Raw genomic sequence first — 54,788 nt, 5'->3', positions numbered from 1 at the left:
CAAGCAAACCCTGCAGCAACTGGTGCGCGCCGCTGAAGCCAACCGGCGCCTGGCGGTGGATATGCAAGACGTCACCCAGTGGCTGGACGAAGCCCTGAACCGCTGGCACTTGATGCGGCCCGAAGCCAGTTACCGTTTCCACCTGCTGGGGCAGGGCGCAGTGCCGCGCATGGCGCCACCACCAGATTTGACCCAGGCGTTGTTGAACCTGTTGAACAATGCAGCCGATGCCTGCCCGGAAGGGCTGGAAGTGCAGCTGGACTGGGATTGGGAAAACCTCACCATCAGCATTCGCGACCACGGTGCCGGTGTGCCGTTGGCCATTGCCGAGCAGATCGGCAAGCCATTCTTTACCACCAAGGGCAAAGGCTTCGGCCTGGGCCTGTTCTTGAGCAAGGCCAGCGTGACCCGTGCTGGCGGCTCGGTGAAACTTTACCCCCATGAGGAAGGCGGCACGCTCACCGAGCTGCGCCTGCCCCGTGCTGCACGAGGAGACATCGATGAGTGACGAGATCCAAGTCGAAGGCGAAGAACTGCCGCACCTGTTGCTGGTAGATGACGATGCCACCTTTACCCGCGTGATGGCGCGAGCCATGAGCCGTCGCGGGTTTCGCGTCAGCACCGCAGGTTCCGCCGAAGAAGGCCTGACCATCGCCCAGGCCGACCTGCCGGACTACGCGGCACTGGACCTGAAAATGGACGGGGACTCGGGCCTGGTGCTGTTGCCCAAGTTGCTGGAGCTGGACCCGGAAATGCGCGTGCTGATCCTCACCGGGTACTCGAGCATTGCCACTGCGGTCGAGGCGATCAAGCGCGGCGCCTGCAACTACCTGTGCAAGCCGGCGGACGCCGATGATGTGCTGGCCGCCTTGCTCTCCGAGCATGCCGACCTCGACACCCTCGTGCCGGAGAACCCGATGTCGGTGGACCGCCTGCAGTGGGAGCACATCCAGCGCGTGCTGACCGAGCATGAAGGCAACATTTCGGCCACTGCCCGCGCCCTGGGCATGCACCGCCGGACCTTGCAGCGCAAGTTGCAGAAGCGTCCGGTACGGCGCTGAACTACGGCGAGCAAGCCCGCTCCCACATGGGATCTCCATTGTTCTGCCGATCCAGTTCCAACAAAAAGCCCGGCTGATCATCGATCAGCCGGGCTTTTTGTGTGGTTTGAAAACGCCTTACTTTTTCAAGCCGTAATGCTCATCCAGCATGCCGGGGGCGTTCGGCGTTTTTGGCGCGTAGTCCCGCGGCGGTTCCTGGTTTTCCCGCGGCGGGGTCAGGCGTTCCCGTGGGGTTTGCGTGGCATCGGAATGCAGCGCGGCCAGCAGGCGCTGACGGGTGATGTCGTCCAGGGCCAGGCGGTTGGCGCCATCGGCGAGGTGATCCTGTACTTCCTGGTAGCTTTGGGTGAGCTTCTTGACCAGGGTCGCGGTGCTGTTGAAGTGGGTAACAACCTCGTTCTGATAACTGTCAAAACGTTCCTGAATGTCATCCAGCTGACGCTGCGTGCGGTTAGGCGCGGCATTCGGCAGCAGGCGAGCAACCAGGAATCCAATGGCGACACCGGCAACCAGGGCAAGAGTCGGCAACAACCAAACTAAGAGCGAGTGTTCCACGAGTCCTTCCTCTATAAACGGCTTTGCTTTACGTTAACGGCTCGGACCTGCGCTGTATACCGCGATTAAGCTCGCAATGATGCCATGCACAGACTTTTAGCTAGACGAGTCGACCCCTTGAGAGGTCACGGAGTTCATTCCTTGCTCATGCGTGAAACCCCCGTTTTGATCGATGGCCCGCTAGGCCAATTGGAAGCCTTGTACCTGGATCACCCCGAGCCGCGTGGCCTGGCGCTGATCTGCCACCCCAACCCGGTGCAGGGTGGGACCATGCTCAATAAAGTCGTATCGACCCTGCAACGCACCTCCCGCGACGCCGGTTTGATTACTTTGCGTTTCAATTACCGTGGCGTGGGTGCCAGTGCCGGTACCCATGACATGGCCACCGGTGAAGTGGACGATGCCGAAGCTGCCGTCAGTTGGCTGCGTGAAAAACACCCGGACCTGCCCATCACCTTGCTGGGTTTCTCGTTCGGTGGATTTGTGGCCGCAAGCCTGGGCGGGCGCCTGGAAGCCAAGGGCGAAAAACTCGCGCACCTGTTCATGGTCGCTCCGGCCGTCATGCGTTTGCGTGATGAGGACCAGCTTCCACAGGGCTGCCCGCTGACCGTGATCCAGCCGCAAACCGACGAAGTGGTCGACCCGCAACTGGTCTACGACTGGTCCGCGGCCCTCAAACGCCCCCATGAGCTGCTGAAAGTGGCAGAATGCGGGCACTTTTTTCATGGCAAGCTTACCGATCTCAAGGATCTGGTGCTGCCGCGCCTTTCGAATTGATAGCAGTCTGATAAGCGATTACCCATGACGACTCGTACCCGTATCCTCACCGGCATCACCACCACCGGCACCCCGCACCTGGGCAACTACGCCGGTGCCATCCGCCCGGCGATCCTCGCCAGCCAGGACGCCAATGCCGATTCGTTCTACTTCCTGGCCGACTACCATGCCCTGATCAAGTGTGATGACCCGCAGCGCATCCAGCGCTCGCGCATGGAAATCGCCGCGACCTGGCTGGCTGGTGGCCTGGATGTGAACCGGGTGACGTTCTACCGCCAGTCCGACATCCCGGAAATTCCCGAGCTGACCTGGCTGCTCACCTGCGTCGCGGCCAAGGGCCTGCTCAACCGCGCCCACGCCTACAAGGCCTCGGTGGACAAGAACCTGGAAAACGGCGAAGACCCGGATGCCGGGATCAGCATGGGCCTGTACAGCTATCCGGTATTGATGGCGGCGGACATCCTGATGTTCAACGCGCACAAGGTGCCGGTCGGCCGCGACCAGATCCAGCACGTGGAAATGGCCCGTGATATCGGCCAGCGTTTCAACCACCTGTTTGGCAAGGGCAGGGAGTTTTTCACCATGCCCGAGGCGTTGATCGAAGAAAGCGTCGCCACCTTGCCGGGCCTGGATGGGCGCAAGATGTCGAAAAGCTATGACAACACCATCCCGTTGTTCACCAGCGCCAAGGACATGAAGGACGCGATCTCGCGGATCGTCACCGACTCCCGTGCGCCGGGTGAAGCCAAGGATCCGGACAACTCGCACCTGTTCACTCTGTACCAGGCGTTCGCCACGCCTGAACAGGAGCAGCAACTGCGCAGCGAACTGCTCGATGGCCTGGGTTGGGGTGAGGCGAAGAGCCGCCTGTTCCAACTGCTGGACGGCCAGTTGGGCGAAGCCCGCGAGCGTTACCATCAATTGATGGCGCGTCCTTCGGACATGGAAGACTTGCTGCTGATCGGCGCCACGAAGGCCCGCGCCGTTGCCGGTCCATTCCTGCAAGAACTGCGTGAGGCGGTAGGCCTGCGCTCGTTCGTCAACCAGGCCCCCGAGGCTGCCAGCACCAAGAAGAAGGCCGTCAAGGCTGCGCGTTTTGTCAGCTTTCGTGAAGACGACGGCAGTTTCCGTTTCCGCCTGCTGGCGGCCGACGGCGAACAACTGTTGTTGTCGCGCAACTTCGCAGATGGCAAGGCGGCGGGCGCTGTCACCAAGCAGTTGCAATCCGGCCAGGCGCTGGATGTGCGCAGCGAGGCCCTTGGTTTTACGGTGTGGCTCGACGGCGCGTGTATCGCCGACAGCCCGGCCTTTGCCGATAGCGCTGCGCGGGATGCCGCCATCGAAGCTGTGCGCGTGGCGTTGACCCCAATCGAAGACTGACCCGACCAAGGGTTGATTGCCATTATCCGGGGCCGTCGTTACAGTGACGGCCCGTTTTTGTTGCCTTGCTAACGAAATTATGACGCCCCTAGAACGATATCAAGCTGATCTGAAGCGCCCCGACTTCTTCCATGATGCTGCCCAGGAAACGGCGGTGCGCCACTTGCAGCGCCTGTACGAAGACCTGGTCGCCTCTTCCCAGAGCAAGCCGGGGATGCTCAGCAAGCTGTTTGGCAAGAAAGACCAGACGCCGGTCAAGGGCTTGTACTTCTGGGGCGGCGTGGGTCGCGGCAAGACTTACCTGGTCGACACCTTCTTCGAAGCGCTGCCGTTCAAGGAAAAGTCACGCACTCACTTCCACCGCTTCATGAAGCGCGTGCACGAAGAGATGAAGACCCTGCACGGCGAGAAGAACCCGCTGACTATCATCGCCAAGCGCTTTTCCCAAGAGGCGCGGGTGATTTGTTTCGATGAGTTCTTCGTGTCCGATATCACCGACGCGATGATTCTCGGCACCCTGATGGAGGAGTTGTTCAAGAACGGCGTGACCCTGGTCGCCACCTCGAACATCGTGCCGGACGGCCTGTACAAGGACGGCCTGCAGCGCGCGCGCTTCCTGCCGGCCATCGCCCTGATCAAGCAGCACACCGATATCGTCAACGTCGACAGCGGCGTCGACTACCGCCTGCGTCACCTTGAGCAAGCCGAGCTGTTCCACTTCCCCCTGGACGACGCGGCCCACGAAAGCCTGCGCAAGAGCTTCCGCGCGCTGACCCCGGAATGCACCCAGGCGGTGGAAAACGATAAGTTGATGATCGAAAATCGCCAGATCATTGCCCTGCGTACTTGCGATGACGTGGCCTGGTTCGACTTCCGCGAACTGTGCGACGGCCCGCGCAGCCAGAACGACTACATCGAACTGGGCAAGATCTTCCACGCCGTGATCTTGAGTGGCGTCGAGCAAATGAGCGTCACCACCGACGACATCGCCCGGCGCTTTATCAACATGGTCGATGAATTCTATGACCGGAACGTCAAGCTGATCATCTCGGCTGAAGTCGAACTCAAGGACCTCTACACCGGCGGGCGCTTGAACTTCGAGTTCCAACGGACCTTGAGCCGCTTGCTGGAGATGCAGTCCCACGAATTCCTGGCGCGGGCGCACAAGCCCTGACAAAAAGGCCTGCAGCGATGCAGGCCTTTTTGTATGCGCTGCGGGCAGCAATGAAGATCAATTGTGGGAGCTGGCTTGCCTGCGATAGCGGTGTATCAGCCAGCTCATCAGTGACTGACTTGCCGCCATCGCAGGCAAGCCAGCTCCCACAGTCGATTGCATGTGGCCTTACTCAGGCGGCCTGCTGGAATTGCTGGCGATACTGGTTCGGCGACAACTCCGTGTGCTGCCTGAACAGCCGCGCAAAGAAGCTCGCATCGTCATACCCCACCTCATAGCTGATGGTCTTGATGCTCTTGCGGCTGCCCGACAGCAAGCCCTTGGCCGTCTCGATCCGCAGCCGTTGCAGGTAATGCAACGGCTTGTCGCCGGTAGCCGTCTGGAACCTTCGCATAAAGTTGCGGATGCTCATGCCGTGTTCGCGGGCCACGTCCTCAAAGCGGAATTTGTCGGCGAAGTGCTCCTCGAGCCAATGCTGGATCTGCAGGATGATTACGTCCTGGTGCAGCTTCTGCCCGCCAAAACCGATGCGCCCCGGCGCGTAGTTGCGCTGCACTTCGTAGAGAATGTCGCGGGCCACGGCCTGGGCGATGTTGGCGCCGCAGAAACGCTCGATCAGATAGATATACAGATCGCAGGCCGACGTGGTGCCGCCGGCGCAGTACAGGTTGTCGGCGTCGGTCAGATGCTTGTCCTGATTGAGCTGGACCTTGGGGAAGCGTTCGCTGAAGGCGTTGAAGAAGCGCCAGTAGGTGGTCGCCTCCTTGCCATCGAGCAGGCCGGCTTCGGCGAGCCAGAACACCCCGGTGGCCTCACCGCATAGCACCGCCCCCCGGGCATGCTGCTCGCGCAGCCACGGCAGGATCTGCGGGTAACGTCTGCTCAGGGCGTCGAAGTCATCCCAGAACGCCGGCAGCACAATGATGTCGGCGTTTTCCAGGCCACCGTCCACCGGCATGATCACATCGCTGAAGCTGCATACCGATTGCCCGTCGGGGCTTACCAGGCGGGTTTCAAAGGCCGGCGTGAGGCCCAGGCCCTGTTGTTTGCCGTAACGCAGGCTGGCGAGGTGGAAGAAATCCTTGGCTTGCATGAGGGTAGAAGCAAACACCCGATCAATGGCCAAAATGCTGACGCGCCGCAAGGGCGTGGAGACGAGGCTAGACATAATTTCGATTATTCTTATAGGGGAAAGTGGTCAACTAACGGCTGGATCGTCTTATTTTTTGTCGCATGTGTCCAGTGTCCCGTGACGTCCGTGCAGCTTAGGCTCTGTGATCTTGTTTTTGTCTGACAATCGACGCAGGTGACTCATGATTCCCAGAACCTTGTTCAGCTCCGAGCACGAACTCTTCCGTCAGAGCGTGCGCACCTTCCTCGAAAAAGACGCGGTGCCGTTCCATGCGCAATGGGAGAAGCAGGGCCATATTGACCGCGCCCTGTGGAGCAAGGCGGGGGAGGCGGGGATGCTCTGCTCCCACCTGCCGGAAGAATACGGAGGCCTGGGCGCGGACTTTCTCTACAGCACCGTGGTGATCGAAGAGATCGGCCGTCTGGGCCTGACCGGGATTGGCTTCTCCCTGCACTCGGACATTGTTGCGCCGTACATCCTGCATTACGGCAGTGAGGCGCTGAAGCACAAGTACCTGCCCAAGCTCGTTTCCGGGGAGATGGTCACGGCCATTGCCATGACCGAGCCGGGCGCCGGGTCGGACCTGCAAGGGGTCAAGACCACCGCCGTGCTGGATGGCGATGAGTATGTGATCAACGGCTCCAAGACTTTTATTACCAATGGTTTCCTGGCGGACCTGGTGATCGTGGTCGCCAAGACCGACCCCAAGGCCGGCGCCAAGGGCACCAGCCTGTTTCTGGTGGAGGCCGATACGCCGGGCTTTGACAAGGGCAAGCGTCTGGAGAAGGTGGGGATGAAGGCCCAGGACACCTCCGAGCTGTTCTTCCAGGACGTGCGGGTGCCCAAGGAGAACCTGCTGGGCCAGGCGGGGATGGGTTTTGCCTACCTGATGCAGGAACTGCCCCAGGAGCGCCTGACCGTGGCGATTGGCGCCCTGGCCTCGGCCGAAGCGGCGTTGCAATGGACCCTGGACTACACCCGCGAGCGCAAGGCGTTTGGCAAGGCGATTGCTGACTTCCAGAACACCCGCTTCAAGCTGGCGGAGATTGCCACCGAGGTGCAGATCGGCCGGGTATTCGTCGACAAGTGCCTGGAACAGCATCTGCAAGGCAAGCTGGATGTGCCGACGGCGGCGATGGCCAAATACTGGACCACTGACTTGCAATGCAAGGTGCTCGACGAGTGCGTGCAGTTACACGGCGGCTACGGTTACATGTGGGAATACCCGATTGCCCGGGCCTGGGCGGATGCGCGGGTGCAGCGTATTTATGCGGGGACCAATGAAATCATGAAGGAGATCATTGCGCGGGCGCTTTGAATCGTTGGTGCTGCTATCGCCGGCAAGCCGGCTCCTACAGGGGAATGGGTTCCAAATGTAGGAGCCGGCTTGCCGGCGATGGCGTTCTAGAGATCAATCAAGGCGCAGGATTGGGATGATCCTTCTGAATCGCCTCGATCCCCTCCAGCACCTCTTTCGACAGCTTCAGGTCAGCACTGGCGATGTTGCTGTCCAACTGCGCAAGCGTCGTCGCCCCAATGATATTGCTGGTCACAAACGGCTGTTGCGTCACAAACGCCAGGGCCATCTGCGCCGGGTCCAGGCCGTGCTCGCGGGCCAGGGCCACATAGCGGCTGCACGCAGCTTCCGATTGCGGGTTGAAGTAGCGGCTGAAGCGGCTGTACAGGCTCAAGCGGCCCTTGGCCGGCCGTGCGCCGCCTTCGTACTTGCCGCTGAGCATGCCGAACGCCAACGGCGAGTACGCCAGCAAGCCACATTGTTCACGGATGGCAATCTCCGCCAGGCCCACCTCAAAGCTGCGGTTGAGCAGGTTGTAGGGGTTCTGGATCGACACCGCGCGGGTCCAGCCACGGGCCTCGGCCAGGGCCAGGAACTTCATGGTGCCCCACGGCGTTTCATTGGACAGGCCGATATGGCGGATCTTGCCGGCCTTGACCTGCTCGTCGAGGGCTTCGAGGGTTTCTTCAAGTGGCGTCAGGTCGGGTTCTTCCTGGTGCTTGTAGCTCAGTTGGCCGAAGAAGTTGGTGCTGCGTTCCGGCCAGTGCAACTGGTACAGGTCGATCCAGTCGGTCTGCAGGCGCTTGAGGCTCGCGTCCAGGGCGTCGATGATGTGTTTGCGGTTGTGCTTGAGCTGGCCGTCGCGGATGTAGTCGATGGTGTTGCCGGGCCCGGCGATCTTGCTGGCGAGGATCCAGTCGGCGCGGTCGCCACGGCTCTTGAAGTAATTGCCGATGTAGCGCTCGGTGGTGGCGTAGGTGTCGGCCTTGGGCGGCACCGGGTACATTTCTGCGGTATCGAGGAAGTTGATCCCTGCGCCTTTGGCCCGCTCAATCTGGGCGAAGGCCTCTGCCTCGGTGTTCTGCTCGCCCCAGGTCATGGTCCCGAGGCAGATCGCGCTTACGTTCAGATCGGTCCGGCCCAGCTTTCGATAATCCATCGGGTACTCCTTTGGGGAAAACAATCATAAAAGCAGGTTGAATTTTTTTTCGCAATCTGCATAATTGCCCACCTCTTTCTGCAGTGGAAGTGATGCGCCGCCTGCCGAAGAATCTTGCCGTTGAACGGACGCGCTGACCCGAGCCCCCGATAGCGTCTGTATCCGGCTGCCTTTGACTTGTCAAAGTACGCACTATTCAGTAAGATCCGCCGTCTAATTTACAGGGCGGCCCCTGAGGCTATTAAAGAATGACAACTTTTACTGCAAAACCGGAAACAGTTCAGCGCGACTGGTTTGTCGTCGACGCCGCTGGTCAGACCCTGGGTCGTCTGGCCACTGAAGTCGCCAGCCGTCTGCGTGGCAAGCACAAGCCTGAGTACACCCCTCACGTCGATACCGGTGACTACATCGTGATCATCAACGCTGAGCAGGTTCGTGTAACCGGCAACAAAGCAAGCGACAAAATGTACTACCGTCACTCCGGTTTCCCAGGCGGTATCAAGTCTTCGAACTTCGAAGGCCTGATTGCCAAGAAGCCTGAAGCCCCGATCGAGATCGCGGTTAAAGGTATGCTGCCGAAGGGCCCACTGGGTCGCGACATGTATCGCAAGCTGAAAGTCTATGCGGGCGCTGCTCACCCTCATGCTGCTCAGCAGCCCCAAGAACTGAAGTTTTAACGGAATAGTTCATTATGTCGGCGACTCAAAATTACGGCACTGGCCGTCGCAAAACCGCAACCGCACGCGTTTTCCTGCGTCCGGGCACTGGTAACATCTCGATCAACAACCGCACTCTGGACAACTTCTTCGGCCGCGAAACTGCCCGCATGGTAGTTCGTCAGCCGCTGGAACTGACCGAGACCGTTGAAAAGTTCGACATCTACGTCACCGTTATCGGTGGCGGTGTAAGTGGTCAAGCTGGCGCAATCCGCCACGGTATCACTCGCGCTCTGATGCAGTACGACGAAACCCTGCGCGGCGCTCTGCGCAAAGCTGGCTTCGTGACTCGCGATGCCCGTGAAGTTGAACGTAAGAAAGTTGGTCTGCGTAAAGCGCGTAAGCGTCCGCAGTACTCGAAGCGTTAATTCGCTTTACGTTCCACAAAAACGCCCAGCCTCCTCACGGAGCTGGGCGTTTTTTATTGCCCGCGTTTTATGCGGGTTTTTTCTGTGTGACAACTTGCCACATCCGTAGACCCCCTATACTACAAGGCTTGGGGCTTAGGCTTCGGGTAATTACCTTGTCAGAGGTGGGGCTTTTCATTACCATTCGGCAAAATTTTTATAAGTTCAGATTTAATACTTAGTAGACGCCTGATTTAACAGGCCAAAAAGCTGATGGGAGAGGACTGAATGAGCAATGACGGCGTGAATGCAGGCCGGCGTCGCTTCTTGGTAGCAGCCACATCCGTGGTGGGTGCTGCAGGAGCGGTGGGGGCTGCGGTCCCGTTCGTGGGGTCATGGTTTCCCAGTGCCAAGGCGAAAGCCGCAGGTGCACCGGTGAAGGTGAATGTCAGCAAGATCGAGCCAGGCCAGCAGATGATTGCTGAATGGCGCGGCCAGCCAGTATTCATCGTTCGTCGTACCGAGGAAATCCTGGGGAATCTGAAGAAGATCGAGGGCCAGTTGTCTGACCCCGAGTCCAAGAATTCCGACCAACCCGCCTACGCCCAAAACGAAGTGCGTTCGATCAAGCCAGAGATTCTGTTGCTGGTCGGTCTTTGCACACACCTGGGTTGCTCGCCGACCTTCCGCCCGGAAGTCGCGCCAGTGGACCTGGGCAAGGACTGGGTCGGTGGCTATTTCTGCCCTTGCCACGGTTCCCACTACGACCTGGCCGGTCGCGTCTACAAGTCCCAGCCTGCTCCGTTGAACCTGCCGGTTCCGCCGCACAACTACGAATCTGACGACGTTATTGTCATTGGTGTCGATAAGGAGAGCGCGTAATGAGCAAGTTCATGGATTGGGTGGATGCGCGCTTCCCCGCTACCAAAATGTGGGAAGACCATCTCAGCAAGTATTACGCGCCGAAGAACTTCAACTTCTTCTACTTCTTTGGTTCCCTGGCATTGCTGGTACTGGTCAACCAGATCGTTACCGGTGTCTGGCTGACCATGAGCTACACCCCGTCGGCGGAAGAGGCGTTTGCCTCCGTCGAATACATCATGCGCGACGTCGAGTACGGCTCGATCCTGCGCCTGCTGCACTCCACCGGCGCTTCGGCGTTCTTTATCGTGGTCTATCTGCACATGTTCCGTGGCTTGCTCTACGGCTCGTACCAGAAGCCGCGTGAGCTGGTATGGGTGTTCGGCATGCTGATCTACCTGGCGCTGATGGCAGAGGCCTTCATGGGCTACCTGCTGCCGTGGGGCCAGATGTCCTACTGGGGCGCCCAGGTGATCATCTCGCTGTTTGGTGCGATTCCGGTCATCGGTAACGACCTGACCCAGTGGATCCGTGGTGACTACCTGATCTCCGGGATTACCCTGAACCGCTTCTTTGCCCTGCATGTGGTGGCCTTGCCGATCGTGATTCTCGGCCTGGTGGTGCTGCACATCCTGGCGCTGCACGAAGTGGGTTCGAACAACCCGGACGGCGTGGATATCAAGAAGCACAAGGACGAGAACGGCATTCCGCTGGACGGCATTCCATTCCACCCTTACTACACCGTGAAAGATATCGTCGGCGTAGTGGTGTTCCTGTTCGTGTTCTGCTCGATTGTGTTCTTCTTCCCGGAAATGGGCGGCTATTTCCTCGAAAAGCCGAACTTCGAACAGGCCAACGCATTCAAGACCCCGGAACACATTGCCCCGGTCTGGTACTTCACGCCGTTCTACGCCATTTTGCGGGCAATCCCCGACAAGCTCATGGGCGTGATCGCCATGGGTGCGGCCATTGCCGTGCTATTCGTGTTGCCATGGCTCGACCGTAGCCCGGTCAAGTCCATGCGCTACAAGGGGTGGCTGAGCAAGATCTGGCTGTGGGTGTTCTGCATTTCGTTCGTGATCCTGGGTGTGTTGGGCGTACTGGCGCCGACCCCAGAGCGCACGTTGCTGTCGCAGGTCTGCACCTTCCTGTACTTCGCCTACTTCATTCTGATGCCGTTCTACACCCGGCTCGAGAAGACAAAACCGGTTCCGGAAAGGGTGACTGGCTGATGAAAAAATTATTCGCTGCATTGATTCTTGCTGCCCTGCCGGTATTGGCCTTCGCGGCCGAGCACGGCGCAGAGCTGGAAAAAGTCGACATCGACGTTTCTGACAAGGCCGCCATGCAAGACGGCGCCCGTACGTTCGCCAACTACTGCATGGGCTGCCACAGTGCCAAGTTCCAGCGTTACGAGCGGGTTGCCGATGACCTGGGTATCCCCCATGAGCTGATGCTCAAGAACCTGGTGTTCACCGGTGCCAAGATTGGCGACCACATGAACATCGGCATGCAACCGGCCGACGCCAAGGCCTGGTTCGGGGCTGCGCCGCCCGACCTCACCCTGGTAGCGCGCGTACGCGGCACCGACTGGCTGTACGGCTACCTGAAATCGTTCTACGAAGACCCTACACGTCCCTGGGGCGTGAACAACAAGGTCTTCCCGAACGTCGGTATGCCTAACGTGCTGGTCGGCCTGCAAGGGCGCCAGGTGGTAGGATGCAAGCAGGTTCAAGTCGTGGAAAACGGCAAGAAGCAATATGACCCGCTGACCGGCACGCCGTTGACCCATGAGGCCTGTGATCAACTGACCATCGTGCCCAAGAGCGGTGCGCTGAACGAGGAGCAGTTCGACGAGAAGGTCAAGAACCTGGTGACCTTCCTGGCGTACTCCGCCAACCCGGTCAAACTGGAGCATCAACGCATCGGTACCTATGTGTTGCTGTACCTGGCTTTCTTCTTCGTATTCGCTTATTTGCTCAAGCGTGAATACTGGAAGGATGTGCATTGATCCAACCTTAGGCAATTGCTGTTAATCTTGCGCGCCCAGCGACGTCTCTGAACGGGTAACGCTCTGGTTGATCCAGGTGTTACGAGAGATGCTTTCTGGGCGCGCTCGTTTTTGAGCTTTCGATAATTTCAACAAGCGAGGAGGACCGCCATGGGCGTGACCAACCGGTTGGCCTGTTACTCCGACCCCGCCGACCACTATTCCCACCGAGTACGCATCGTACTCGCAGAGAAGGGTGTCAGCGCCGAGATCATCAGTGTGGAGGTGGGTCGTCATCCGCCGAAACTGATCGAAGTGAACCCTTACGGCAGCTTGCCCACCCTGGTCGATCGTGACCTGGCGTTGTGGGAGTCAACCGTGGTGATGGAATATCTGGATGAGCGTTACCCCCATCCACCTTTGCTGCCGGTGTATCCGGTGGCGCGTGCCAACAGCCGCCTGCTGATCCATCGGATCCAGCGTGACTGGTGCGGGCTGGTGGATCTGATTCTGGATACACGCAGCAAAGAAGCTGCCCGTGTGCAGGCGCGCAAGGAATTGCGCGAGAGCCTGACCGGGGTTTCGCCGCTGTTCGCCGACAAACCTTTTTTCCTCAGTGAGGAACAAAGCCTGGTGGATTGCTGCCTATTACCCATACTCTGGCGTTTGCCGATTCTGGGCATTGAACTGCCGCGGCCTGCCAAGCCGCTGCTTGATTACATGGAGCGCCAGTTTGCGCGTGAGGCTTTCCAGGCAAGTCTGTCTGGCGTCGAACGTGATATGCGCTAAGGCTTAAGGAGCCGTTGATGAACTCCAGTCGACCTTACCTGGTCCGCGCGCTCTACGAGTGGATTGTGGACAACGATTGCACCCCGCACATGCTGGTCAATTCCGAGTTTCCTGCGGTGCAGGTACCACAAGGTTTTGCCAGTGACGGACAGATTGTCCTGAACGTTTCGCCCAGTGCCGTACGCCAACTGCACATGGACAATGAAGCGGTCAGCTTTGAAGGGCGTTTTGGTGGGGTACCCCATACGCTCTATGTGCCCATCGGCGCGATCCTGGGGATTTATGCCCGGGAAAATGGCCAGGGCATGGTGTTTGATCTGGAGTCGTCCCTTGAAGACGACGAAGCGATTGAAATTGAAGATGATCTGCCGCCACCAGATTCCGAGCCACCGCGCCCTAGCGGCCGGCCGAGCTTGAAAGTGGTGAAGTGACAAAACATGCGCCTGCGGGTATGTGTTGAAAGTGCCCCGGCTTAGGCTGGGGCATTTTTTTGCGCGCGATAAGCTTTGGGCAAATCATCCAGAGCGGTGATCGTACAACCCGCTTGGGCTATGATGCCCCTTTGAATCATCGAGATAGTTGCCTGCCCATGGAAAACCCCAGCACAGCCCCGCGTCTTCCCCGCAAGCGCCGTAGCCTTGCCCAGGAACTGGTCACGGTGTTGTCCGAGCAGATCCGCGATGGTCAGCTCAAGCGTGGCGACAAGCTGCCCACCGAGTCAGCGATCATGGAAGCCCATGGGGTCAGCCGCACGGTGGTGCGCGAGGCAATCTCGCGGCTGCAGGCAGCTGGGCAGGTGGAAACCCGGCATGGCATCGGCACCTTTGTGCTGGATACGCCGAGCCCCAGCGGGTTTCGCATTGATCCGGCGACCGTGGTCACGCTGCGTGATGTACTGGCGATCCTCGAGTTGCGCATCAGCCTGGAAGTAGAGTCCGCCGGCCTCGCGGCCCAGCGTCGCAATGACGAACAGCTGGCAGCAATGCGCGCAGCCCTCGATGCGTTGAATGAAAGTGCGGCGCACGCCAGCGATGCAGTGGCCTCGGACTTCCAGTTCCATCTGCAGATTGCCTTGTCCACCGGCAACCGCTACTTCACCGACATCATGACCCACCTGGGCACCAGCATTATCCCGCGCACCCGCCTGAACTCAGCGCGCCTGGCCCATGACGACCAGCAGCACTACATGAGCCGCCTGAGCCGTGAGCACGAAGAGATTTATGAGGCGATTGCCCGCCAGGATTCGGATGCGGCGCGGGCGGCGATGAGATTGCATTTGACTAATAGTCGAGAGCGGCTGCGCCAGGCTCATGAAGAGGCGCAGGCGCAGCGCGGATAATTCGATGCCTGCCAGGAAGGCATGTCACGCCAAGAAAAAGTCGATTTGGGTAACTTCACCATTGTTGATATGGAAGTTCTTGCCCAGGACCAGGGCCGGCGGGTCACCATCAAGTTGAATGGTGTCACCAATATTGGGTAGGTCCACAGGATCGATGTTCTGCGTCGATGCCTTGGAATTATTGGATTTGGATTTAAATGTGCATTTTTTTTCGGTAGCCATGGTGTGCCTCACTGGTTGTGGATGAGTAAAGGGCCTCCAAGGTGACTGCACCTGCTGCATGTGCTGAGGTAACCCGGCGGTCGCACCCAATCTAGGGGCAGCGAGCCGGTCGCCGATACTGTCAGAATTCACAGTGACGACGAACGGTCCCCTGTGTACGAGTCATCCGCCCACAGGGGAACTATGGCTACCTCAAGGCTGCGGCTTGTTCGGCTTGTAATCCTTAAGCAACAGATACGTACTCCACCCCCACCAATCATTGGTCCATTGCTTGTCGTTCAGGTTGTTGACGTCCTTGCGTCGCAACACCTTGTCGCCCTCAGCCTTGAACAGTGGCGAAAAGTTGTTCGCCGGGTTGTTCGCCGCATTCAGGTCCGGCACGTGCAGCGGTGCCTTGAACGTGGCCGGGGAGGGCGCGATACCGCTGATGTACGCGTCGAAGATCTCATCGGCCGAAGACTGCACCGCACGCTTGACCTGGGTGCGGTTGGCGGCGTCATTGCTATCGAAATAGCGTTTGTCGCCATAGGCATGCCACTCATCGCCCAGGGCATTGCGTACATTGAGCCCGAACTTGCTGTCTTCATCGTGCATAAAGCGGCTGATCAACGACCCCAGTTCACCCGGTGTCACCACGGCCGCCAGTTGTTTGCGTGGGACGCGCAGGTGCCCTGCGGAAAACAGGTCGGTCAAGAAGTGATCAGCAAAGCTGTTCATGGCGTAAGCCAGTTCCAATTGCTGGCCACTGCCGCTTTGGTGGGCCACGACCGCTTGTTGCAAGGCGGCGGTATGCCCGGCTAGGTAGGCAGACAGCGCCCATTCGCCGAAATGGTCGGCATTATCGGCCGCCAGCTTCAGGTAGCGCCCCAGAGGGACCATGGCTGAAACCACGCTGCCACCGCCAGTGATGCGGTTCCACTCTTCGGACAACGTATCTCCTAGCGCGTCGTAGGCCTCATGGGGTTGCTTGCCATCCTGTATGGCCTGCTTCACTGCGTTGATCTCTTTTTGCATGACTGCGAGGATTTTGCCCGCTTCCTCCCGTGACGCCGGCAAAGTCGCCAGCGAGTTAAACGCGGCGATGAAACGCTGCGCACGCTCGGTGGGTGACGCACCGTCACTGATGGGCTGGCCGGGAATCCCGTAGAAATCGCCGCCCAGGGCAATGATCTGGCCATAGGTCAGGGCCAGGCCGTTGGGCAGGTGCAGTTGGACTTTTGCCCCAGCAATTGCTGGCTCGCCCGGGACAAAACGCAGCAGGGTCTCGTCGCCAATGGCGGTGTGCTCGCCGCCTTCGAAGCGTAGGGCGGGGATAGGGTTTTCGGTGTTGATCGATTTTAGTTCTGACATGTTAGCTCCTTGCTATGTCGTATGAATCTTCCTTGATAACTGTATGTATATACAGTTGTCGCAAGCATAGAGGAATAATTTCCTACGTCAAGGTGCTCTCAATAACCGACCGCAAAACCCTGGCAAGCCGACGAAATAACATTGACGAATGATTTTATGGTTGTACGATGACGTACAACATTAACAACAACTGTTCATCGATAGTCTTTACCCAGGGTGTTCGAATAATGAATCCACAAGAACTGAAGTCCATCCTCTCCCACGGTCTGCTGTCTTTTCCGGTGACCGATTTCAATGCCCAGGGCGATTTCAACCAGGCAGGCTATATCAAACGCCTGGAGTGGCTGGCCCCTTACGGCGCCACAGCCTTGTTCGCAGCGGGCGGCACCGGTGAGTTTTTCTCCCTAGCGGCCAGTGAATATTCCCAAGTGGTGAAAACCGCAGTGGATACCTGCGCCACCAGCGTGCCGATCCTCGCCGGTGTTGGCGGCTCTACTCGCCAGGCCATCGAGTACGCCCAGGAAGCCGAGCGCCTGGGGGCCAAGGGTCTGCTGCTGTTACCGCACTACCTGACCGAAGCCAGCCAGGACGGGGTTGCCGCCCACGTCGAAGCCGTGTGCAAGTCGGTAAAAATCGGCGTGGTGGTCTACAACCGCAACGTCTGCCGCCTGACCGCGCCGCTGCTTGAGCGCCTGGCCGAACGTTGCCCGAACCTGATTGGCTATAAGGATGGCCTGGGCGATATCGAACTGATGGTGTCGATCCGCCGTCGCCTCGGTGATCGTTTCAGCTACCTGGGCGGGTTGCCGACCGCAGAGGTTTACGCCGCTGCCTACAAGGCCCTCGGCGTGCCGGTGTACTCCTCGGCGGTCTTCAACTTCATTCCGAAGACCGCAATGGACTTCTACCACGCGATTGCCCGGGAGGATCACGCCACCGTCGACAAGATCATCGACGACTTCTTCCTGCCTTACCTGGACATCCGTAACCGCAAGGCCGGCTACGCCGTAAGCATCGTCAAGGCGGGCGCAAAAATCGCCGGCTATGACGCAGGCCCGGTGCGCACCCCGCTCACCGATCTGTTGCCAGAAGAATACGAAGCCCTGGCCGCGCTGATCGACAAGCAAGGCGCGCAGTAACCCATTAATAAAGCCGCTGAGTGATCAGCGGCTTTTTGCGTAAGGAGAAGATGCGTGTCCCAAGCCAAGCGTTTTGACAACTACATCGGTGGCCAGTGGGTGGCCGGTGCTGACTACTCAAGCAATATCAACCCGTCGGATCTGTCGGATGTCATCGGCGATTTCGCCAAGGCCGACGTGGCTCAGGTCCACGCCGCTATCGACGCCGCCCGCGCGGCGTTCCCGGCATGGTCGACCTCCGGCATCCAGGCCCGGCATGACGCCCTGGATAAAGTCGGCAGCGAGATCCTCGCGCGCCGCGAAGAGCTCGGTACGCTGCTGGCTCGCGAAGAGGGCAAGACCCTGCCGGAAGCCATCGGCGAAGTGACCCGTGCCGGTAATATCTTTAAATTCTTTGCCGGCGAGTGCCTGCGCCTGTCCTGTGACTACCTGCCGTCTGTACGCCCGGGGGTCAACGTCGAGGTCACGCGCGAAGCCCTGGGCGTGGTGGGCCTGATCACCCCGTGGAACTTTCCGATTGCGATCCCCGCCTGGAAAATCGCCCCGGCCCTGGCCTACGGCAACTGCGTGGTGCTCAAGCCGGCAGACCTGGTGCCCGGCTGTGCCTGGGCCCTGGCCGAAATCATCTCCCGTGCAGGCTTTCCCAGTGGTGTGTTCAACCTGGTGATGGGCAGCGGCCGGGTAGTGGGCGATGCGCTGGTCCATAGCCCGAAGGTCGACGGCATCAGCTTCACCGGTTCCGTGGGCGTGGGCCGGCAGATCGCGGTCAGTTGCGTGTCGCGCCAGGCCAAGGTGCAGTTGGAAATGGGCGGCAAGAACCCGCAGATCATTCTCGACGATGCCGACCTCAAGCAGGCTGTCGAGTTGTCGGTACAGAGCGCGTTCTACTCCACCGGCCAGCGCTGCACGGCATCCAGTCGCTTTATCGTGACCGCCGGGATTCATGACCAATTCGTCGCTGCCATGGCGCAGCGCATGCAGTCGATCAAGGTTGGCCATGCCCTGCATGCCGGGACCGACATTGGCCCGGTGGTGTCCCAGGCCCAATTGGACCAGGACCTGAAGTACATCGACATCGGCCTGGGCGAAGGCGCGCGGCTGGTCAGCGGTGGTGGCCTGGTGACGTGTGACACCCAAGGCTACTTCCTCGCGCCGACCTTGTTTGCCGACAGCGAAGCCGCTATGCGCATCAGCCGTGAAGAAATCTTCGGCCCGGTGGCCAATGTGGTGCGCGTGGCGGACTACGAGGCAGCACTGGCCATGGCCAACGACACCGAGTTCGGGCTGTCGGCGGGCATTGCCACCACCTCGCTCAAGTACGCCAACCACTTCAAGCGCCACTCCCAGGCCGGGATGGTGATGGTCAACCTGCCGACGGCGGGCGTGGATTATCACGTTCCCTTCGGGGGTCGCAAGGGTTCATCCTACGGGTCGCGTGAGCAAGGTCGCTATGCGCAGGAGTTCTACACCGTGGTGAAAACCAGCTACATCGGTTCGTAAACGCAATACATGTGAGAGCAGGCTTGCCTGCTCCCACAAAAAAGCAGTGCGCAGCACCAACACGACAATTACCCGCAAAAAAAATAATTAGTGGGAGTACATCTACATGCAAGCGACCAAGCCGACGCACGTCCGTTATTTGATCTTGCTCATGCTGTTCCTGGTGACCACGATCAACTACGCCGACCGTGCCACCATCGCCATCGCAGGTTCCAGCCTGCAAAAAGACCTCGGCATCGACGCCGTCACCCTCGGTTACATCTTCTCTGCTTTCGGTTGGGCCTACGTGGCCGGGCAAATTCCCGGCGGCTGGCTGCTCGATCGTTTCGGCTCGAAAAAAGTCTATGCCCTGAGCATCTTCACCTGGTCGCTGTTCACCGTGCTGCAAGGCTATGTCGGTGAGTTCGGCGTCTCCACCGCGGTGGTTGCGTTGTTTATGCTGCGCTTTCTGGTCGGCCTGGCCGAAGCGCCATCCTTTCCCGGCAATGCGCGCATAGTCGCGGCCTGGTTCCCAACCGCCGAGCGCGGCACGGCTTCGGCGATCTTCAACTCGGCGCAGTACTTCGCCACTGTGTTGTTTGCCCCGTTGATGGGGTGGATCGTCTACAGCTTCGGCTGGCAGCACGTATTTATCGTGATGGGCGTGATTGGCATCGTGTTCTCGCTGATCTGGCTGAAAGTGATCTACAGCCCGCGCGAGCACCCGCTGATCAATGAGGCTGAGTTCAAGCACATTGCCGCCAATGGGGCGATGGTCGATATGGACCAGGACAAGGCCAAGGGTAAGAAAACCGACGGGCCGAAGTGGGATTACATCCGCCAGTTACTGACCAACCGCATGATGCTCGGTGTGTACCTGGGCCAGTACTGCATTAACGGCATTACCTACTTCTTTCTCACCTGGTTCCCGGTGTACCTGGTGCAGGACCGCGGCATGACCATCCTCAAGGCCGGCTTCATCGCTTCGCTACCGGCGATCTGCGGTTTTATCGGCGGCGTGCTGGGCGGGGTGATTTCCGACTACCTGCTGCGCAAGGGCCACTCCCTGACCTTCGCACGCAAGGCGCCGATCATTGCTGGCTTGCTGGTCTCCAGCAGCATCATTGCCTGCAACTATGTGGATGTGGAGTGGATGATCGTGGGCTTCATGGCCCTGGCCTTCTTCGGTAAAGGCGTTGGCGCACTGGGTTGGGCGGTGGTGTCTGACACCTCGCCCAAACAAATCGCTGGCCTCAGCGGCGGCTTGTTCAATACCTTCGGCAACCTGGCTTCCATCACCACGCCTATCGTGATCGGCTACATCATCAGCACCACCGGTTCGTTCAAGTGGGCCCTGGTGTTCGTCGGCGCCAATGCGCTGGTGGCGGTATTCAGCTACCTGGTGATCGTCGGCCCGATCAAGCGCGTGGTGCTCAACGAGCCACCGAGCAAAGGCCCTGAATTGACTAACCTTTCCCAAGCGCAATCCTGAAGGGGCCGTGTGATGCAGTTGATTGAACATGCCGACTCGCCGCGCTCCATTCGGTTGCACGAGCGCGACAACGTAGTAATCGTGGTCAATGACCAGGGTGTGCCAGCCGGCACCGAGTTCCCGGATGGCCTGGTGACCGTGGAGTTCATCCCCCAGAGCCATAAGGTGACCCTGGAAGATATCCCACAAGGTGGTCAGATCATTCGCTATGGCCAGACCATCGGTTACGCCTTGCAACCGATACCACGCGGCAGTTGGGTCCAGGAGGATCAACTGCGCATGCCCACCGCACCGCCGCTGGACAGCCTGCCGCTGTCCACCGAAGTGCCCGAGGCCCAGGCGCCATTGGAAGGTTTCACCTTCGAGGGCTATCGCAATGCCGATGGCACGGTGGGCACGCGCAACATCCTCGGCATCACCACGACCGTGCAGTGCGTGACCGGCGTGCTGGACCATGCGGTCAAGCGCATCAAGGACGAGTTGTTGCCCAAATACCCGAATGTCGATGACGTGGTGGCACTGACCCACAGCTATGGTTGCGGCGTGGCCATTACCGCCACCGACGCCTATATCCCGATCCGCACCGTGCGCAACCTGGCACGCAACCCGAACCTGGGGGGCGAAGCCCTGGTGATCAGCCTGGGCTGCGAAAAGCTGCAAGCCGGGCAGGTGATGCACGACAACGACAGCTCGGTGGACCTCAGCGAACCGTGGCTGTACCGCTTGCAGGACGCAAGCCACGGGTTCAGCGAAATGATCGAGCAAATCATGGAGCTGGCCGAAACCCGGTTGAAGAAACTCGACCTGCGCCGGCGGGAAACCGTACCGGCCTCGGAGCTGATCCTGGGCATGCAATGCGGCGGCAGCGACGCGTTTTCCGGGATCACCGCCAACCCGGCGCTGGGCTACGCGTCGGACCTGTTGCTGCGGGCCGGGGCGACGGTGATGTTTTCCGAAGTGACTGAAGTGCGCGATGCCATTTACCTGCTGACCTCCCGCGCCGAAACCCAGGAGGTCGCGCGGGAACTGGTGCGGGAAATGGACTGGTACGACCGCTACCTGGCCAAGGGCGAGGCCGACCGCAGTGCCAACACCACGCCGGGCAACAAGAAGGGCGGCCTGTCGAACATTGTCGAGAAGTCCCTGGGGTCTATCGTCAAGTCCGGCAGCAGCGCGATCAATGGCGTGCTTGGGCCGGGCGAGCGCTTCAAGGGCAAAGGCCTGATCTTTTGTGCGACCCCGGCCAGTGATTTTGTCTGCGGCACCTTGCAACTGGCGGCGGGGATGAACCTGCATGTATTCACCACCGGTCGCGGCACGCCCTACGGGTTGGCGATGGCGCCGGTGGTGAAGGTTTCGACCCGCACGGAATTGGCCCAGCGCTGGCCGGACCTGATCGATATCGATGCCGGACGGATCGCCACCGGGCGTGCGACCATCGAGGAACTGGGCTGGGAGTTGTTCCATTTCTACCTGGATGTGGCCAGCGGCAAAAAGCAGACCTGGGCCGAGCAACATAAGCTGCACAATGACATCACCTTGTTCAATCCGGCGCCGATCACCTAGCCCAGGTCAGGACAGGGCGCCGATCAAGGCCTGCAGATGGGGGTAGACCTGCTGCGGGCTGGTCGCGCGAAGGATGTGCCCGCTCATCTCGGGCATGGGGTGGCGGGTGTAGTAGTCCGCACACACAAAACCGTCGACCCAGCCATCGACATACACCTGGTGGTCTGAGCGGGCATCGCCGACGATCAGCGCCCGGCCCTGGAGCCTGCCGCTCTCGCGCCACCGTCGCACGATCCGGCTTTTGCCGGTACCGGGGTTGATCAGCGGCGAAGGCCGGGGGCACAGGGCCCGCGAACCGGCCCAGAACAGGCGGTTGGCGAGCACGTTGCGGGTGTCGATATCCAGCGAGCGGGCAATCGGGGCGATCCATTCGGTGTAGCCGCCAGACAGGATATGCACCTGCACGCCCTCGCGCTGTAGGTTGTGCAGGGTCAGCATCAGGGCCGGGTCGAGGCTGCCAATGACCGTGTCGACATAGCGCTGGATATGCTGGCGGCGGATGCGCGGGATCACCTTGACCAAGGACAGCAGTTCCCAGGCACTGGCGCGACCGGCCAACGCTTTGGGCGCGATCAGTTGCAGTTGCTCCAGCATGGCTTGCCCAGCGGGGCTGTCGCCAATCGCCGACTGGATGATCGCAAGGGTGCTTTCGTGGTTCACCAGGGTCTGGTCAAAGTCGAAAATCACATGGGTAGTGCCGGTTGCGGTCATGGGCGTGCCTGCGCATCGAGCTGGCGATAGCGGTGTTTGTCTTCGCGGGTCCACGGGGTGGCCGCAATGCCCAGGTGTTGTGCGATGCGGGCCTGGATTTGGTCTGCAAAGGCCTGGCCGCTTTGCTGCTCCTGGCGTTCGCAGCGTTCCAGGTAGCTCATTTCACAGATCATCCAGGGCATCGTCAGCAAGCGCAGGAAACTTGCCAGGCCAGAGGCATGCAGTGGGCTGGCGACCAGGCCGAAGGGCAGAATCAGGCGCCCGGCCAGGGGCACGACGGGCAAGCCGCGGCTCAGCAGCCCCGCGCGAAAGCGATACAAACCCCGGCCGTTGTTAATGGTCGCTTCGGGGGTGGTGTAGAGGGCGGTGCCTTGCGGGTTGGTGCGCAGTTTATGCAGGTTACGGGAGAACGCCTTCTTATCGGCACCGTTCCAGAACTGTCCGCCCGAGCATTTGAGCAACAGGAAGGCGGTGAAGGCGATAAAGCGGTTGTAGCCACTGGCCGCCACCAGTGTTGCGCCTGGCATCGCGAGGATGGCGAATGGATCAATCACGCTGACGTGATTGGCGGCCACTACGCAGCCGTCGGTGATCAGGGCGATTTGCCGCGATGAATGGCTGCAACGGATGCGAATGCCCATTATCCACAGGAGCCCTCGATACATCACGGGCCTGGCAGCCAACGGAAGCGGCCAGGCGAGCAGGCTCACCACGACCATCGACAGCAGGCGCAGGCCCGCCAATACGCAACCAAACGGCAGGTAGACCTGGCGTCGCAAGCAGCGGTAGGTCCAGGTTTCCCGGGTGCACAGGCCCGCTACTGAGTGAAGGGGGTCGGGTGGAGGCAGAATGTTTTTCACGGGGATGTTGCTCAGTGATGGTTTTGGTCAGGCCAGCTTGGTGTGCTCGGCGGTTTTCATCCGGCGCGAAAACCGGTCGATGCGCGCCAGGTTGGCAGGGCTGATTTCCCTGAACCGCTCGCGGGTAAGATCAATCTTCACGTGGGGGCCGTAAGGGGTTTCAATCACTTGCCCGGCCAGTTGTGGCGCGTGCAAAAACGCCCGGTTCATTTCCAGTGCGCGGTGGTGCCGGATATTGGTCAGGGTGTAGATCTGCTCGAACCCCAGGTGCTCAAAGCCGTATTCAAGCGCCAGGTGGATGGCAATAAAGGGGTAGGGCGTTCCCCAGTATTTCTTGAGGAAACGGTTGCCGAAGTTGATGCCGTATTCTTTTTGCGCGAACCCGGCATAACCGATAAACGGGCCTTGCAGGCCAATGCTCACCGCCCAGCGTGACCAGTTTTGGTCGGTCATTTCTTTTTTGAAGGTGGCGATTTCGTTGGCGGCGGCGGTCATGTCCCGGGTGGTGCCGGCGGAAATGAATTTCATCGCCTCGGGGTCACTGAGTAGTTCGGTGTAACCCGCAATGTCCTCATCGTCCCAGCTTCTGATATGCACATTGTGTAAATGGTTGACGGATCTACGCATGGGGCCCCCCTGGAGTTATTCAGTTGTTACAGGAGGGGGATTTTCAGGGGCGGCGTTACTGAAGCGGAGGTGTGGATTCTCGTTAGTGCGTGGGAGCTTGTGCAGTGCTTTGTGGGACGGGTGAACCCCGGCCGGGATAGTGGGATTACCTCCTACGAAGTAGCCACAGTTCCCAATTCTGGACTTTTTTAGTTCGTGTTTATGTTTCGAAATCCAATATCAACAGTGCAGCCCACTGCTTTATCATGACGATTCCCTGAAAACAGGACTTAGCATGCTCGCCATTTTCCTTGCGACGCTCACCATCACTGCGCCGGTGTTTGCCATGCTGTTCCTGGGGGTGCTGCTCAAGCGCATCAACTGGATCAACGACAATTTTATCCACACCGCGTCAGCCCTGGTGTTCAACGTCACCATGCCGGCGTTGCTGTTTCTGGGGATCTTGCACGCCGACCTGCATTCGGCGCTCAAGCCAGAACTGCTGATCTATTTTGCCGTGGCCACGGTCGCCAGCTTCGCCCTGGCCTGGGGCTGGGCGATTTTCCGTTGCCCGCGGGAAGACCGGGGCATTTATGCCCAGGGCGCGTTTCGCGGGAACAACGGGGTGATCGGCCTGGCACTGGCGGCCAGCATGTACGGCGACTACGGGATTTCCCTGGGGGCGATCCTCGCGGGGCTGGTGATCCTGTTCTACAACACCCTGTCGACCATTGTGCTGGCGGTGTACAGCCCGGTGATCAAGTCGGACCCGTGGAGCATCTGCAAGAGCGTACTGGCCAACCCGCTGATCCTCAGTGTGATTGCCGCCACGCCATTCGCCTATTTCCAGATCGGCCTGCCCAGTTGGCTGGAAACCTCCGGGAGGTACCTGGCCGACATGACCCTGCCCCTGGCATTGATCTGCATTGGGGGCACTCTGTCCCTGGCGGCCTTGCGCCAAAGTGGCAACATGGCGTTGAGTGCCAGCCTGGTGAAAATGATCGGTTTGCCGCTCGTGGCCACCGTCGGGGCCTGGCTGTATGGCTTCCGGGGACCGGAGCTGGGGATTCTGTTTTTGTATTTTGGCGCGCCGACGGCCGCCGCCAGCTTTGTCATGGCCCGTGCGGCCCAGGGCAACCATGAGTTGGCGGCGGCGATCATTGTGATCACCACCCTGATGGCGGCAGTGACCACCAATATCGGGATCTTTGTGTTGCAGGCCGGTGGCTGGATCTGAAATGAGTGGTGTTTTTTAGGGCCTATCGCGGGCAAGCCCGCTCCTACACTTGGGGGTGTTCACCACTAATTGTGGGAGCTGGCTGATACGCCTCAATCACTTCCTGCGCCGCGCGAAACGCATCAATCGCCGCCGGCACACCGGCATACACCGCGCAATGCAGCAACGCCTCGCGAATTTCTTCGACAGTACAGCCATTGTTCAGCGCGCCGCGCACATGGCCCTTTAGCTCCTGCGGGCACTTCAAGGCGGTCAATGCCGCGAGGGTGATCAGGCTGCGGGTCTTCAGCGGCAGGCCTTCACGGTTCCACACCCCGCCCCAGGCATGTTCGTTGACGAAGTCCTGCAACGGCTGGGTGAACTCGGTGGCATTGCCCAAGGCGCGGTCGACAAATACGTCGCCCATGACCTGGCGACGCATTTGCTCGCCGGATTTCGGTTGATCGGTCATTGCGACTCCCTCTTGTGGTGTTGGCGGCGCCAGGCCCGCAGCGAAGTGAACAACAGGAAAGCCACCAGCGCTGGCAGGACGTAGTACAGCATCAGTTGTTCGAGTTTATTGGCCAGCGGCATGCCGGTGGTGAACGACACCACGTGCAGCCCATACGCCAGGTACAGCCCCAGCAGCAGCAAGCCTTCGGCGCGGGTAATGCGGTAGCCGGTGTAAAACACTGGCAAGCACAACACCACCACGCCGAGCATCACCGGCAGGTCGAAATCCAGGGCATTGGGCGATACCGACAAGGGCGACGGCGCCACCAGCGCGGTAAAGCCCAGTACCCCCAACAGGTTGAACAGGTTGCTGCCGATCACGTTACCCACCGCAATCTCCCGTTCGCCGCGCAGGGCGGCGATCAGCGAAGTGGCGAGACACGGCAGAGAGGTGCTGACGGCAACGATGGTCAGGCCGATCACCCGTTCGGACAGGCCCAGGTCGCTGGCCACTTCCACGGCCGCCCCCAGCAGCAGATGCCCGGCGAATACCAGCAGCGCGAGCCCGCCGATCATCCACAGCAAACTGCTCAGCCACGGCGCCTGCACTACCGTGTCGCGGGTCCGCGGGCGGCGCGAATGGCGGGTCTGGTACAGCAACAGCGCGAGGTAGGCGAGCAGGGCTGCCAGTAAGGTCAGGCCGTCGAGCGGAGTCAGGGCCTCATCGCTGGCGAGGATGAACAGCAGCAGGCTGGCGCCGATCATCACCGGGATATCCAGGCGCACCAGTTGCCGCGACACGCGCAGGGGAATGATCAGCGCTGAAAGGCCCAGGGTCACGAGGATATTGAAGATGCTGCTGCCAATCACGCTGCCCACGGCAATATCGGTATTGCCGGCCAGGGTGGCCTGCAGGCTGACGGCGATTTGCGGCGCGCTGCTGCCAAAGGCCACGATGCTCAAGCCAATGATTAGCGGCCTGACCTTGAGGCTGGCGGCCAGGCGCACGGCGGCGCGTACCAGCATCTCGGCGCCGGCAATCAGCAGCAATAGGCCGCTGATCAGTTCAATCAGGCTCAGGGGCGAGAGGGCGCTTAATCCGAAAATGGCCAGGGCTCCGTCAGTCAGTTGTTCAGGGCTTGCACGCGCACGCGCGCGGTTCCGCTGCGCAGCATACCCAACTGCTCGGCGGCCTGGCGTGAAAGATCGATCAGCCGGCCACGTGTGTGTGGGCCGCGATCATTGATGCGCACCACCACGGATTTGTCGTTGGCCAGGTTGGTGACCTGCACCCGCGTGCCGAATGGCAGGCGCCGGTGGGCGGCGGTCATGGCGTGTTGGTTGAAGGGTTCACCGCTGGCGGTTTTTTTGCCGTGGTGCTTGGCGCCGTAGTAGGACGCTGTGCCGGTTTCGTCATAACCGTTGGGATCGATCAGGCCACTGGCGCAGCCGGTGAGCAGTGAAAACAGGGCGCAGAGGCCGAGTAGACGCTTCATTTTCAAGGTGTCCCCAAAATTGATATGGGAACCGACCTTTGTAGAAGCTGGCTTGCCTGCGATGCGGGCGCCTCGGTTTTTCAGATGCACCGAGGTGATGCTATCGCAGGCAAGCCAGCTCCTTCACAAGCCGGCTCCCACAGGGCGGCAACCGTTATCAGCCTTCGAGCTTGCTCTTGAGCAATTCGTTCACCTGTTGCGGGTTGGCCTTGCCTTTGGAGGCCTTCATCGCCTGGCCCACAAAGAAGCCGAACATCTTGCCGCGTTTGGCTTCGTCCGCTGCACGGTACTGCTCGACCTGCTCGGCGTTGGCCGCCAGCATTTCATCCAGCACGGCCGAGATCGCGCCGCTGTCGGTGACTTGCTTGAGGCCGCGTTTCTCGATGATCTCGTCGGCGCTGCCTTCACCGCTGGCCATGGCTTCAAACACGGTCTTGGCGATCTTGCCGGAGATGGTGTTGTCCTTGATGCGCAGCAACATGCCGCCCAACTGTTCGGCCGTTACCGGGGCTTCGTCGATTTCCAGGCCCTGTTTGTTCAACAGGCTGCCCAGTTCAACCATGACCCAGTTGGCGGCCAGCTTGGCGTCACCGGCAATGCTCACGACTTTTTCAAAGTAGTCGGCTTGCTCGCGGCTCGACGCCAGGACGCTGGCGTCATACACCGAAAGACCGAACTGCGCCTGGAAGCGCTCGCGTTTTTGCGGTGGCAATTCCGGCAGGGTGGCGCGCACGTCATTGAGGAACGAATCCTCGATCACCACCGGCAACAGGTCCGGATCGGGGAAGTAACGGTAGTCGTTGGCTTCCTCTTTGCTGCGCATGGCGCGGGTTTCGTCTTTGTTCGGGTCGTACAGGCGCGTCTGCTGGATCACCTTGCCGCCGTCTTCGATCAGCTCGATCTGGCGACGGACTTCGGTGTTGATCGCCTTCTCGATGAAACGGAACGAGTTGACGTTCTTGATCTCGCAGCGAGTGCCGTACTCGACCTGGCCTTTTGGCCGCACCGACACGTTGCAGTCGCAACGCAGGGAGCCTTCGGCCATGTTGCCGTCGCAGATGCCCAGGTAGCGCACCAGCGCGTGGATGGTCTTGACGTAGGCCACGGCTTCCTTGGCGCTGCGCATGTCCGGCTCGGACACGATTTCCAGCAGTGGCGTGCCGGCGCGGTTCAGGTCGATGCCCGTGGCGCCGTTGAATTCTTCATGCAGGCTCTTGCCAGCATCTTCTTCCAGGTGCGCACGGGTCACGCCGACACGTTTGATGGTGCCGTCTTCCAGGGGGATATCCAGGTAGCCCTTGCCGACGATCGGCAGCTCCATCTGGCTGATCTGGTAGCCCTTGGGCAGGTCCGGGTAGAAGTAGTTCTTGCGCGCGAACACGTTGTGCTGGCCGATCTGGGCGTCAATCGCCAGGCCGAACATCACCGCCATGCGTACCGCTTCCTGGTTCAGTACCGGCAATACGCCAGGCATGCCCAGGTCTACCAGGCTGGCCTGGGTGTTGGGTTCTGCACCGAACGTGGTGGCGCTACCGGAGAAAATCTTCGATTGGGTGGCGAGCTGGGTATGAATCTCCAGCCCGATCACAACTTCCCATTGCATAGTGTTCTCCTCAGAAGCCGGTTGGGGTGCGAGTGTGCCAGTCAGTGTTCAACTGGTACTGGTGCGCCACATTGAGCAAGCGGCCTTCCTGGAAATACGGGGCGAGCAACTGCACGCCCACCGGCAGGCCATCGACGAAACCTGCAGGCATGGACAAGCCCGGCAAGCCCGCGAGGTTGGCGGTGATGGTGTAGAGGTCTTCAAGATACTCGGCGATCGGGTCACCGGTCTTGGCGCCGATCTTCCAGGCCGGGTTCGGTGTAGTCGGACCGATGATCACGTCGACTTCATTAAAGGCCGCCATGAAGTCATTTTTGATCAGGCGTCGGATTTTTTGCGCCTTGAGGTAGTACGCGTCGTAGTAGCCGGCCGACAGGGCGTAGGCACCGACCATGATCCGGCGCTGCACTTCCACGCCGAAGCCTTCGCCACGGGAGCGTTTGTACAGGTCGGTGAGGTCTTTCGGGGCTTCACAGCGGTAGCCGAAACGCACGCCGTCGAAGCGCGACAGGTTCGACGAGGCCTCTGCCGGGGCGATCACGTAGTACGCCGCAATCGCGTGCTGGTTGTTCGGTAGGCTGATTTCCTTGATCACCGCGCCGAGCTTTTCCAGCTCCTTGATGCTGTTGTGCACCAGTTCGGCGATACGTGGGTCGAGGCCGGCGCTGAAATACTCTTTCGGCACGCCGATACGCAGGCCTTTGAGCGAGGTATTGAGGCTGGCGCTGTAGTCCGGCACGGGTTCATCGATGCTGGTGGAGTCCTTCCCATCGAAGCCAGCCATGCCTTGTAACAATATTGCGCAGTCTTCGGCGCTGCGGGCCAGGGGGCCGCCCTGGTCGAGACTGGAGGCGTAGGCAATCATGCCCCAGCGGGAAACGCGCCCGTAGGTCGGTTTCAGGCCGGTGAGGTTGGTGAATGCGGCTGGCTGGCGGATCGAACCGCCGGTATCGGTGGCTGTAGCGGCCGGCAGCAGGCGCGCGGCCACGGCTGCTGCCGAGCCACCGGAAGAGCCGCCGGGCACGTGTTCCAGGTTCCACGGGTTTTTCACTGCGCCGTAGTAGCTCGATTCGTTGGCCGAGCCCATGGCGAATTCGTCCATGTTGGTCTTGCCCAGGGTCACGGCCCCGGCTTCGGCCAGCTTGGCGACCACGGTCGCGTCGTAGGGCGCCTTGAAGTTGTCGAGCATCTTCGAGCCGCAGCTGGTGCGGATACCCTGGGTGCAGAACAGGTCCTTGTGACCGATGGGCGCACCCAGCAGCGCGCCGCTTTCACCGTTGGCGCGACGGGCGTCGGCGGCCTTGGCCTGGCCTAGTGCCAGTTCCTCGGTGAGGCTGATAAAGCTGTTGACCTTCGGATCCAGCGCGGCGATGCGCGCCAGCAGGGTCTTGGTCAGCTCTTCGGAAGAAAACTTTTTGTCGGCGAGACCGCGGGCGATCTCGGCCAGAGTCAATTGATGCATTGCAGGCTCTTTCCCTTTAGTCGATGACTTTCGGAACCAGGTACAGGCCGTTTTCGACCGCTGGTGCGATGGACTGGTAGGCCTCGCGATTATTGCGTTCGGTCACGACGTCTGCGCGCAGGCGCTGGCTGGCTTCCAGTGGGTGGGCCAGGGGTTCGATGCCGTCGGTATTCACCGCCTGCATCTGGTCGACCAGCCCGAGAATGCTGTTCAGGGCTGCGGTGGTCTGTGGAAGATCGGCTTCATTGAGGCCCAGGCAGGCCAAATGAGCGATTTTTTCCACGTCGGAGCGTTCAAGCGCCATGGGATTCTCCAGTGGAAAACAGAACGGAAGCTATCCGTGTGTTAGATTGTCGGAACACTACCGCATTTCTACGGTCATAAGGCCGCGATTGTGGGGTTAGGTGCACAGAAAGTCGGCCAATTTAGCACATTGGCGCCTTGCCCAAAATCCCTGTCGTTGTTAGAGTTTGCCGCACTTTTTTACCCACGCGTTGCCTAGGGTCCCTTTCCCATGTTCAAGAAACTGCGTGGCATGTTTTCCAGCGATCTTTCCATCGACCTGGGCACTGCCAACACCCTTATTTACGTGCGCGAGCGCGGTATCGTCCTGAATGAGCCATCGGTTGTGGCCATTCGGACCCATGGTAATCAGAAAAGTGTCGTTGCCGTGGGCACCGAGGCCAAGCGCATGCTCGGCCGCACACCTGGCAACATTGCCGCCATTCGTCCGATGAAAGACGGCGTGATCGCCGACTTCAGCGTCTGCGAGAAGATGCTGCAGTACTTCATCAACAAGGTTCACGAAAACAGTTTCCTGCAGCCCAGCCCTCGTGTGCTGATCTGCGTACCGTGCAAATCCACCCAGGTGGAGCGTCGGGCCATCCGTGAATCGGCCCTTGGTGCCGGTGCCCGCGAAGTGTTCCTGATCGAAGAGCCAATGGCTGCTGCCATCGGTGCCGGCCTGCCGGTTGAAGAGGCGCGCGGTTCGATGGTGGTGGATATCGGTGGCGGTACCACAGAAATCGCCCTGATTTCCCTCAATGGCGTGGTGTATGCCGAATCCGTGCGGGTTGGCGGCGACCGCTTCGACGAAGCGATCATCACTTATGTGCGTCGTAACTACGGCAGCCTGATCGGCGAATCCACCGCCGAGCGCATCAAGCAGGAAATCGGTACCGCTTACCCGGGCGGCGAAGTGCGCGAAGTCGATGTTCGCGGTCGCAACCTGGCCGAAGGCGTACCACGTGCCTTTACCCTGAACTCCAATGAAGTGCTGGAAGCTCTGCAAGAGTCCCTGGCCACCATCGTTCAGGCAGTAAAAAGCGCGCTGGAGCAATCGCCGCCGGAGCTGGCTTCCGATATCGCCGAGCGTGGCCTGGTGCTGACCGGTGGTGGCGCCTTGCTGCGCGACCTCGACAAGCTGCTGGCCCAGGAAACCGGTCTGCCGGTGATCGTCGCCGAAGACCCGCTGACCTGCGTTGCCCGTGGCGGTGGTCGTGCACTGGAAATGATGGATAAACACACCATGGACCTGCTCTCCAGCGAATAAGATCGTTGGTTGCACCATGTTTCGCCAACAGGCAGCACTTTGCAGTGCTGCCTGTTGGCGTTTATCTTCTTCAATCTGCATCCAGGCCGGTTTGATGCCGTATGAATAAAGAGAATATCTGCCCGGGAGGAGTGGCCTATTAAACCGCTCTTCACTAAAGGCCCCTCATTGGGCGTGCGCTTGTTGGTGCTGGTCGTGCTATCGGTCGCGCTGATGGTGGTCGATGCCCGCTTCACACTGCTCAAGCCAGTGCGTAGCCAAATGTCGCTGGTATTGATGCAGTCCTACTGGATCACCGACCTGCCGCAACGGCTATGGCAAGGCGTGGCCAGCCAGTTTGGCAGCCGTACCGAGCTTGTGGCCGAAAACGAAAAACTCAAGACCGAAAACCTGCTGTTGCAGGGGCGCATGCAAAAGCTGGCGGCCCTGACCGAGCAGAACGTTCGGCTGCGCGAGTTGCTCAATTCTTCCGCGCTGGTCAATGAAAAGGTCGAAGTGGCCGAGTTGATCGGCATGGACCCCAACCCCTTCACCCATCGCATCATCATCAACAAGGGCGAGCGCGATGGTGTGGTCCTTGGCCAGCCGGTGCTCGATGCCCGTGGCCTGATGGGCCAGGTGGTGGAGTTGATGCCCTATACCTCCCGCGTGCTGCTGCTGACCGACACCACCCACAGCATTCCGGTGCAGGTCAACCGCAATGGCCTGCGGGCGATTGCCAGCGGCACCGGTAACCCGGAGCGCCTGGAGTTGCGGCATGTGGCGGACACCGCCGACATCAAGGAAGGCGACCTGCTGGTCAGCTCCGGCCTTGGCCAGCGCTTCCCGGCGGGCTATCCAGTGGCGACGGTCAAGGAAGTGATCCACGATTCCGGCCAGCCGTTTGCGATTGTCCGCGCCGTGCCGACGGCCGCGCTGAACCGTAGCCGCTACCTGTTGCTGGTGTTCAGCGACACGCGTACGCCGGAAGAGCGCGCCAACGAAGCCGCCCAGGCCCAGGAAGCGCAGGACAAGCAAGACGGCACCACGACGCCGGTTATTCCGGCAACCGTACCCAAACCGGCGGCACCCGTGGCGACACCGGTTGCACCTGCCGCGCCTGCTGTGGTGACACCTGCCAAACCGGTGGCCCAACCGGCTCGGCCGGTCAAGCCAGCGGCGGCACCTGCACCGGCAACCACTCGACAAGGGGCGCAATAATGGCCGGCACTCATTCGCGTAATGGCTGGATGGTCTGGTTGACCTTTGCCATCGGCATGCTGCTCAGCGTTTCGCCGATGCCGCAATTCATGGAAATCCTGCGCCCGCTGTGGCTGGCGTTGCTCCTGGCCTTCTGGGCGCTGGCCCTGCCGCACAAGGTCGGCATGGTCACGGCCATGTGCCTGGGGCTGGCTGAAGATGTGATGTATGGCACGTTGCTCGGCCAGAACGCCTTGATTCTTACGCTGATTACCTTCCTGGTGCTGTCGTTGCAGCAACGCCTGCGGATGTTCCCGATGTGGCAGCAGTGCCTGGTGATCCTGGTGATTTTCGGCCTGGCCCAATTGGTGCAGCTGTGGCTCAGTGCCCTGACCGGCAACCGCCAACCGACCCTGGCGCTGGTCTTGCCGGCCCTGGTCAGCGCGCTGCTGTGGCCATGGGTCAGCTTCGGCCTGCGTGGGTTGCGTCGCCGCTATAAAATCAATTGAGTGGGTCGCGAGGCTCTGCCTGGTTATCGAACCCACAGGGAGAGTCTGCAATGCATGCACTTTATCTGGCCTCCGGCTCTCCTCGGCGGCGTGAATTGCTGACCCAGATCGGCGTGCCGTTCACTGTGGTCAGCGCGGCTATCGATGAAACACCCCTGGGCGACGAGTCGCCGGCGTCCTACGTCGAACGCCTGGCCCGTGGCAAAGCCGCCGCAGGCCTGGCGACACTGGCCGATACCGCCAATGCCTGCGTGCTGGGCGCCGATACCGCCGTCATCCTGGATGGCCGGATCCTGGGCAAGCCCCTGGACCAGGCCGATGCCCTGGCCATGTTGCTGGCCCTTTCTGATCGTGAACACGAAGTCCTCACCGCCATTGCCGTGCTCAGTGACCTGCGCTGCGAAACGCGCCTGGTCAGCAGCCGCGTGCGCTTTCGCCAGGTTTGCACACACGAGGCAACGACTTACTGGCACAGCGGGGAGCCTCAGGACAAGGCGGGCGGCTATGCTATCCAAGGCTTGGCGGCGGTATTTGTCGCCGGGCTAAATGGCAGTTACTCCGCGGTCGTTGGCTTGCCGGTCTGCGAAACAGCAGAACTGCTGGGCCATTTCGGCATACCCTGTTGGCAACACCTTTCCGTGCGCTGAACGCCTAACTCCAGCGCCATATTTAAGCGATCGGCCACTATTGTGAAAACGCCTGAACGAGACCCAGCCATGAGTGAAGAGATTCTGATCAATATCACGCCGATGGAATCGCGCGTGGCGGTGGTAGAAAACGGTGTTTTGCAAGAAGTGCACGTCGAGCGCACCCAGAAGCGCGGGATTGTCGGCAATATCTATAAAGGCAAGGTTGTAAGGGTGTTGCCGGGCATGCAGGCGGCCTTTGTCGATATCGGCCTGGACCGCGCGGCGTTTATCCATGCCTCGGAAATTTCCCTGCGCGAAGGCCCGGCGGTTGAAAGCATCAGCGCCCTGGTGCATGAAGGGCAGAGCCTGGTGGTGCAAGTCACCAAGGACCCGATCGGCTCCAAGGGCGCGCGCCTGACCACACAGTTGTCGATTCCTTCGCGTTACCTGGTGTACATGCCGCGCACTGCCCATGTCGGTATTTCCCTGAAAATCGAAGACGAAGGTGAGCGTGAGCGCCTGAAAAAGGTCGTCAGCGATTGCGTGGCGGCCGAAGGCATCAAGGAGGCCGGCGGCTTTATCCTGCGTACCGCCGCCGAAGGTGCCGGTGCCGATGAAATCCTCATGGACATCCGCTACCTGCGGCGCCTGTGGGACCAGATCGGTGCCCAGATCAAGACCGTCGGCGCGCCGAGCGTCATCTATGAAGACCTGGGCCTGGCCCTGCGGACCTTGCGCGACCTGGTCAGCCCCAAGATCGAGAAAATTCGCATCGATTCGCGGGAAACCTTCCAGCGCACCACGCAATTTGTTGCCGAACTGATGCCGGAAATCGCCGACCGCCTGGAGCACTACCCCGGTGAACGGCCGATTTTCGACCTATATGGCGTCGAGGACGAAATCCAGAAGGCCCTGGAGCGCAAGGTGCCACTCAAGTCTGGTGGCTACCTGGTGGTCGACCCGGCAGAAGCCATGAGCACCATTGATGTGAACACCGGTGCTTTCGTCGGCCATCGCAACCTTGAAGAAACCATCTTCAAGACCAACCTCGAGGCCGCCACCGCCATTGCCCGCCAACTGCGCCTGCGCAACCTGGGCGGGATCATCATCATCGACTTCATCGACATGGAAGATGAAGAGCATCAGCGCCAGGTATTGCGCACCCTTGAAAAGCAACTAGAGCGCGATCACGCCAAGACCAACATTATCGGGATCACCGAGTTGGGCCTGGTGCAGATGACCCGCAAACGCACCCGCGAGAGCCTTGAGCAGGTGCTGTGTGAGCCGTGCAGCAGTTGCCAGGGGCGCGGCAAGTTGAAGACCCCGGAAACGGTTTGCTACGAGATTTTCCGGGAAATCCTGCGGGAGGCACGCGCTTACCAGGCCGAGGGTTATAGAGTCCTGGCCAACCAGAAGGTGGTGGACCGGTTGCTGGACGAAGAGTCGGGCAACGTCGCGGAATTGGAGGGCTTTATTGGCCGCACCATCCGTTTCCAGGTCGAAACCATGTATTCCCAGGAACAATACGACGTGGTGCTGCTCTGATCCGCATCAGTCTTTTTCAACGAGACCGCCAGACCTTGATCTGCCGTCCGACTATTACCTTGAGGGTCGCCTGACATGGAGCGTCTGCAACGCTTTTTTGCCGCACTGACCCGTTGGGGCCTTGGCCTGTGTGCATTGCTGTTGGTACTGGCGGCGGTCTACGTCAGCCTGGGCCGTGAATTGACGCCATTGGTGGCGGAGTACCGCGGCGAAGTCGAGGTCAAGGCCCAGGCGGCGGTTGCTATGCCCCTGAGTATTGGCAGCCTGGAGGGGCGCTGGAGCGGTTTTGCCCCGGTATTGCTGGCCCATGACGTGATGGTCGGTGAAGGCAGCAGTGCCTTGCGCCTGGACCAGGTGCAAGTGGTGCCCGACCTGTGGGCCAGCCTGCTGGCGTGGGATGTGCGCATTGCCCATCTGGAAGTCAGCGGCTTGCAGCTCAGCGTCAAGGAAGACCAGGACGGCCGCTGGGCGTTGCAAGGCCTGCCGGTGCAGGACGACCAGCCCCTGGACCCCGAGCAACTGCTCAAGCGCATGCAGGCGGTGGCCAAGGTCTCGCTGCTGGACAGCCAGGTCACCTTGCAGCCGTTCGAGCAAGCGCCGCTGACCTTGACCTATGTGGGGCTGAGCCTGCAAACCGGCAGCACCCGCCAGCGCCTGGATGCGCGCCTGACCTTGCCCGATGGGCAACCGCTGGCCCTCAGCCTGCGCACGCGGATCCGTGCCAGCCAGTGGCGCGACGGTGAAGTGCAGGCCTACCTGAGCCTGCCCCAGAGCAATTGGGCGCAGTGGATTCCGGCGAAGTTGACTCGGGACTGGAAACTCAGCGAGTTGAAAGCCGGCGGTGAATTCTGGCTGACCTGGGCCAATGGCACGCTGCAAAGCGCCGCCGCCCGGCTCAATGCGCCACAGGTGAAGGTCCGTTATGCCCAGCGCAAGCCCACGAGCATCCAGAACCTGGGCCTGACGGCTTACCTGCAGCGCAGCGACAGCGGCCTGAAGGTGATCTTCGATTCGTTGGCCATGAACCTGGGCGACACCCGTTGGGAGTCGCACCTGCAATTGCAGCAAACCCTGGCCACTGATAAGGCGCAGGAAACCTGGAGGCTGCAGGCCGACCGCCTGGACCTGACACCGATTACCCCTCTGCTCAACGCCCTCGCGCCATTGCCGGAAGGTTTTGCCAAGACCGTCGAAGCGTTGAAGGCCACGGGCGTGCTGCGCAATGTGCTGATGGATTATCGTCCCCAGGACGCGGGCGATCAGCGCGTGAGCTTTGCTGCCAACCTCGAGCGCGTGGGCTTTGACGCCTATTTCGGCGCGCCGGCAGCCCGCAACGTCTCCGGCAGCATCAGCGGTGACCTGGGCCAGGGCGAACTGCGCATGGACAGCAAGGATTTCGTCCTGCACCTGGACCCGATTTTCGCCAAGCCCTGGCAGTACCTCCAGGCCAACGCGCGCCTGACGTGGAAGCTGGATAAGCAAGGCTTCACGCTGATCGCGCCGTATATCAAGGTGCTGGGGGAAGAGGGCAAGATCGCGGCGGATTTCCTGATTCGCCTGCATTTCGATCATAGCCAGGAAGACTACATGGACCTGCGGGTCGGCATGGTCGATGGCGATGGGCGCTTTACCCCCAAATACTTGCCGGCGGTCCTGAGCCCGGCCCTGGATGAATGGCTGCGTACGGCAATTCTCAAGGGCGCGGTCGATGAAGGCTTCTTCCAGTATCAAGGCTCGCTGAACCACGATGCGGTGACGGCGGCACGCAATATCAGCCTGTTCTTCAAGGTGCATGATGCCGAGTTGGCGTTCCAGCCGGGCTGGCCTCATGTGAGCAAGGTGGCCGGTGAAGTGTTTGTCGAAGAGACCGGCGTGCGCATCCTGGCCAGCAAGGGGCAATTGCTCGATACCAAGGTCAAGGGGATCTACGTCAACATTCCCCATGCGTTGCCCGGCCATGACAGCCATCTGCTGCTGACGGGCGGGTTTGCCGGTGGGCTGGGGGACGGCCTGAAGATCCTCCAGGACGCGCCCATCGGTACGGCATCGACGTTTGCCGGCTGGAAGGGCGAGGGCGACCTGCAAGGTTCCCTGGACCTGGATATTCCCCTGGCCAAGGGCACCGAGCCGAAGATCGTGGTGGACTTCAAGACCGACAAGGCGCGCCTGCAACTGGCCGAGCCGACCCTGGACCTGAACCAGCTCAAGGGTGAGTTCCGCTTCGACAGTGCCAAGGGCCTGAGTGGGCAGAACATCAGCGCCCAAGCCTTCGACCGGCCGATCACGGCGCAGATTGCGGCCGGTGGCAGACCGGGCAATCTCAGCACGCGGGTCACGGCCAAGGGCCAGGTGACGGTCAAGCGGCTCACCGACTGGCTGAAAGTCAGCCAGCCGCTGCCCGTATCCGGAGATATCCCTTATCAACTGCAACTGGACCTGGACGGTGCCGACAGCCAGTTGCGGGTCAGCTCCAGCCTCAAGGGCGTGGCGGTGGATTTGCCTGCGCCATTTGGCATGCCCGCCAGCCAGGGCCGTGACAGTGTGTTGCGCATGACGTTGCAGGGCGCGGAGCGGCGCTACTGGTTTGATTACGGCGAGTTGGCGAACTTTACCTTTGCCGCTCCGGCGAACAATTTTGCCCAGGGCCGTGGCGAGCTGTTCCTCGGGGATGGCGATGCCTTGCTGCCCGGTGGTAAGGGCCTGCGGATTCGCGGGGTATTGTCGGAGCTGGATATCGATCCCTGGAAGAAGTTGGTCGACCGCTACGCCGGCAATGACCCAGGCGGCAATGCCAAGCAACTGTTGAGCAGTGCCGACTTCAAGATCGGCAAGCTGAAAGGGTTTGGTACCCAACTCGACCAGGTCGCCCTGAAACTGGACCGCAAGCCTGCCGCCTGGGGCTTGCAGCTCGAAAGCCAGCAGGTCAAGGGTACTGTGGGCCTGCCGGATGCCAAGGGCGCCCCCATTGCCATCAACCTGCAGTACGTGAAGTTGCCGGCGGTCGATCCTACGGTGCAGGCCGATGAAAACGCGCCTGATCCCCTGGCGAGCATCGATCCCAAGGACATTCCCGCGCTGGATATCGCCATTGCCCAGTTGTTCCAGGGGCCTGACTTGATCGGCGCCTGGTCGTTGAAGGTGCGCCCGACAGCCAAGGGCATGGCGTTCAACAACCTCGACCTGGGCCTCAAGGGCATGCAGCTCAAGGGGGCCGGTGGCTGGGAGGGTGCGCCGGGCGCCAGCAGCAGTTGGTACAAGGGGCGCCTGGACGGCAAGAACATCGCCGATGTGCTCAAGGGCTGGGGTTTTGCGCCCACGGTCACCAGCCAGGACTTCCATCTGGATGTTGACGGGCGCTGGCCGGGTTCGCCCGCGTGGGTTGGGCCCAAGCGTTTTTCCGGCAGCCTGGATGCTTCGTTCCGCAAGGGCCAGTTTGTCGAGGTCGAGGGCGGTGCCCAGGCGTTGCGGGTATTTGGCCTGCTGAACTTCAACTCGATTGGCCGGCGTTTGCGCCTGGACTTCTCGGATTTGCTTGGCAAGGGCCTGAGCTATGACCGGGTCAAGGGCCTGCTGGCCGCCAGTAATGGTGTGTTTGTGACCCGCGAGCCGATCATCCTCACCGGGCCGTCGAGCAACCTGGAGCTTAACGGCACCCTGGACCTGGTGGCCGATCGTGTGGATGCCAAGTTGCTGGTGACTTTGCCGGTGACCAACAACCTGCCGATTGCCGCGTTGATTGTGGGCGCGCCGGCCATTGGTGGCGCGTTGTTCCTGATCGACAAGCTGATCGGTGATCGGGTGTCGCGTTTCGCCAGCGTCCAGTACAAGGTGGAAGGGCCCTGGAAAGATCCCAAAATCACCTTTGACAAGCCATTTGAAAAACCACAGTAAGCGCCTGTGGAGTAGCATGGCCCCATGCTTTTTTTGGAGTGTCGGCCCATGTGCTTTGCGGTAATCCAGATGGTCAGCCAGAGCGACGTCCTGGCCAACCTAGCCCAAGCCCGGAGCTTGCTGGAGCGGGCGGCGGCAGGGGGCGCGCAACTGGCGGTCCTGCCGGAAAACTTCGCCGCCATGGGCCGCCGCGACGTGGCGGCTATCGGCCGCGCCGAAGCGGTTGGCGAGGGGCCGATCCTGCCCTGGTTGAAACTGGCCGCCCGCGACCTCAACTTATGGATAGTGGCCGGTACCTTGCCATTGCCTCCCCTCGGGCAGCCCGACGCCAAGTCCAACGCCTGCTCGCTGTTGATCGACGCGCAGGGGCAGATCGCGGCCCGTTACGACAAGCTGCACCTGTTTGACGTGGATGTGGCTGACACGCGCGGTCGTTATCGTGAATCCGACGACTATGCTTACGGCAACCAAGTGGTGGTGGCCGATACGCCGGTAGGGCGTCTGGGGCTCACGGTCTGTTACGACTTGCGCTTCCCGGAGCTGTACAGCGAATTGCGCGCGGCGGGCGCCGAATTGATTACCGCGCCTTCGGCCTTTACGGCGGTAACCGGCGCGGCGCACTGGGATGTGCTGATCCGTGCTCGGGCAATCGAAACCCAGTGTTACCTGCTGGCGGCCGCCCAGGGCGGAGTACATCCGGGGCCGCGGGAAACCTATGGCCATGGGGCGATTGTCGACCCATGGGGGCGAGTGCTGGCACAACAGAATCAAGGCGAAGCGGTGTTGTTGGCCGAACGCGATAGCAGCGAACAAGCGTCGATACGGGCGCGCATGCCGGTGGCAGGCCACCGGCGCTTTTTCTCGCAGGGCGCGCAGCGACCTGCTTCAGAACGATGAATTTAAGGCCGAACCTATGAGCGAGTTGTTGTCCTCAGTCAGTGAACACCTCCTGGCGCCCGGTGGCGTGACCATCGAAAATTTGCAAACCGTACTGGGCGACCTGGCCGGGCCGGGCATCGATGCCGCAGACCTGTATTTCCAGGGCCAGATCTCCGAGTCATGGTCCCTGGAAGACGGGATCGTCAAGGATGGCAGCTTCAACATGGACCAAGGGGTTGGCGTGCGTGCGCAATCCGGTGAAAAGACCGGCTTCGCCTACAGCAATGCCATCACCCTGGAAGCCCTGGGCCTGGCCGCCCGCGCGGCGCGCTCGATTTCCCGTGCTGGGCAGAATGGCACCGTGCAAGCGTTCAGCACCCAGGACGTGACCCAGTTGTACGGCCCGGATAACCCGCTGGAAGTCATGACCCGAGCCGAAAAGGTCGAGCTGCTCAAACGCGTGGATGCTGCAACCCGTGCCCTTGACCCGCGCATCCAGCAGGTGAGCGTGAGCATGGCCGGGGTCTGGGAGCGGATTCTGGTGGCATCCACCGATGGTAGCCTGGCGGCGGATGTGCGGCCGCTGGTGCGTTTCAATGTCAGTGTGATCGTCGAGCAGAACGGGCGTCGCGAGCGCGGCGGCCATGGCGGCGGTGGGCGTACGGATTATCGCTATTTCCTCGCCGAAGACCGCGCCATGGGCTATGCCCGCGAGGCGTTGCGCCAGGCGCTGGTCAATCTGGAAGCCATCCCCGCACCGGCCGGTACGTTGCCGGTGGTGCTGGGCTCGGGCTGGTCGGGTGTATTGCTCCACGAAGCGGTAGGGCATGGCCTGGAAGGCGACTTCAACCGCAAGGGCAGTTCCGCCTACAGCGGGCGCATGGGCGAAATGGTCGCCTCCAAACTCTGCACCATCGTCGATGACGGCACGTTGGCTGGCCGCCGTGGTTCCCTGAGCGTCGACGACGAAGGGACGCCGACCGAGTGCACCACGCTGATCGAAAACGGTGTGCTCAAGGGCTACATGCAAGACAAGCTCAACGCGCGCCTGATGGGTGTGGCGCGCACCGGCAACGGTCGTCGCGAGTCCTACGCGCATTTGCCGATGCCCCGCATGACCAATACCTACATGCTCGCAGGCGAAAGCGATCCGGCAGAGATCATTGCCTCGGTGAAGCGCGGGATCTATTGCGCCAACCTTGGTGGCGGTCAGGTGGACATCACCAGCGGCAAGTTCGTGTTCTCCACCAGCGAAGCCTATTTGATCGAGGACGGCAAGATTACCGCGCCGGTCAAGGGGGCAACCCTGATTGGCAACGGCCCGGAAGCCATGAGCAAGGTGTCGATGGTCGGTAACGACCTGGCGCTGGACAGCGGGGTGGGGATGTGTGGCAAGGATGGGCAGTCGGTGCCGGTCGGTGTCGGCCAGCCAACTCTGAAAATTGATGCGATCACCGTGGGTGGCACGGGGTCGTAAGGCGTGGAGCTTCGGGTGGCGAAGACCGCCACCCGGGGAAGAGGATCAGCGCAGGCCGCGTTGAGTCTCGTCCAGCTCACGGATGTACTTGAAGATTTTACGGCTGGTGGCCGGCGCCTTGTTCTGTGCCAGTTCGTGCTGGGCCTGACGGATCAGGGAGCGCAGTTGCTGGCGGTCGGCATCCGGATAGTCCAGGACGAACTTCTCCAGTACAGCGTCGTCACCGCCGATCAGGCGGTCGCGCCAACGCTCGAGGTTATGGAAACGTTCGTTGTACTGGCGTGTGGAAGCATCGAGTTGGTCGAGCAAAGTCAGAATGGCGTCAGTGTCCTGGTCGCGCATCAGCTTGCCGATAAACATGATGTGCCGTTTACGCGCGATATTCGCGGTGTGCTTGGGTGCATCTGCCAGGGCCCGGCGCATTTCGTCGGTCAGAGGCAGTTTGGCAATCAAGTCCGGCTTGAGTGTTGTAAGGCGCTCGCCGAGATCAACCAGAGCATGCAGCTCGCGTTTGACCTGGGTTTTGCTTTTCTCCCCATCGAGGGAGTCGTCGTAAGAATCAACCATGGTGGCAGTCCGCAAAGAAACGCCGCCATGATAACCAGTCGGGGGCCGCTTGTCCGGCCCGGTCGCTCGATGGCCTTAACCGAAAGCAGAATTTGAGTGGAGAACACCATGAGTGCAGCCCAAAGCGTCGGTCCACAAGCGTTACCGGCACTGCAGGAACAAGTTGAACAGATCATCGCGGAGGCCAAGCGCCAGGGTGCCAGTGCCTGTGAAGTGGCGGTATCCCTGGAGCAGGGCCTATCGACTTCGGTACGCCAGCGGGAGGTGGAAACCGTTGAGTTCAACCGCGACCAGGGTTTTGGCATCACCTTGTATGTGGGGCAGCGCAAAGGCTCGGCCAGCACCTCGGCCAGTGGCCCGGAAGCCATTCGCGAAACCGTCGCCGCCGCCCTGGCGATTGCCAAGCACACTTCCGAAGACGAGGCCTCGGGCTTGGCGGATGCGGCCCTGATGGCGCGGGACCTGAAAGATTTCGATCTGTATCACGCCTGGGATATCACCCCCGAGCAGGCCATCGAAAAGGCCCTGGCCTGCGAAGCCGCGGCGTTCGACACCGACAGCCGGATCAAGAATGCCGATGGCACTACCCTGAGTACCCATCAAGGTTGCCGTGTGTATGGCAACAGCCACGGGTTTATCGGCGGCTACGCGTCGACACGCCATAGCTTGAGCTGCGTGATGATTGCCGAGGCCGATGGCCAGATGCAGCGTGACTACTGGTATGACGTAAGTCGCCAGGGTGAGCTGTTGGCGGACCCGGTGAGCATTGGCCAGCGCGCCGCACAACGGGCCGCGAGCCGCCTGGGCGCACGCCCGGTGCCGACGTGCGAAGTGCCGGTGCTGTTTTCGGCGGAGTTGGCGGGTGGCCTGTTCGGCAGTTTCCTGGGGGCGATTTCCGGGGGCAACCTGTACCGCAAGTCGTCGTTCCTTGAGGGCGCGCTGGGGCAGAAGTTGTTTCCCGAGTGGCTGACCCTGGATGAGCGCCCGCACCTGATGCGCGCCATGGGCAGCTCGGCCTTTGATGGCGATGGCCTGGCAACCTACGCCAAGCCGTTTGTCGAGAACGGTGAGCTGGTGTCCTACGTGCTCGGCACCTACGCCGGGCGTAAGCTCGGTTTGCCCAGCACCGCCAACTCCGGTGGCGTGCACAACCTGTTCGTGACCCATGGCGACGAAGACCAGGCGGCGCTGCTGCGGCGCATGGGCCGTGGCTTGTTGGTGACCGAATTGATGGGCCATGGCTTGAACATGGTGACAGGGGATTATTCCCGAGGTGCGGCAGGGTTCTGGGTGGAGAATGGCGAAATTCAGTTCGCCGTCCAGGAAGTGACCATCGCCGGCAACATGCGCGATATGTTCAAACAGATCGTCGCCGTGGGTAACGATCTGGAACTGCGCAGCAATATCCGCACTGGCTCGGTGCTGATCGAACGCATGACCGTCGCCGGCAGCTAAGTACCAACCGGTTACACAACAGCGCCACCCCAAGGGTGGCGCTTTTTTTTGCCTGGAATATCCCAAGGCCGACAAAGGTATAGGTTCAAGAGCTTGTTTTGATTCTCAATATCATTTAATAATAAATATCATTATCGAGTGAGCGTGGATCATGAGTTCTGTCCTGCACGAGGATCCCTACCTGGAAAGCTGGCGCTGGATGAGTCGCCAGATTCGCTGTGGGCTCAACCCTGACGAGCCGCGCCTGATCGAGCATTATCTGAACGAGGGGCGCTACCTGGCCTGCTGCACGGCTACGCACCCGTGGACCATCGCCGAGACCTCGTTCCGCCTGCTGATCGATACCGCCACCGATATCGCCTTGCCCTGGCATTGGCGCTCCACGTGCCTGGACCAGGCCTGGCGCCCGCTGCGCGACCTGGAAAACCTCTCTCACTGCGCCTGTCGCCTCAAGCGCTGGCAGACCTTTGCCTGGCAATTGGCGACTTGCGAACTGCAACCTTCGATTTCTCACTCCGACTTGGTGCAAGGATCTTCCGATGAGTAATACCCGTATCGAACGCGACAGCATGGGCGAACTGCGAGTGCCGGCCGACGCGTTGTATGGCGCACAAACCCAGCGTGCGGTGGATAACTTTCCGATCAGCCACCAGCGCATGCCGACCCAGTTCATCCGTGCCCTGATCCTGGCCAAGGCCGCGGCCGCCAAGGCCAACGTCGATCTCAAGCAGATCAGTGCAAGCCAGGGCAAAGCCATCGTCGACGCCGCCCAGGGTTTGCTGGAAGGTGACTTCATGCAGCACTTCCCTGTGGATATCTTCCAGACCGGCTCCGGCACCAGCTCCAACATGAATGCCAACGAAGTGCTTGCGACCCTGGCCAGCCGCCTGTTGGGCGAACCGGTCAACCCTAATGACCACGTCAATTGTGGGCAAAGCAGCAACGACATCATCCCGACCACCATTCACGTCAGCGCCGCGCTGGTGTTGCATGAACAGACGTTGCCGGCATTGCTGCACCTGGTTGAGGTGATCGAGCGCAAGGCGGTAGAGGTTCATCCGTTCATCAAGACCGGGCGCACTCACCTGATGGACGCCATGCCTGTACGCATGAGCCAGGTTCTCGAAGGGTGGGCGCAGCAACTCAAGGCCAATATCGCTCACTTGCAGGGCTTGTTGCCAAGCCTGCAGGCCCTGGCCCAGGGCGGTACTGCGGTAGGTACCGGGATCAATGCGCACCCTGAGTTTGCGGCGCGTTTCAGCCAGCAGTTGAGCAGCCTGACCCAGGTGCAGTTCACACCGGGTACGAACCTGTTTGCTCTGATTGGCTCCCAGGACACCGCCGTCGCCGTCTCCGGCCAACTGAAGGCCATTGCCGTGTCGCTGATGAAAATCGCCAACGACCTGCGCTGGATGAACTCCGGCCCACTCGCCGGTCTCGGTGAAATCGAGCTCGAAGGCCTGCAACCAGGCTCGTCGATCATGCCGGGCAAGGTCAATCCGGTGATTCCAGAGGCCACCGCAATGGTTGCGGCACAGGTGATCGGCAATGACAGCGTAATCACCATCGCCGGTCAGTCCGGCAACTTCGAACTCAACGTGATGCTGCCGATCATCGCCCAGAACCTGCTCAGCAGCCTGGAGCTGTTGGCCAACTCCAGTCGTCTGCTGGCAGACAAGGCCATCGCCAGCTTCAAGGTCAACGAACCCAAGCTCAAGGAAGCGCTGTCGCGCAACCCGATCCTGGTCACCGCACTCAACCCGATCATTGGGTACCAAAAGGCCGCTGAAATCGCCAAGAAAGCCTATCAACAAGGCCGGCCGGTGATTGATGTGGCGCTCGAGCACACCGACCTGCCCCGCAGCCAACTGGAAGTCCTCTTGGACCCGGAAAAGCTCACGGCGGGTGGCGTGTAATTACCGACCCTGCTTTGGAGGCTCACCATGGAGCACTGGAAACGCACGATCGAACGGGCCAATCGCTGCTTTGTGCAAGGCGAACTGGTGGATGCCCGCGAGCATTACCTGCAAGCCCTGGCCCTGGCCCAAGTGTTGTTCGAGCGCTGGGGTGATGCCGACGAGGCGGTGGCGGCCTGCGTCATTTCCCATCACAACCTGGCGGACCTGCATCTGCGCCTGAACCAGCCTGAAGAAAGCGCCGAATACCTCTGCGCCATTCACCAGCGCTTGCTGCAGACCATGCAGGACACCCGGCTGCCTCAAGCATTGCGCGAGGCAGCCTTGCGCCAGAGCAGCAAGACCTACGTCGAACTGTTGAATTTCATCAGCGATCACGGCGAGTACCCCCGTACCCATCGCTTGCTGGGCAGCAATACGGCGCAGACGGATGCGCCGACCCGCAACAGCCCTTTCTATGGAGCACATTGATATGTCCTACACCTTGCCTGTCTTGCCTTACGCCTACGACGCCCTGGAACCGCATATCGATGCGCAAACCATGGAAATCCACTACACCAAGCACCACCAGACCTACATCAACAACCTCAATGCCGCCGTCGAAGGCACCGAGTTCGCCGGCTGGCCCATCGAGAAACTGGTCTCCAGCGTCCAGCAACTGCCGGAAAAACTGCGCGCAGCGGTGATCAACCAGGGGGGCGGGCATGCCAACCACTCGTTGTTCTGGGCGGTCATGTCGCCCAAAGGCGGCGGCAAGCCCGAAGGCGCCCTGGGCCAGGCGATTGATGCGCAGTTGGGTGGCTTTGATGCCTTCAAGGAGGCCTTCACCAAAGCTGCGCTGACCCGCTTCGGCAGTGGTTGGGCTTGGCTGAGCGTGACCCCGCAAAAGACCCTGGTGGTCGAGAGCAGTGGTAACCAGGACAGCCCGTTGATGAACGGCAATACGCCGATCCTCGGTCTGGACGTCTGGGAGCACGCCTACTACCTGCTATATCAGAACCGCCGTCCTGAATACATCAACGCTTTCTACAGTGTTATCAACTGGCCGGAAGTCGCTGAGCGCTACCAGGCTGCACTGGCTTAATGCCCTCTCATAACAAGACCTAAGGCCGACTATGGGCACTGAAACACTGGCGATCAGCAGCGTACGAATGTTCCGCTATGCGTTTGGCTCGCTGCTGCTATTGGCGGGAACTGCATTGCTGGTGGCCCACGGGCTGGCCTGGCTGAACCTCGAGCCGCGGATCCTGCGTGCCCTGCAAGGTGGCGCAATCTGTGCCCTGGGCACTGCATTGGGCGCGGTGCCGGTACTGGTGATCCGGCGGATGCCGTTGGCGGTCAGCGACACACTGCTGGGGTTTGGCGCTGGCGTGATGTTGGCGGCGACCGCGTTTTCGCTGGTCGTGCCGGGGATTGCCGCCGCTGAAAACCTGGGGCTCAGCCCCTGGGCGTCCAGCGGCCTGATCAGCTTCGGCATCATGCTGGGCGCCTTCGGCCTGTTTCTGGTGGACCGCAAGGTCTCCGGTGCCAGTCCGGAGCTGCTGGTTGGCACCCCTGACAAACCGGTAATTCCACCACGCATCTGGCTGTTTGTATTTGCCATTATTGCCCACAACATCCCCGAAGGCATGGCGGTGGGCGTCTCGGCGGGGGGCGGCATGCCCGATGCCGACAGCCTGGCCATGGGCATCGCCTTGCAGGATGTACCGGAAGGGTTGGTGATCGCGTTGGTGTTGGCTGGGGCGGGGATGTCGCGGGTCAAGGCCTTCTTGATCGGCGCGGCATCCGGGCTGGTGGAGCCGGTGTTTGCCGTGTTGTGTGCCTGGTTGGTCAGCCTGGCCGAGATGCTGCTGCCTTTGGGCCTGGCCCTGGCGGCGGGGGCGATGCTATTGGTGGTGACTCATGAAGTGATCCCCGAGTCGCGCCGCAATGGTCATGACAAGCTCGCCAGCCTGGGGTTGTGCATTGGGTTTTGCCTGATGATGGCAATGGATACAGCGCTGGGCTGATGCCTAGCGCAAACCCAATGTAGGAGCTGGCTTGCCTGCGATGCAGGCACCCCGGTTTTTCGTCTAGACCGAGGTGATGCTATCGCAGGCAAGCCAGCTCCCACGCAAGCCCGTACAGGGGCTATTCGCCTTCATCGAAGTAATTGTTGATTAGCTTCACCAGCGCATCCAGCGCTTCCTGCTCCTGCTCACCTTCGGTCTTCAGATGAATCTTGGTGCCCTTGCCTGCGGCGAGCATCATCATGGCCATGATGCTTTTACCATCGACCATGGACTCCGGTGTACGCCCGGCACGCACCTGGCAAGGAAACTGGCCCGCTACCCCGACAAATTTAGCCGACGCGCGGGCATGCAGGCCCAGTTTGTTGATGATTTCAATTTCCAGAGCGGGCATCGCGAAGGTGTTCCTTTCAGCTGAGGTCGCGGTGGCGAACCTGGACATTCTTGAGGGTTTTCTGCAAGACCTGGCCCAGCCGCTCGGTCAGGTAGACGGAGCGGTGATGCCCGCCGGTACAGCCGATAGCGATGGTGACGTAGGCCCGGTTGCTGGCGGCAAAGCGCGGTAGCCACTTGAGCAGGTAGCTGGAGATGTCCTGGAACATCTCTTCCACATCCGGTTGCGCCGCCAGGTACTCGGCAACCGGTAGGTCCAGCCCGGACTGATCGCGCAGTTCCGGCTTCCAATAAGGGTTGGGCAGGCAACGCACGTCAAATACCAGGTCGGCGTCTACCGGCATGCCCCGCTTGAAACCAAAGGATTCAACCAGGAAGGCCGTGCCCGGTTCCGGTTGGTTCAGCAGGCGCAGCTTGATGGCGTCACGCAGCTGGTAAAGGTTCAGGCTAGTGGTATTGATCTTGAGGTCGGCCAAATCGATGATCGGCCCCAACAGCTTGGTCTCGTCTTCGATGGCTTCGGCCAGCGAGCGGTGTGGGCTGCTCAGCGGGTGGCGGCGACGGGTCTCCGAGAAGCGCTTGAGCAGCGTTTCTTCGTCGGCGTCCAGGTACAGCACGTCGCAATGAATATGCTTGGCACGTACCTCTTCAAGCAATTCCGGGAATCGCGTGAGGTGGCTGGGTAGGTTGCGTGCATCGATCGAAACGGCCACCAACGGTTGCGCCAGTTCGGTATGGATCAGCGCGCGCTCAGCCAGCTCGGGCAGGAGGCCAGCCGGCAAGTTGTCGATGCAATAGAAGCCGTTGTCCTCTAACACATTGAGGGCCGTACTTTTACCTGAGCCGGAACGCCCGCTGACGATGATCAAACGCATGATTACTGCCCGCTTTGCTCATCTAGGACAACCTGATACAGCGCTTCATTGGTGCTGGCGCTACGCAGTTTCTTACGTACTTCTTCACGGTCGAGCATGCTGGCGATCTGCCGGAGCAGCTCCAGGTGTGCATCGGTGGCCGCTTCCGGGACCAGAAGGACGAACAGCAGGTCAACCGGAGCGCCATCGATGGCGTCGAAATCAATGGGGGCGTCCAGGTGCAGCAGGGCGCTTACCGGTGTTTCACAGCCTTTGAGGCGGCAATGAGGAATAGCGATGCCGTTGCCAAAACCGGTCGAGCCAAGTTTTTCACGGGCGATCAGGGCCTCATACACGTCTTGCATCACCAGTTCAGGCACTTCGCGGCTGATCAGGTTGGCAATCTGTTCGAGGGCTTTCTTTTTACTGCCGCCCGGCGCGTTCACGAGGGAACGGCCGGGGGTCAGGATGGTTTCAAGTCGAATCATGGGTGGGGAGTGTTAGCGGCCTGTGCCTTGAAGAAGGCTCTGCTGCTTTTCCTTATGCTTTTTGATTTGGCGATCCAGCTTGTCGGTCAGGTCGTCAATGGCGGCATACATGTCTGAATGCTCTGCATTGGCGACTACTTCCCCGCCGGGTATACGCAAGGTGGCTTCGATTTTCTGCTTCAGCTTTTCGACAGACATGATGACTTGCACATTGGTGATCTTGTCGAAATGCCCCTCAATTCGTTTGAGTTTTTCGCTGATGTAGGCGCGCAGCGGTTCGGTCACTTCCAGTTGGTGTCCACTGATGTTGACTTGCATACAGCTTCTCCTTCGTTGCCAGTGCATAAAGCGGCGGGTAGGGATACCCGCCACTGGAACGCTGTGGCCTGCCCGTCACATCAACCGCTTACGCTCGCTGGAAGGCGCGATCCCAAGGGACTCGCGGTACTTGGCGACGGTTCGACGGGCGACCTGAATGCCTTGTGCTTCCAGTAAACCAGCGATCTTGCTGTCACTCAACGGCTTTTTCTGATTTTCCGCCGCAACCAGTTTTTTGATGATCGCGCGGATCGCCGTGGACGAGCATTCGCCGCCCTCGGAGGTGCTGACGTGGCTGGAGAAAAAGTATTTCAGCTCATATATACCCCGTGGGGTATGCATGAATTTCTGCGTAGTGACCCGGGAAATAGTCGATTCATGCATGCCGACAGCCTCGGCAATGTCATGCAGTACCAGCGGCTTCATCGCTTCGTCGCCGTACTCCAGGAAGCCGCGCTGATGCTCGACGATCTGGGTGGCCACTTTCATCAAGGTCTCGTTGCGGCTTTGCAGGCTCTTGATGAACCAGCGTGCTTCCTGCAACTGGTTGCGCATGAACGTGTTGTCGGCACTGGTATCGGCCCGGCGCACGAAGCCTGCGTACTGCGGGTTGACCCGCAGGCGTGGCACCGATTCCTGGTTCAGTTCCACCAGCCAGCGCTCGTTGTCCTTGCGCACAATTACGTCAGGTACGACATATTCGGCTTCGCTGGACTCGATCTGCGAGCCTGGGCGCGGGTTGAGGCTCTGTACCAGTTCGATGATCTGGCGCAGGTCATCTTCCTTGAGCTTCATCCGGCGCATCAGCTGGCTGTAGTCGCGGCTGCCCAACAGGTCGATGTAATCGGTGACCAGGCGTTGGGCCTCGGTCAGCCACGGTGTCTTGGCGGGCAGTTGGCGCAATTGCAGCAACAGGCACTCGCTGAGGTTGCGCGCGCCAATGCCGGCAGGCTCGAACTGCTGGATGCGGTGCAGGACCGCTTCGATTTCGTCCAGCTCGATATCCAGCTCCGGGTCGAAGGCCTCGAGGATTTCTTCAAGGGTTTCGTCCAGGTAGCCCTGATTGTTGATGCAGTCGATCAGGGTCACGGCGATCAGGCGATCGGTGTCGGACATCGGGGCAAGGTTCAGTTGCCACAGCAAGTGGCTCTGCAGGCTTTCGCCGACGGAGGTGCGGGTGGTGAAGTCCCACTCGTCATCATCGTTGCTGGGCAGGCTGCTGGCGCTGGTCTGGTAGACATCTTCCCAGGCCGTATCCACCGGCAGTTCATTGGGGATGCGTTCGTTCCATTCGCCTTCTTCCAGGTTATCCACCGTGGGTGCGGTTTCCTGGTAGGACGGTTCCTGGACGTCAGTGTTGGGTTTTTGCTCTATGTTGTCGGCCAGCGGGTCGGCATTATCGAAGTCGTCGCCTTCTTCCTGGCGTTCGAGCATCGGGTTGGACTCCAGGGCCTCCTGGATTTCCTGTTGCAGGTCCAGGGTCGACAATTGGAGCAGGCGGATGGCCTGTTGCAGCTGCGGTGTCATCGTCAGCTGCTGGCCCATTCTCAGGACTAGCGATGGTTTCATGGCAGGGGCTTAACACCTTATTCGCCGGCGCAATGCGCCATCCACGACAGGGCGCGTGAGCGCCAAACATAAGCAAATTATATGCCTGATATCGGGGGCTTTGCCTAGAGCGCGGTAACAATAAAAATAATGAGGTTTTTATTGACTCCCGCGCCTGATGGCGAATGTCCTGACACCCCAGCGCTTACAGGCGGAACTCGTGCCCCAGGTACACTTCCTTGACCAGTTCGTTGGCCAGGATGGTGGCGGAGTCGCCTTCGGCAATCAGTTGGCCGTCGTTGACGATGTAGGCGGTTTCGCAGATATCCAGGGTCTCACGCACGTTGTGGTCGGTGATCAGTACGCCGATCCCCTTGGCCTTGAGGTGATGGATGATCTGCTTGATGTCGCCTACCGAAATCGGGTCGACACCGGCGAAGGGTTCATCCAGCAGGATGAACTTCGGTGCAGTGGCCAGGGCGCGGGCGATTTCCACGCGACGGCGCTCGCCGCCGGACAGGCTCATGCCGAGGTTGTCGCGAATGTGGTTGATGTGGAACTCCTGGAGCAGGCTTTCCAGCTCCTGGCGGCGTCCGTCGCGATCCAGTTCCTTGCGGGTTTCAAGGATCGCCATGATGTTGTCGGACACCGACAGTTTGCGGAAGATCGACGCCTCCTGGGGGAGATAGCCGATCCCGGCCCGTGCACGACCGTGCATGGGCTGGTGGCTGACGTCCAGGTCGTCGATCAATACGCGACCCTGGTCCGCCTGGACCAGGCCGACAATCATGTAGAAGCAGGTGGTCTTGCCGGCACCGTTGGGGCCAAGCAGGCCGACGATCTGGCCGCTGTCGATCGACAGGCTGACGTCGCGCACGACCTGACGGCTTTTATAGGCCTTGGCCAGATGCTGGGCTTTCAGGGTTGCCATTACTGGGCCTTCTTCTTCGGCTGGATAACCATGTCGATGCGCGGACGTGGCGCAGTGACCTTGGTGCCATTGGCGCGGCCGGCAGTGGCTACCTGCTTGACGGTGTCGTAGACGATTTTCTCGCCTTCGGTCGAGTTGCCGTCACTGCTGATCACTTTGGCGCGGTCGGTCAGTACGATGCGATTCTGCGGGGCATGGTACTGGATGGTCACGCCGTAGCCCTTGATCGGAGCTGGGTCGGTCGCCGCCTGTTGCTGCTCGAAATAGGCCAGGTTGCCCACCGAGGTCACGACGTCGATGTCGCCAGCCGGGGTGCGGGTCAGGGTCACGGTATTGCCGGTAATCTTCATCGAGCCTTGAGTGATGATTACGTCGCCCTTGTAGGTCGCGATACCTTGTTTGTCATCCAACTGCGCATCGTCAGCCTGAATGTGGATCGGTTGCTGGCTATCGTTCGGCAGAGCCCAGGCGCTCACGCTTCCCAGTGCTGCGCCCAGACCGAGCAAAATAGGGAGGGTTTTAACGAGCCTCATACTGTCCTCTTACGTTCGATAGCAGGTGTATCCTGCTTTCTTTCAAATACGCTTTCATTCCCTTGCCAGTCGATACACCGCCAGCGCCGTCGATTCTAACGTCTTGCTCGGTCTGCGCATATTGCTTCTGTGGGAATACGGTCATGCGACTGCTGGTAATAATGGTGTCGCGGTTCTGGGCGTCAGTGCGGGCAACACGCACCGAGTCGATCAGCTCCACTTCGGTACCGTCCGGGTTGACCTCGCCACGCTTACTGGTGACGTGCCACGGAAATTCGGTGCCGCGATACAGGTTCAGGTCCGGATTGGTCAGCAGTGTGACCTCCGAAGCCTTCAGGTGTTCGACCTTGTCCGACGTCATTTCGTACTGCACCTTGCCGTCTGGCAGGAACTGCACGCTGTAGGCGTTGGTGGCGTAATAGTCGATGGCGCCCTGGTCGACCTGCGCGACAGGCTGGTCGAGGAAGCGCTCCGGACTGATATTCCAGTAGCCCACCGCGAGGAACAGCGCGGCGATGGCTCCGAATATCAGGAAGTTGCGAATCTTTTTGCTCAGCATAGAAGGCTCTATAGGTAGGCGGCGTGGGCCGCTTCAAGGCTGCCCTGGGCGCGCAGGATCAAATCGCAGAACTCGCGCGCGGCACCTTCGCCGCCACGGGCCTGGGTAATGCCGTGGGCGTGTTCGCGAACAAATGACGCGGCATTGGCCACCGCCATGCCCAGGCCGACGCGGCGAATCACCGGCAAGTCAGGTAAGTCGTCACCCAGATAGGCGACCTGCTCATAGCTTAGGTTGAGTTTCCCAAGAAGCTCATCCAGGACCACCAGTTTATCCTCGCGGCCCTGATACAGGTAAGGAATCCCCAGGTTTTGTGCGCGGCGTTCCACGACCGGGGTCTTGCGACCACTGATAATCGCGGTTTGCACGCCAGAGGCCATCAGCATCTTGATGCCCTGGCCGTCCAGCGTGTTGAACGTCTTGAATTCACTGCCGTCTTCGAGGAAGTACAGGCGGCCATCGGTCAGCACGCCGTCCACATCGAAAATTGCCAGTTTGATGGCCTTGCCCCGTTGCAACAGGTCGTTGCTCATTTACATCACTCCTGCGCGCAGCAAATCGTGCATGTTCAGGGCGCCAATCGGATGATCGGCATCATCGACCACCACCAGGGCGCCGATTTTATGATCTTCCATGATCTTCAGGGCTTCCGCCGCGAGCATTTCGGCACGGGCGGTCTTGCCGTGGGGGGTCATGACTTGATCGATAGTCGCGGTATGGATATCGATGGTGCGGTCCAGGGTGCGACGCAGGTCGCCGTCGGTGAACACCCCGGCCAGGCGCCCGTCGGCCTCGAGGATCACGGTCATGCCCAGGCCCTTGCGGGTCATTTCCATCAGCGCGTCCTTGAGCAGGGTGCCGCGCTGTACCTGTGGCAGCTCATCGCCAGCATGCATGACGTTTTCCACTTTCAGCAGCAGGCGACGGCCAAGGGCGCCACCCGGGTGGGAAAAGGCGAAGTCTTCGGCGGTAAAACCACGGGCTTCCAGCAAGGCTACGGCTAGCGCGTCGCCCATGACCAGGGCGGCGGTGGTGGAGGAGGTCGGCGCCAGGTTCAGTGGGCAGGCTTCATGGGTCACATGCACGTTCAGGTTCACTTCGGCGGCCTTGGCCAGCGTCGAGTCCGGGTTACCGGTCATGCTGATCAGCTTGATGCCCAGGCGCTTGATCAGGGGCAGCAGGGTCACGATTTCGTTGGTGGTGCCGGAGTTGGACAGGGCGACGATCACGTCGTCGCGGGTAATCATGCCCATGTCACCGTGGCTGGCTTCGGCCGGGTGCACGAAAAAAGCCGTGGTGCCGGTGCTCGCCAGGGTGGCGGCAA

General features: G+C 60.5%; 58 protein-coding genes (2 of these 58 only partly in view). 33 read left to right on the top strand and 25 right to left on the bottom strand.

Annotated elements, in window-relative coordinates:
- Both ACSSVH_RS21950 and ACSSVH_RS21945 read left to right on the top strand, forming a co-directional pair.
- Positions 1-508, top strand: the 3' portion of a protein-coding gene (locus ACSSVH_RS21950) for an ATP-binding protein (protein ID WP_169950955.1). The gene continues 755 nt to the left of window position 1, outside the view; 508 of the gene's 1,263 nt are visible here — the last part of the coding sequence; its start codon lies beyond the left edge, outside the window; it ends in the stop codon at positions 506-508.
- Positions 501-1,061 (top strand): response regulator transcription factor, encoded by a 561-nt coding sequence (locus tag ACSSVH_RS21945; RefSeq protein ID WP_029291924.1) that lies wholly within the window; start codon positions 501-503, stop codon positions 1,059-1,061. The genes ACSSVH_RS21950 and ACSSVH_RS21945 overlap by 8 nt, the downstream gene beginning before the upstream one ends.
- Before the next feature lie 117 nt (positions 1,062-1,178).
- On the opposite strand, the gene ACSSVH_RS21940 is transcribed toward ACSSVH_RS21945, so the two are convergent.
- Complete coding sequence (locus ACSSVH_RS21940; RefSeq protein ID WP_169950954.1) at positions 1,179-1,616, bottom strand: ZapG family protein; 438 nt, start codon at positions 1,614-1,616, stop codon at positions 1,179-1,181.
- 147 nt (positions 1,617-1,763) lie between these two features.
- Between ACSSVH_RS21940 and ACSSVH_RS21935 the strand changes: the two genes are divergently transcribed.
- The 3 genes from ACSSVH_RS21935 to zapE all read left to right on the top strand — a co-directional run bounded on the left by ACSSVH_RS21935 (position 1,764) and on the right by zapE (position 4,947).
- Positions 1,764-2,393 carry an alpha/beta hydrolase gene (locus tag ACSSVH_RS21935; RefSeq protein WP_492633714.1) on the top strand — a complete coding sequence of 210 codons (630 nt, stop codon included), beginning with the start codon at positions 1,764-1,766 and terminating at the stop codon, positions 2,391-2,393.
- A 24-nt stretch (positions 2,394-2,417) separates the two neighbouring features.
- Positions 2,418-3,773 carry a tryptophan--tRNA ligase gene (locus tag ACSSVH_RS21930; RefSeq protein ID WP_169950950.1) on the top strand — a complete coding sequence of 452 codons (1,356 nt, stop codon included), beginning with the start codon at positions 2,418-2,420 and terminating at the stop codon, positions 3,771-3,773.
- A gap of 79 nt (positions 3,774-3,852) precedes the next feature.
- The gene (gene zapE, locus ACSSVH_RS21925; protein ID WP_115129004.1) at positions 3,853-4,947 is read left to right on the top strand and encodes a cell division protein ZapE; all 1,095 of its coding nucleotides are present in this window, start codon (positions 3,853-3,855) and stop codon (positions 4,945-4,947) included.
- Between the two features lie 172 nt (positions 4,948-5,119).
- Here zapE and ACSSVH_RS21920 read toward each other — a convergent pair whose 3' ends face one another.
- Positions 5,120-6,040 carry a GlxA family transcriptional regulator gene (locus ACSSVH_RS21920; RefSeq protein WP_169951391.1) on the bottom strand — a complete coding sequence of 307 codons (921 nt, stop codon included), beginning with the start codon at positions 6,038-6,040 and terminating at the stop codon, positions 5,120-5,122.
- 220 nt (positions 6,041-6,260) lie between these two features.
- Between ACSSVH_RS21920 and ACSSVH_RS21915 the strand changes: the two genes are divergently transcribed.
- Positions 6,261-7,397, top strand: a complete 1,137-nt coding sequence (locus tag ACSSVH_RS21915) for an acyl-CoA dehydrogenase family protein (RefSeq protein WP_170041731.1) — start codon at positions 6,261-6,263, stop codon at positions 7,395-7,397.
- Positions 7,398-7,494: 97 nt separating this feature from the next.
- On the opposite strand, the gene ACSSVH_RS21910 is transcribed toward ACSSVH_RS21915, so the two are convergent.
- Complete coding sequence (locus tag ACSSVH_RS21910) at positions 7,495-8,535, bottom strand: NADP(H)-dependent aldo-keto reductase (RefSeq protein WP_170041732.1); 1,041 nt, start codon at positions 8,533-8,535, stop codon at positions 7,495-7,497.
- Positions 8,536-8,783: 248 nt separating this feature from the next.
- Here ACSSVH_RS21910 and rplM point away from each other — a divergent pair, with 248 nt between their 5' ends.
- The 8 genes from rplM (at position 8,784) to ACSSVH_RS21870 (ending at position 14,577) form a co-directional block, all read left to right on the top strand.
- The gene (gene rplM, locus ACSSVH_RS21905; protein ID WP_029291908.1) at positions 8,784-9,212 is read left to right on the top strand and encodes a 50S ribosomal protein L13; all 429 of its coding nucleotides are present in this window, start codon (positions 8,784-8,786) and stop codon (positions 9,210-9,212) included.
- A 14-nt stretch (positions 9,213-9,226) separates the two neighbouring features.
- Positions 9,227-9,619, top strand: coding sequence for a 30S ribosomal protein S9 (rpsI, locus tag ACSSVH_RS21900; protein ID WP_003171743.1), 393 nt, complete (start codon positions 9,227-9,229; stop codon positions 9,617-9,619).
- A gap of 267 nt (positions 9,620-9,886) precedes the next feature.
- Positions 9,887-10,480, top strand: coding sequence for a ubiquinol-cytochrome c reductase iron-sulfur subunit (gene petA, locus ACSSVH_RS21895; RefSeq protein WP_038443372.1), 594 nt, complete (start codon positions 9,887-9,889; stop codon positions 10,478-10,480).
- Positions 10,480-11,691 (top strand): cytochrome b, encoded by a 1,212-nt coding sequence (locus ACSSVH_RS21890; protein WP_003188526.1) that lies wholly within the window; start codon positions 10,480-10,482, stop codon positions 11,689-11,691. The genes petA and ACSSVH_RS21890 overlap by 1 nt, the downstream gene beginning before the upstream one ends.
- The gene (locus ACSSVH_RS21885; protein WP_169950943.1) at positions 11,691-12,470 is read left to right on the top strand and encodes a cytochrome c1; all 780 of its coding nucleotides are present in this window, start codon (positions 11,691-11,693) and stop codon (positions 12,468-12,470) included. Before ACSSVH_RS21890 ends, ACSSVH_RS21885 begins: the two co-directional genes overlap by 1 nt.
- 150 nt (positions 12,471-12,620) lie before the next feature.
- Positions 12,621-13,238 carry a glutathione S-transferase N-terminal domain-containing protein gene (locus tag ACSSVH_RS21880; protein WP_027604841.1) on the top strand — a complete coding sequence of 206 codons (618 nt, stop codon included), beginning with the start codon at positions 12,621-12,623 and terminating at the stop codon, positions 13,236-13,238.
- A 17-nt stretch (positions 13,239-13,255) separates the two neighbouring features.
- On the top strand, positions 13,256-13,669 hold the full coding sequence (locus ACSSVH_RS21875) for a ClpXP protease specificity-enhancing factor (RefSeq protein WP_057438071.1): 414 nt from the start codon (positions 13,256-13,258) through the stop codon (positions 13,667-13,669).
- 158 nt (positions 13,670-13,827) lie between these two features.
- Positions 13,828-14,577, top strand: a complete 750-nt coding sequence (locus tag ACSSVH_RS21870) for a FadR/GntR family transcriptional regulator (protein ID WP_169950939.1) — start codon at positions 13,828-13,830, stop codon at positions 14,575-14,577.
- A 24-nt stretch (positions 14,578-14,601) separates the two neighbouring features.
- On the opposite strand, the gene ACSSVH_RS21865 is transcribed toward ACSSVH_RS21870, so the two are convergent.
- Both ACSSVH_RS21865 and ACSSVH_RS21860 read right to left on the bottom strand, forming a co-directional pair.
- On the bottom strand, positions 14,602-14,799 hold the full coding sequence (locus tag ACSSVH_RS21865; RefSeq protein WP_169950937.1) for a hypothetical protein: 198 nt from the start codon (positions 14,797-14,799) through the stop codon (positions 14,602-14,604).
- Positions 14,800-14,991: 192 nt separating this feature from the next.
- Complete coding sequence (locus tag ACSSVH_RS21860; RefSeq protein WP_492633713.1) at positions 14,992-16,149, bottom strand: phospholipase; 1,158 nt, start codon at positions 16,147-16,149, stop codon at positions 14,992-14,994.
- Positions 16,150-16,376: 227 nt separating this feature from the next.
- Between ACSSVH_RS21860 and kdgD the strand changes: the two genes are divergently transcribed.
- The 4 genes from kdgD (at position 16,377) to garD (ending at position 21,825) form a co-directional block, all read left to right on the top strand.
- Complete coding sequence (gene kdgD / locus ACSSVH_RS21855; protein ID WP_029291893.1) at positions 16,377-17,288, top strand: 5-dehydro-4-deoxyglucarate dehydratase; 912 nt, start codon at positions 16,377-16,379, stop codon at positions 17,286-17,288.
- Positions 17,289-17,342: 54 nt separating this feature from the next.
- Entirely contained in the window at positions 17,343-18,788 is a 1,446-nt protein-coding gene (locus ACSSVH_RS21850; RefSeq protein WP_492633712.1) for an aldehyde dehydrogenase family protein, read from the top strand.
- A gap of 106 nt (positions 18,789-18,894) precedes the next feature.
- On the top strand, positions 18,895-20,259 hold the full coding sequence (locus ACSSVH_RS21845; protein ID WP_169950930.1) for an MFS transporter: 1,365 nt from the start codon (positions 18,895-18,897) through the stop codon (positions 20,257-20,259).
- Between the two features lie 12 nt (positions 20,260-20,271).
- Positions 20,272-21,825, top strand: coding sequence for a galactarate dehydratase (garD, locus tag ACSSVH_RS21840; protein ID WP_170041735.1), 1,554 nt, complete (start codon positions 20,272-20,274; stop codon positions 21,823-21,825).
- A 6-nt stretch (positions 21,826-21,831) separates the two neighbouring features.
- On the opposite strand, the gene ACSSVH_RS21835 is transcribed toward garD, so the two are convergent.
- The 3 genes from ACSSVH_RS21835 to ACSSVH_RS21825 are packed head-to-tail and all read right to left on the bottom strand — an operon-like array spanning position 21,832 to position 24,023.
- The gene (locus ACSSVH_RS21835) at positions 21,832-22,536 is read right to left on the bottom strand and encodes an HAD-IB family phosphatase (protein WP_492633711.1); all 705 of its coding nucleotides are present in this window, start codon (positions 22,534-22,536) and stop codon (positions 21,832-21,834) included.
- The gene (locus ACSSVH_RS21830; RefSeq protein WP_492633710.1) at positions 22,533-23,396 is read right to left on the bottom strand and encodes a 1-acyl-sn-glycerol-3-phosphate acyltransferase; all 864 of its coding nucleotides are present in this window, start codon (positions 23,394-23,396) and stop codon (positions 22,533-22,535) included. Before ACSSVH_RS21830 ends, ACSSVH_RS21835 begins: the two co-directional genes overlap by 4 nt.
- 27 nt (positions 23,397-23,423) lie before the next feature.
- The gene (locus ACSSVH_RS21825; RefSeq protein WP_172312121.1) at positions 23,424-24,023 is read right to left on the bottom strand and encodes a GNAT family N-acetyltransferase; all 600 of its coding nucleotides are present in this window, start codon (positions 24,021-24,023) and stop codon (positions 23,424-23,426) included.
- Between the two features lie 274 nt (positions 24,024-24,297).
- On the opposite strand from ACSSVH_RS21825, the gene ACSSVH_RS21820 reads away from it, so the two are divergent.
- The gene (locus ACSSVH_RS21820; protein WP_169950919.1) at positions 24,298-25,239 is read left to right on the top strand and encodes an AEC family transporter; all 942 of its coding nucleotides are present in this window, start codon (positions 24,298-24,300) and stop codon (positions 25,237-25,239) included.
- A 43-nt stretch (positions 25,240-25,282) separates the two neighbouring features.
- Here ACSSVH_RS21820 and ACSSVH_RS21815 read toward each other — a convergent pair whose 3' ends face one another.
- The 6 genes from ACSSVH_RS21815 to gatC all read right to left on the bottom strand — a co-directional run bounded on the left by ACSSVH_RS21815 (position 25,283) and on the right by gatC (position 30,536).
- Complete coding sequence (locus ACSSVH_RS21815) at positions 25,283-25,690, bottom strand: carboxymuconolactone decarboxylase family protein (protein WP_169950917.1); 408 nt, start codon at positions 25,688-25,690, stop codon at positions 25,283-25,285.
- Positions 25,687-26,736 (bottom strand): calcium/sodium antiporter, encoded by a 1,050-nt coding sequence (locus ACSSVH_RS21810; protein ID WP_492634730.1) that lies wholly within the window; start codon positions 26,734-26,736, stop codon positions 25,687-25,689. The genes ACSSVH_RS21815 and ACSSVH_RS21810 overlap by 4 nt, the downstream gene beginning before the upstream one ends.
- Positions 26,737-26,795: 59 nt before the next feature.
- Positions 26,796-27,167: a septal ring lytic transglycosylase RlpA family protein gene (locus tag ACSSVH_RS21805; RefSeq protein WP_169950915.1), complete on the bottom strand. Its 372-nt coding sequence runs from the start codon at positions 27,165-27,167 to the stop codon at positions 26,796-26,798.
- A 157-nt stretch (positions 27,168-27,324) separates the two neighbouring features.
- Positions 27,325-28,770: an Asp-tRNA(Asn)/Glu-tRNA(Gln) amidotransferase subunit GatB gene (gatB, locus tag ACSSVH_RS21800; RefSeq protein WP_169950913.1), complete on the bottom strand. Its 1,446-nt coding sequence runs from the start codon at positions 28,768-28,770 to the stop codon at positions 27,325-27,327.
- Positions 28,771-28,780: 10 nt separating this feature from the next.
- Positions 28,781-30,232 (bottom strand): Asp-tRNA(Asn)/Glu-tRNA(Gln) amidotransferase subunit GatA, encoded by a 1,452-nt coding sequence (gene gatA, locus ACSSVH_RS21795; RefSeq protein WP_169950911.1) that lies wholly within the window; start codon positions 30,230-30,232, stop codon positions 28,781-28,783.
- Positions 30,233-30,248: 16 nt separating this feature from the next.
- A complete protein-coding gene (gatC, locus tag ACSSVH_RS21790; protein WP_003216077.1) occupies positions 30,249-30,536 on the bottom strand; it encodes an Asp-tRNA(Asn)/Glu-tRNA(Gln) amidotransferase subunit GatC in 288 nt (95 codons plus the stop codon).
- Positions 30,537-30,746: 210 nt separating this feature from the next.
- On the opposite strand from gatC, the gene mreB reads away from it, so the two are divergent.
- From mreB to tldD, 8 genes are all read left to right on the top strand, one after another.
- Positions 30,747-31,784 carry a rod shape-determining protein MreB gene (gene mreB / locus ACSSVH_RS21785; protein WP_002555108.1) on the top strand — a complete coding sequence of 346 codons (1,038 nt, stop codon included), beginning with the start codon at positions 30,747-30,749 and terminating at the stop codon, positions 31,782-31,784.
- A gap of 138 nt (positions 31,785-31,922) precedes the next feature.
- On the top strand, positions 31,923-32,984 hold the full coding sequence (gene mreC / locus ACSSVH_RS21780; RefSeq protein ID WP_492634729.1) for a rod shape-determining protein MreC: 1,062 nt from the start codon (positions 31,923-31,925) through the stop codon (positions 32,982-32,984).
- The gene (gene mreD, locus ACSSVH_RS21775) at positions 32,984-33,472 is read left to right on the top strand and encodes a rod shape-determining protein MreD (protein WP_169950909.1); all 489 of its coding nucleotides are present in this window, start codon (positions 32,984-32,986) and stop codon (positions 33,470-33,472) included. Before mreC ends, mreD begins: the two co-directional genes overlap by 1 nt.
- 50 nt (positions 33,473-33,522) lie before the next feature.
- Entirely contained in the window at positions 33,523-34,119 is a 597-nt protein-coding gene (locus tag ACSSVH_RS21770; protein WP_169950906.1) for a Maf family protein, read from the top strand.
- Positions 34,120-34,188: 69 nt separating this feature from the next.
- Complete coding sequence (gene rng, locus ACSSVH_RS21765; protein ID WP_169950904.1) at positions 34,189-35,646, top strand: ribonuclease G; 1,458 nt, start codon at positions 34,189-34,191, stop codon at positions 35,644-35,646.
- A 75-nt stretch (positions 35,647-35,721) separates the two neighbouring features.
- Entirely contained in the window at positions 35,722-39,537 is a 3,816-nt protein-coding gene (locus tag ACSSVH_RS21760) for a YhdP family protein (protein WP_492633709.1), read from the top strand.
- 48 nt (positions 39,538-39,585) lie between these two features.
- Positions 39,586-40,434, top strand: coding sequence for a carbon-nitrogen hydrolase family protein (locus ACSSVH_RS21755; protein WP_169950900.1), 849 nt, complete (start codon positions 39,586-39,588; stop codon positions 40,432-40,434).
- A gap of 16 nt (positions 40,435-40,450) precedes the next feature.
- On the top strand, positions 40,451-41,893 hold the full coding sequence (gene tldD / locus ACSSVH_RS21750; RefSeq protein WP_169950898.1) for a metalloprotease TldD: 1,443 nt from the start codon (positions 40,451-40,453) through the stop codon (positions 41,891-41,893).
- A gap of 45 nt (positions 41,894-41,938) precedes the next feature.
- Here the strand turns inward: tldD and yjgA are convergent, their stop codons facing one another.
- The gene (yjgA, locus tag ACSSVH_RS21745; protein WP_029291815.1) at positions 41,939-42,460 is read right to left on the bottom strand and encodes a ribosome biogenesis factor YjgA; all 522 of its coding nucleotides are present in this window, start codon (positions 42,458-42,460) and stop codon (positions 41,939-41,941) included.
- Between the two features lie 108 nt (positions 42,461-42,568).
- On the opposite strand from yjgA, the gene pmbA reads away from it, so the two are divergent.
- From pmbA to ACSSVH_RS21715, 6 genes are all read left to right on the top strand, one after another.
- On the top strand, positions 42,569-43,915 hold the full coding sequence (gene pmbA, locus ACSSVH_RS21740; protein ID WP_169950896.1) for a metalloprotease PmbA: 1,347 nt from the start codon (positions 42,569-42,571) through the stop codon (positions 43,913-43,915).
- Between the two features lie 151 nt (positions 43,916-44,066).
- Positions 44,067-44,462 carry a FagA protein gene (locus ACSSVH_RS21735; protein ID WP_169950894.1) on the top strand — a complete coding sequence of 132 codons (396 nt, stop codon included), beginning with the start codon at positions 44,067-44,069 and terminating at the stop codon, positions 44,460-44,462.
- Complete coding sequence (locus ACSSVH_RS21730) at positions 44,455-45,831, top strand: class II fumarate hydratase (protein ID WP_169950891.1); 1,377 nt, start codon at positions 44,455-44,457, stop codon at positions 45,829-45,831. The genes ACSSVH_RS21735 and ACSSVH_RS21730 overlap by 8 nt, the downstream gene beginning before the upstream one ends.
- A 27-nt stretch (positions 45,832-45,858) precedes the next feature.
- Positions 45,859-46,302, top strand: a complete 444-nt coding sequence (locus ACSSVH_RS21725) for a DUF2753 family protein (RefSeq protein WP_170056738.1) — start codon at positions 45,859-45,861, stop codon at positions 46,300-46,302.
- Between the two features lies 1 nt (position 46,303).
- Positions 46,304-46,915 (top strand): superoxide dismutase, encoded by a 612-nt coding sequence (locus ACSSVH_RS21720; RefSeq protein ID WP_492633708.1) that lies wholly within the window; start codon positions 46,304-46,306, stop codon positions 46,913-46,915.
- Positions 46,916-46,946: 31 nt separating this feature from the next.
- Entirely contained in the window at positions 46,947-47,840 is an 894-nt protein-coding gene (locus ACSSVH_RS21715) for a ZIP family metal transporter (protein WP_169950885.1), read from the top strand.
- Between the two features lie 121 nt (positions 47,841-47,961).
- On the opposite strand, the gene ACSSVH_RS21710 is transcribed toward ACSSVH_RS21715, so the two are convergent.
- From ACSSVH_RS21710 to ACSSVH_RS21665, 10 genes are all read right to left on the bottom strand, one after another.
- Positions 47,962-48,234 carry an HPr family phosphocarrier protein gene (locus tag ACSSVH_RS21710; RefSeq protein ID WP_170041742.1) on the bottom strand — a complete coding sequence of 91 codons (273 nt, stop codon included), beginning with the start codon at positions 48,232-48,234 and terminating at the stop codon, positions 47,962-47,964.
- Positions 48,235-48,250: 16 nt separating this feature from the next.
- Positions 48,251-49,108 carry an RNase adapter RapZ gene (rapZ, locus tag ACSSVH_RS21705; protein ID WP_169950881.1) on the bottom strand — a complete coding sequence of 286 codons (858 nt, stop codon included), beginning with the start codon at positions 49,106-49,108 and terminating at the stop codon, positions 48,251-48,253.
- A gap of 2 nt (positions 49,109-49,110) precedes the next feature.
- The gene (gene ptsN, locus ACSSVH_RS21700) at positions 49,111-49,575 is read right to left on the bottom strand and encodes a PTS IIA-like nitrogen regulatory protein PtsN (RefSeq protein WP_492633707.1); all 465 of its coding nucleotides are present in this window, start codon (positions 49,573-49,575) and stop codon (positions 49,111-49,113) included.
- 12 nt (positions 49,576-49,587) lie between these two features.
- Positions 49,588-49,893, bottom strand: a complete 306-nt coding sequence (gene hpf / locus ACSSVH_RS21695; protein ID WP_032860085.1) for a ribosome hibernation-promoting factor, HPF/YfiA family — start codon at positions 49,891-49,893, stop codon at positions 49,588-49,590.
- A 75-nt stretch (positions 49,894-49,968) separates the two neighbouring features.
- Positions 49,969-51,462 (bottom strand): RNA polymerase factor sigma-54, encoded by a 1,494-nt coding sequence (locus tag ACSSVH_RS21690; RefSeq protein ID WP_169950879.1) that lies wholly within the window; start codon positions 51,460-51,462, stop codon positions 49,969-49,971.
- Positions 51,463-51,646: 184 nt separating this feature from the next.
- Entirely contained in the window at positions 51,647-52,372 is a 726-nt protein-coding gene (gene lptB / locus ACSSVH_RS21685; protein WP_029291791.1) for an LPS export ABC transporter ATP-binding protein, read from the bottom strand.
- Entirely contained in the window at positions 52,372-52,905 is a 534-nt protein-coding gene (lptA, locus tag ACSSVH_RS21680) for a lipopolysaccharide transport periplasmic protein LptA (RefSeq protein ID WP_169950877.1), read from the bottom strand. Before lptA ends, lptB begins: the two co-directional genes overlap by 1 nt.
- Entirely contained in the window at positions 52,892-53,464 is a 573-nt protein-coding gene (lptC, locus tag ACSSVH_RS21675) for an LPS export ABC transporter periplasmic protein LptC (RefSeq protein WP_169950875.1), read from the bottom strand. The genes lptA and lptC overlap by 14 nt, the downstream gene beginning before the upstream one ends.
- 8 nt (positions 53,465-53,472) lie before the next feature.
- Positions 53,473-53,997 carry a KdsC family phosphatase gene (locus ACSSVH_RS21670; protein WP_492633706.1) on the bottom strand — a complete coding sequence of 175 codons (525 nt, stop codon included), beginning with the start codon at positions 53,995-53,997 and terminating at the stop codon, positions 53,473-53,475.
- A protein-coding gene (locus ACSSVH_RS21665) for a KpsF/GutQ family sugar-phosphate isomerase (protein WP_169950873.1) crosses the window boundary here: on the bottom strand, positions 53,998-54,788 show its 3' portion. It continues 184 nt past the right edge of the window; only the last 791 of its 975 coding nucleotides appear in the window; the start codon falls outside the window, past its right edge; its stop codon occupies positions 53,998-54,000.

The organism is Pseudomonas sp. HC1(2025) (assembly GCF_058742075.1).
Note: the sequence above shows the minus strand (reverse complement) of the source record. Positions and strands in the feature narration are given on the sequence as shown.

Bases quoted from the DNA above. Each gene is read 5' to 3' on its own strand.
- ACSSVH_RS21945 (WP_029291924.1), top strand. From the start codon at position 501: ATGAGTGACGAGATCCAAGTCGAAGGCGAAGAACTGCCGCACCTGTTG.
- ACSSVH_RS21935 (WP_492633714.1), top strand. From the start codon at position 1,764: ATGCGTGAAACCCCCGTTTTGATCGATGGCCCGCTAGGCCAATTGGAA.
- ACSSVH_RS21930 (WP_169950950.1), top strand. From the start codon at position 2,418: ATGACGACTCGTACCCGTATCCTCACCGGCATCACCACCACCGGCACC.
- zapE (WP_115129004.1), top strand. From the start codon at position 3,853: ATGACGCCCCTAGAACGATATCAAGCTGATCTGAAGCGCCCCGACTTC.
- ACSSVH_RS21920 (WP_169951391.1), bottom strand. From the start codon at position 6,040: ATGCAAGCCAAGGATTTCTTCCACCTCGCCAGCCTGCGTTACGGCAAA.
- ACSSVH_RS21915 (WP_170041731.1), top strand. From the start codon at position 6,261: ATGATTCCCAGAACCTTGTTCAGCTCCGAGCACGAACTCTTCCGTCAG.
- ACSSVH_RS21910 (WP_170041732.1), bottom strand. From the start codon at position 8,535: ATGGATTATCGAAAGCTGGGCCGGACCGATCTGAACGTAAGCGCGATC.
- rplM (WP_029291908.1), top strand. From the start codon at position 8,784: ATGACAACTTTTACTGCAAAACCGGAAACAGTTCAGCGCGACTGGTTT.
- rpsI (WP_003171743.1), top strand. From the start codon at position 9,227: ATGTCGGCGACTCAAAATTACGGCACTGGCCGTCGCAAAACCGCAACC.
- petA (WP_038443372.1), top strand. From the start codon at position 9,887: ATGAGCAATGACGGCGTGAATGCAGGCCGGCGTCGCTTCTTGGTAGCA.
- ACSSVH_RS21890 (WP_003188526.1), top strand. From the start codon at position 10,480: ATGAGCAAGTTCATGGATTGGGTGGATGCGCGCTTCCCCGCTACCAAA.
- ACSSVH_RS21885 (WP_169950943.1), top strand. From the start codon at position 11,691: ATGAAAAAATTATTCGCTGCATTGATTCTTGCTGCCCTGCCGGTATTG.
- ACSSVH_RS21880 (WP_027604841.1), top strand. From the start codon at position 12,621: ATGGGCGTGACCAACCGGTTGGCCTGTTACTCCGACCCCGCCGACCAC.
- ACSSVH_RS21875 (WP_057438071.1), top strand. From the start codon at position 13,256: ATGAACTCCAGTCGACCTTACCTGGTCCGCGCGCTCTACGAGTGGATT.
- ACSSVH_RS21870 (WP_169950939.1), top strand. From the start codon at position 13,828: ATGGAAAACCCCAGCACAGCCCCGCGTCTTCCCCGCAAGCGCCGTAGC.
- ACSSVH_RS21865 (WP_169950937.1), bottom strand. From the start codon at position 14,799: ATGGCTACCGAAAAAAAATGCACATTTAAATCCAAATCCAATAATTCC.
- ACSSVH_RS21860 (WP_492633713.1), bottom strand. From the start codon at position 16,149: ATGTCAGAACTAAAATCGATCAACACCGAAAACCCTATCCCCGCCCTA.
- kdgD (WP_029291893.1), top strand. From the start codon at position 16,377: ATGAATCCACAAGAACTGAAGTCCATCCTCTCCCACGGTCTGCTGTCT.
- ACSSVH_RS21845 (WP_169950930.1), top strand. From the start codon at position 18,895: ATGCAAGCGACCAAGCCGACGCACGTCCGTTATTTGATCTTGCTCATG.
- garD (WP_170041735.1), top strand. From the start codon at position 20,272: ATGCAGTTGATTGAACATGCCGACTCGCCGCGCTCCATTCGGTTGCAC.
- ACSSVH_RS21835 (WP_492633711.1), bottom strand. From the start codon at position 22,536: ATGACCGCAACCGGCACTACCCATGTGATTTTCGACTTTGACCAGACC.
- ACSSVH_RS21825 (WP_172312121.1), bottom strand. From the start codon at position 24,023: ATGCGTAGATCCGTCAACCATTTACACAATGTGCATATCAGAAGCTGG.
- ACSSVH_RS21820 (WP_169950919.1), top strand. From the start codon at position 24,298: ATGCTCGCCATTTTCCTTGCGACGCTCACCATCACTGCGCCGGTGTTT.
- ACSSVH_RS21815 (WP_169950917.1), bottom strand. From the start codon at position 25,690: ATGACCGATCAACCGAAATCCGGCGAGCAAATGCGTCGCCAGGTCATG.
- ACSSVH_RS21805 (WP_169950915.1), bottom strand. From the start codon at position 27,167: ATGAAGCGTCTACTCGGCCTCTGCGCCCTGTTTTCACTGCTCACCGGC.
- gatB (WP_169950913.1), bottom strand. From the start codon at position 28,770: ATGCAATGGGAAGTTGTGATCGGGCTGGAGATTCATACCCAGCTCGCC.
- gatA (WP_169950911.1), bottom strand. From the start codon at position 30,232: ATGCATCAATTGACTCTGGCCGAGATCGCCCGCGGTCTCGCCGACAAA.
- gatC (WP_003216077.1), bottom strand. From the start codon at position 30,536: ATGGCGCTTGAACGCTCCGACGTGGAAAAAATCGCTCATTTGGCCTGC.
- mreB (WP_002555108.1), top strand. From the start codon at position 30,747: ATGTTCAAGAAACTGCGTGGCATGTTTTCCAGCGATCTTTCCATCGAC.
- mreD (WP_169950909.1), top strand. From the start codon at position 32,984: ATGGCCGGCACTCATTCGCGTAATGGCTGGATGGTCTGGTTGACCTTT.
- ACSSVH_RS21770 (WP_169950906.1), top strand. From the start codon at position 33,523: ATGCATGCACTTTATCTGGCCTCCGGCTCTCCTCGGCGGCGTGAATTG.
- rng (WP_169950904.1), top strand. From the start codon at position 34,189: ATGAGTGAAGAGATTCTGATCAATATCACGCCGATGGAATCGCGCGTG.
- ACSSVH_RS21760 (WP_492633709.1), top strand. From the start codon at position 35,722: ATGGAGCGTCTGCAACGCTTTTTTGCCGCACTGACCCGTTGGGGCCTT.
- ACSSVH_RS21755 (WP_169950900.1), top strand. From the start codon at position 39,586: ATGTGCTTTGCGGTAATCCAGATGGTCAGCCAGAGCGACGTCCTGGCC.
- tldD (WP_169950898.1), top strand. From the start codon at position 40,451: ATGAGCGAGTTGTTGTCCTCAGTCAGTGAACACCTCCTGGCGCCCGGT.
- yjgA (WP_029291815.1), bottom strand. From the start codon at position 42,460: ATGGTTGATTCTTACGACGACTCCCTCGATGGGGAGAAAAGCAAAACC.
- pmbA (WP_169950896.1), top strand. From the start codon at position 42,569: ATGAGTGCAGCCCAAAGCGTCGGTCCACAAGCGTTACCGGCACTGCAG.
- ACSSVH_RS21735 (WP_169950894.1), top strand. From the start codon at position 44,067: ATGAGTTCTGTCCTGCACGAGGATCCCTACCTGGAAAGCTGGCGCTGG.
- ACSSVH_RS21730 (WP_169950891.1), top strand. From the start codon at position 44,455: ATGAGTAATACCCGTATCGAACGCGACAGCATGGGCGAACTGCGAGTG.
- ACSSVH_RS21725 (WP_170056738.1), top strand. From the start codon at position 45,859: ATGGAGCACTGGAAACGCACGATCGAACGGGCCAATCGCTGCTTTGTG.
- ACSSVH_RS21720 (WP_492633708.1), top strand. From the start codon at position 46,304: ATGTCCTACACCTTGCCTGTCTTGCCTTACGCCTACGACGCCCTGGAA.
- ACSSVH_RS21715 (WP_169950885.1), top strand. From the start codon at position 46,947: ATGGGCACTGAAACACTGGCGATCAGCAGCGTACGAATGTTCCGCTAT.
- ACSSVH_RS21710 (WP_170041742.1), bottom strand. From the start codon at position 48,234: ATGCCCGCTCTGGAAATTGAAATCATCAACAAACTGGGCCTGCATGCC.
- rapZ (WP_169950881.1), bottom strand. From the start codon at position 49,108: ATGCGTTTGATCATCGTCAGCGGGCGTTCCGGCTCAGGTAAAAGTACG.
- ptsN (WP_492633707.1), bottom strand. From the start codon at position 49,575: ATGATTCGACTTGAAACCATCCTGACCCCCGGCCGTTCCCTCGTGAAC.
- hpf (WP_032860085.1), bottom strand. From the start codon at position 49,893: ATGCAAGTCAACATCAGTGGACACCAACTGGAAGTGACCGAACCGCTG.
- ACSSVH_RS21690 (WP_169950879.1), bottom strand. From the start codon at position 51,462: ATGAAACCATCGCTAGTCCTGAGAATGGGCCAGCAGCTGACGATGACA.
- lptB (WP_029291791.1), bottom strand. From the start codon at position 52,372: ATGGCAACCCTGAAAGCCCAGCATCTGGCCAAGGCCTATAAAAGCCGT.
- lptA (WP_169950877.1), bottom strand. From the start codon at position 52,905: ATGAGGCTCGTTAAAACCCTCCCTATTTTGCTCGGTCTGGGCGCAGCA.
- lptC (WP_169950875.1), bottom strand. From the start codon at position 53,464: ATGCTGAGCAAAAAGATTCGCAACTTCCTGATATTCGGAGCCATCGCC.
- ACSSVH_RS21670 (WP_492633706.1), bottom strand. From the start codon at position 53,997: ATGAGCAACGACCTGTTGCAACGGGGCAAGGCCATCAAACTGGCAATT.